Here is a 57,671-nt window from a genome sequence, read left to right on the forward strand (position 1 = left end):
GCAAAATTTATGCTAGAAAACGATAACAATACCGGTAGTTATTTCAAATTAGTCCAATAAAAAGGGAACTAAATGAAATATACAGCGGCATTATACCAGAACGATTGGACTAAAACATATTAACCAATGGTATCATTTCTGAAAAAACATTCGAAAACGCAAAGAAGCTCCAAATGCCATAATTATTTGGAGCTTCGTTGTATATCTATAAAATTTTTATTTCGCCTCAAGAACAAAATTGATTGAAACTTTAGCATTCTCGGCAATTTTGCCTTTTACTAAATTTGGAATTTCAATATTATAATCTTGTGGTTTAACTAAAATCAGGCTTTTTGCTGAAATTTTCCCGGCATTCAACGAAAGTGATATTTTAGTTTTAATCTTTTTGGTCTCACCGTGTATTGTCAAATCGCCTTCTAAATCAAATTCTGATGGTTTAGATGATAATTTTTTGGCATCAAAATTCGAGATTTTACCTTTGAAAGTTGATTTAGGAAATTTGGAAGACTCCATATAATTCTCATTAAAATGTTCTTCCATCAAAGGCGACTTGAACTTGAATGCTTTTATCAGTGCCAATGCCACGAAATCTCCAGTTGCCTCGTCAAGAATACAAGAAACGGTACTGTTTGTTCCAGCAATTTCCTCAAAAGCGGGCATGGAAGCTTCAAACTTTATTTCACCTGAGCGGGTCATCATTTTTTGTGAAAAAATTACGTTTCCTACCAAAAAAAACATCGCTAAAATTATTCCTTTTTTCATTTTATCTTATTTTATTAATTTATATATCCGTTAGAAGACCATAATTGAATCATATCAATTGTTCCTTGTGACATTTTTCCATTAGTAGGCATAACTGAACCACAAGTACCGTTAATTTTACACAATAGATTACCATTTTGGGCGGCCTCTTTTACTTGAGCATAGTTTCCCAAGTCGGGAAATTGGGAACCACCGGAATGACAACCTGAGCAGTTTGCCTTTATCACTGGCCCAACATTTATAGTATAGGTAGGGTTTGTGCTTGGTATTGAAATTTGATCATAAGTTGTGGATTCGCAAGAAACGACAAATGCAGCACTGATAAGCATTAGAAATATTTTTATTCTTTTCATAATTATTCTTTTTGATTTTTAAAAAACTCTATACATATTAAATCCAAAATAGAGACTGCCTCCATTCCAGTTTCCCGAAGCATTCGAAAATACCGCGACATCATTCATCGGTTGGCTATTGGATACCACCAATTGAAAGACGTGTCCACCAGTTTCAATATCCAAACCTACAGAAAGCGGATTGTGATAAGGAGATACAAAACCTTCAATTAATATCATTCGTGCTGCATATTCTAAATTCACGCTCATCCTTTTAGATAATTTATATCTTGTACCGGCACCCACAAAATATTGATCTTTTTGTTCAAATGATCCTTCATATAAATTTTTGTGAACATAGACACCTGCAGCTTCAAAAGAAAATGATTCTGAAAATTTTCTGGACATAAGCAATTGTGAGGTATAAGCCAATCTATCGGTGAATTTCAAATTCGGATATATTGTGTTTTTTAATGCGCTATTAATATCCATAGTATTATATCCTACAATTGTTACCGGAAAACCGCTTTCCACCTGGTTTGCAAACTTGTATTTTGCGGTTAACTCATATATTTTATTATAAGTCTGTCTTGATGCACCAAATGATAACCAATTAGTTGCTCCGTATATTCCACCCACTTTAGTCAAAGCATTATCCATCCCAAAAAAGTTGTCAAATCCTTTGGTCAAATCACCAAAACGGTGTGAAACCACCATATACCACTCGCCTTGAGCCGGCAATTTTGTCGATTGCATATTACAAATCTGTAATCCTTTGAAAGCCGCCGTTTCTATTTGTTTATCATTAGATTTTTGGGCATCCAGTTGATTTAATAAGTCGTCCTGTGCAGAGGCGTAGCCAATCGTAAAAAACACAAGCATAAAAGATAAAAAGTTTTTCATTCTCATTTAATTTAATTTAATTATTAATTTTTAGCTAAATTTAAGAAGCCTTAAAACATTGGTCTAGTTTTAATTCGCCCATTAAATCATCATAACCTACGACTCTTCCTTTTAAAGTTACAATTTGATTTTTTTGGATTGTAGCGTCAAAATTTTTCAAATTACAAACAATAGAATTATCTATAATAACTTCGGTGCCGGTTATTTTGGTAATAGTTCCCTTTATGGCAATTGCTTTTTCGAGATATTTTTTATTTGACGCTTCTATATTGGCTGCAAATTCATTTGCAATGCTTTTTGAAGAAACGGTAAAAGCTGTTTCTTCCGTTGATAAATTCCTTGCACCACCATACATGACATAATTAAATCCTGTAAAGGCTATTATTCCAATTACAACAATTGAAAAAGTGATTGTTTTAAACTTTTTGTTCATAATTATAATTTATTAAGATTTTATTAAACACTCCGTTTTAATCTCTAAAAAAACAAATCGACATCAATATTTATTTCTTTAGTAATTAAAACATCCATGAGTGAAATTACCCTACCCTAAATTGATAATATATATAAAAAAAAACGAATTAAATAAGTAAAATATTCAGGTTGAATCTATTATAAAAATAAAAAAAATAGGACTTTAGGGGATATAAATAATTTATGCCAAAAACAATTTCTTCAATACAAAATGTAGGCTGAGGTCTATATAGAAAAAATAATTTAAAAAATAAAGTAGGGTAATTCTATTCTTGGATGTTTTAGCTAAACAACCACAAACTGTTTATTTTAACAATTGAGTCATTGGAATATAAATTAAACAGGTCAAAAAAGAGCTCCTTAATTATCCACTAAAAAATAAGTAAAAACAATTAAAAACCAAATTTAAACAATTATGAAACTTAAACTTACAACAACCTTTTCAGCCATTGTACTTCTTGTCCTTATGCAATCTTGTACCGTACCGAACCCTTATGAACCAATAAATAATGGTACTGCTACAAATGGCACTACAAATAGCACAACTAATAGCGGCACTACAAACAGTAATGTAGAGAAAGAAAATGATGATAATGGAACTACTACCGGAACTACCACTGGGACTGGAACAACTTCTGGCGGAACAACTACTGGAACTGGCACGACTACCGGAACTACAACTGGAGGAATTGTACTTGGTGGAAATTCAAGTACAACTGGTGGAAATATAAGCCATAATATGGGACAAAATTGTATGAATTGTCATAATCCTGGTGGTGCTGGTTCTGGAAAAGGGGTTTGGCAAGTGGGTGGAACAGCATACAACAGTTCAGCTGGAACAACTACAGCCCCTAATGTTGTTATCAAGTTTTATACGGGTCCAAATGGAACGGGAACATTAAAATACACTCTTAACGCTGATTCTAGGGGAAATTTTTACAGCGTAGGACCTGTTGATTTTACGGGCGGTTTGTATCCTGCAGTTGTAGGAGCTACCACAACAAAATATATGGGTTCCACTATCACAAATGGAGCCTGTAACAGTTGCCACACAGGAGGAACTTCCACAGCAAGAGTATGGACGAATTAACAAATTAAAAGCATTCGGGGGGAAATAAATAATTTCGGTACCTGATTATAAACTTCCTACTGAACATAGCCTATTATTTATTGAAAATAGAAAAACAAATAATAGGCTTTAATCATACCAAATAATGCAATTAGAATTTTAAATTTTAGAAATAAAAATCAAAAAATGTGGAGACTGAAATCCATTATAAATAAAAAAAATAGAAAATATAAACAGTATACAATCTAAAACATGAAACTAAAACTAATTACACCATTTGCAGCGGCCATACTTCTAGTTTTTATGCAGTCTTGCACAACCGAGAGCGAATATGGGTCAATAAGTAACAGCACAACGGGGAGCAGTAACAGTCATAATATGGGGCAGAATTGCATGAATTGTCACACACCGGGCGGAGGTGAAGCTCCCGTGTGGAAAGTAGCCGGAACAGTTTATAATGGGACATTTACAAATACCAATTCCAATGCAACCGTAAAGCTTTATACTGGACCAAATGGAACCGGAACATTAAAATACACCCTTAATGTTGATACCAAAGGAAACTTCTATACCTCCTCAAACATTGATTTTACAGGTGGTTTGTACCCTTCTGTCACGGGAAGTACTTCAACAAATTCTATGTCAACCCCAATTGCAGCCGGGGCTTGCAACAGTTGCCACGATGGCATTTCAAGAAGTAGAATATGGATTAATTAGCATAAAAAATTCATTTTATAATTAAATTTACCGCATTATTCATTGAAAAAGAGCAATGAATAATGCGTTTTTTTTATAATACCAACAATCCAAAATTCCTCAAAGTATTCACGGGTTTGGAATACCAAAACAATTCAAAATCCTCCAAATTCCTTTCAAAATCAGCCTTAATTTCTTGAAAAGTACAGGTTTTAGCATTAGAAATCGAAATCTTTTCGAGCATTTCCACCAGCCATTCTCCTTCTTTTTTGCCCGTTTGAATAACGAAACTTTCTTTTTTGTCGTGAAAAGTCAAAGCCATCATTTCCCAGGAATTTCCTTTTTTTGATTTCGTGAAATGTTCCTGAGACGGCTTTCCTCCTAGCCAAACAATTTTGGCAGTCGGTTTTATATTAAAATCTTCCTCTTGCTCTAAAGCGTTGGAAATAAAATCAGGTTGTATTTTTGTCTTCGGAATTTTGAAGTCGAACCAATCCTGCAACTCATAGTCAAAGCAAATGCCGTGCATAAAATTGAACAAGGATTTCTTTAATCCAAAACTGAATTTATTATGGTCGATTCCAGATTTGTCAACATAATTGATGTCGTTATTGGCAAAAGTTCCAAGGATTTCGGTTTCCTTCACGACACCAAACTTTTCTGGATGCATTCCCACCGGACTGTGTGTTGTCATAGCAAATTGATGCCAAAAACCCGACTGCAAAACACCAACCTCGAACAATTGGCGCACCATTTCGAGACTGTCCACCGTTTCCTGAACCGTTTGTGTTGGAAAACCATACATCAAATAGGAATGCACCATAATTCCAGCTTCAGTGAAATTTCGAGTCACTTTCGCCACTTGTTCTACCGTCACGCCTTTGTCGATCAGTTTCAACAATCTGTCCGAAGCCACTTCGAGCCCTCCAGAAACGGCGATACAACCAGAAGCCTTGAGCAACAAACACAAATCTCCAGAAAAACTTTTCTCGAAGCGAATGTTTGTCCACCAAGTCACGACCAATTTTCTGCGAAGTATTTCCAGTGCCAAAGCGCGCATCAATGTTGGTGGTGCGGCTTCATCCACAAAATGGAAGCCGTTTTCGCCCGTTTGCAAAATCATTTCTTCCATTCGATCGCATAATAAACCGGCGGCAATAGGCTCGTACACTTTGATATAATCTAATGAAATATCGCAAAAAGTACATTTTCCCCAATAGCAACCGTGCGCCATCGTGAGTTTATTCCATCGGCCGTCGCTCCACATTCGATGCATTGGATTCACGATTTCGATAACCGAAATGTATTTATCCAATGGCAAATCTGAATAATCCGGCGTGCCCACTTCGGATTGTTTGTAGTCTCCGCGTGTGGAATTATTTTTGTAAACCACTTTGCCGTTTTCGAGGAGAAAAGTTCTTTTGAATTTTGGTTCTTGAGTTTGTTCGGAATCAGAAGATGAGATTCCTCCTTCGTCGGAATGACAAACTGCTTCAAAAAGCAATTCCACAGGCAATTCGCCATCATCCAATGTAATAAAATCGAAAAACTCAAAAACTCTTTTGTCCGAAAGCGAACGCAATTCGGTATTGGGAAAACCGCCTCCCATCGAAATCTTGATGTCTGGGTGATGTTTTCGTACCCATTGCGCCGAACGAAAAGCACTGTATAAATTTCCCGGAAAAGGAACGGAAATCAAAAATAATTCGGGTTGAATCGTCTCGATTCTTTCTTTCAAAATAGAAATTAAAATTTCATCAATATAAGTGGGTTTTTCTTGCAAGGCTTCATATAATTCGTCGAAAGAATTGGCACTTCTACCCAAACGTTCGGCATAGCGACTGAAACCAAAATTCGAATCGACACATTCTACGATAAAGTCAGAAATATCTTCGAGGTATAAAGTCGACAAATGTTTGGCTTTATCCTGCGTTCCCATTGTTCCGAAAGCCCAATCCATCCCGATAGCTATCGGGACTTCTAATTGAGAAAACCGAGAAGCTTCCGGCAAGAAGTCTTCCTGACAAATTTGCAATGCAAGGGTTGGATTTTTTCCTTGGAGAAACGCAATAACCGAATCTATGGTTTTGGTATATTCGTCTTGTAGAGCGAGGATTCTTTTGGAATTATCCGAAACTTCTAAAACTTCAAATTTTGAACTTTGAACTTGAAACAAATCTTCTAAACCTTGCTTCGAAAACAATTTCAAAATCACTTCGATACCCAAATCCGCCTGAACGGATTCGATGTTTTTGGTGTTCAGAAACCCCTTGATATAAACCGTTGCCGGATACGGAGTATTCAGTTGGGTAAAAGGTGGCGTGATAAGAAATACTTGGGTTTTCAAGATGAATGATTTGTGCAAAAGTAAGGTATTTTAGAAAAGAATTAGATTCATCATCGAACCTTTTCAATATTTAGGAATATAATTACTACTTTTAAATTCTCAAAAAAAAGCAATGACTATTCCTGAATACCTCTCCAAAATAAACACGCTTTATATTACAGGCAATGCAAGAGAACACTCCTATCGTGGCGATTTGCAAAACCTTATTATGGCCATTTTACCTGATATACTAGTTACCAACGAACCTGCAAGAGTAGATTGTGGTGCGCCAGATTATGTCTTGACACGCAAGGATGTGCCTGTGGGTTATATCGAAGCCAAAGATATTGGAGTGGATTTAGCAGACAAAAAACTAAAGGAACAATTTGACCGTTACAAATCGGGATTGTCAAATTTGGTGTTCACCGATTATATGGATTTTCATTTCTATAAAGATGGTGTGTTGACCACCAAAATTTCCATTGCCAAAATAGAATTCCCCTCCTCTGGAGGGGTGTCCGAAGGACGGGGTGGTCAAATAGTTCCCATTCCCGAAAATTTTGAGCAGTTTATACAATTGATAAAAAACTTTGCCCAAACGATTTCACAAACTATCAAATCGCCTACCAAATTAGCCCAAATGATGGCAGGAAAAGCAAAGTTGATGGCAGATGTTATCGAAAAATCCTTGACCAATGACGACCAAGAAGGCAAACGTTCCCAGATAAAATCGCAAATGTTGTCGTTTCAACAAATGCTTATTCACGATATAGACAATAAAGCTTTTGCTGATATTTATGCCCAAACCATTGCTTACGGAATGTTTGCAGCTCGCTATCACGACCCTACTTTACCCACTTTTTCCCGAATGGAAGCGGCCGAATTGATTCCGAAATCGAATCCATTTCTTCGAAAATTATTTCAGGACATTGCTGGTTTTGACCTCGACATTCGTTTAACTTGGATTGTAGATGAACTCGTTAACATTTTTCTAGCTAGTGATGTGGCTACGATTATGAAAAATTTTGGGCGAAGTACCAAACAAGAAGATCCTGTGGTGCATTTTTATGAAACCTTTTTGGGCGAATACAATCCTGCTTTGCGAAAAGCTCGTGGGGTTTGGTACACGCCGCAACCTGTGGTGAACTTTATTGTTCGTGCAGTGGACGATATTTTGAAAACCGAATTCGATTTGCCACAAGGATTGGCGGATACGAGCAAAATAAAAATTAAGAAAAAAGCCGTTACCCAAACTGGTAAAGGAGCCAACTCGAAAATAAAAGAAGTGGAAACCGAGGTGGAAGTACACAAAGTACAAATCTTGGATCCTGCCACGGGAACAGGAACATTTTTGGCCGAAGTGGTAAAACACATTCACAAAAAATTTGAAGGACAGCAAGGCATTTGGAGCAAATATGTAACCAAAGATTTGATTCCTCGCCTGAATGGTTTTGAATTATTGATGGCGAGTTATGCAATGGCTCACCTTAAAATGGATATGCTCCTGACCGAAACAGGTTATAAACCTACAGACGACCAACGTTTTCGTATTTTTCTGACCAACTCGCTCGAAGAAGCGCATCCAGACACGGCAACGCTTTTCAGTTCTTGGCTCTCAGACGAAGCCGACCAAGCCAATGCTGTAAAACGCGATGCACCGGTTATGGTCGTGATGGGGAATCCGCCGTATAGTGTGAGCAGTAGCAACAAAAGTGAATGGATTCAAAATTTAATTAAAGATTACAAAAAAGATTTAAACGAAAGAAAAATTAATCTTGATGATGATTACATCAAATTTACACGCTACGGCCAGCATTTTATTGACAAAAATGGTAGCGGAATTTTAGCCTATATTTCGAACAATAGTTTTATTGATGGTATTACGCATCGCCAAATGCGTAAAAATTTATTAGAAAGTTTCGACAAAATTTACATTCTCGATTTACACGGAAATGCCAAGAAAAAAGAAGTGTCTCCCGATGGTTCACCAGACCAAAATGTATTCGATATAATGCAAGGCGTTTCCATTAATATATTTGTCAAAACTGGGAGAAAATTCCCCTCCAAATTCCCCTCCTCTGGAGGGGTGTCCGCAGGACGGGGTGGTCAATTAGCCGAAGTTTTTCATCACGATTTACAAGGGAAAAGAGATTTTAAGTATGATTTTTTGAGTGAGAATTCCATAAAATCTTTTAAATGGAATAAGTTAGAATATAAAGAACCTTATTACTTTTTTGTTCCAAAAAACTTTGATTTAAATTTAGAGTATAAAAAAGGATTTAAAGTTGATAATTTGTTTCGATTAAATTCAAATGGAATAGAAACAAAATGCGATTCATTATCTATACATTTCAACAAACAAGGCTTAGAGGAAGTTATTTCCGATTTTAAAAACGAAACTGTAAATACATTAAAAAATAAATACAAATCTAAAGAAGATTCAAGCGGTTGGAACTTTGAAAATGCAAAACAAAGTATTATTTCAGATATTTTCTTTAATCAAAAGATACAATATAGACCCTTTGACAACAGAGAAACTATAATTACAAAAAATTCAGGCGGATTTATTGGTCGTTCAAGATTTGATGTAATGAAACATTTCCTAAATTCCAATATTGGACTTATTATACCACGACAAACAACTCAAGATTATAGACATAGTTTTATTACTAATAAAATCATTGATGGAAATATTACAGCAAGTGCAAAATTATTTGGAAGTGGCTGTGTGTTTCCACTTTACCTTTACCCTGAAACCACTGCCCAACAATCCCTATTAAAGTCCACCCCGCCCGTTGGGCACCCCTCCGAAGGAGGGGAATTTACAGCAGGAGTCAAAGGAGGGGAATTTAGAACACCCAATCTCAACCCTGAAATTGTAAAACAAATTGCTGAAGCTTTGGGTTTGACTTTTACTAACGAAAAAGAAACAGAAGGAGAAGTTTGTTTTGCTAATAGTGAGGATGTGCGACCAGAGTTTAGGCAAAGCTTTGCTCCCATTGATTTGCTCGATTATATCTATGCGGTCTTGCATTCGCCCAATTATAGAGAGAAATACAAGGAATTCTTGAAGATAGATTTTCCACGTGTGCCGTTTCCTTGTAAAGATGCGATTAATCGCGTCTGTACGAAAGAAGAAATTGCCAATTTCTGGAATTTGGTAGCATTAGGTGGCGAATTACGCCAAATCCATTTGCTGGAAAGCCCAATTGTTGAGAACTACATCACGCAATATCCCGAAGATGGCGATAATGTGGTGGTAAAACCACATTTCGTCAAAAACCCAATTTCAAATTCTGTAGTATCGAGCGAAAATTCCCCTCCTCCGGAGGGGTGTCCGCAGGACGGGGTGGTTTCTAATATCGCATCCCAAAACTCAGTCCTTCCAGATACCACAATAAAATCTACCCCAATATTCTTCAACCCAATTTTAGAATTACCCTATAATATAAAACTAAAAACGAGAGCAAGAGAATTGCGACAAGCCGAGAATTTATCAGAAGTTTTATTTTGGATGCAAGTAACAAAAAATCAGTTTTACAAAATAGATTTTGATAGGCAGCGAATCATTGGCAACTACATTGTAGATTTTTATGTAAAAAAACTGGGACTGGTCATCGAAATTGATGGTTCAAGCCACGACACCAAAGAAGAATATGACAAAGTGAGAAAAGAATACTTACTGTCATTAGGATTAAAAGTGTACAGAATACCAGTTGTGGAAGTACTGCAAAATATGAAAGGCGTGATGAGAAATTTGGAGGAATTTATAATTGAAAAATATAGTGACCCAAATGGAAGTTGTCTTGAAGATAAAAAACCACCCCGCCCGTTGGGCACCCCTCCAATGGAGGGGAATTTACAGCAGTTGTCGAAGGTGGAAAATATTGGACGAGTGCACATCAACGAAACACAATATTTTGCGAACGTTCCTGAAGTGGCTTGGAACTTCTATATTGGCGGGTATCAACCTGCGCAAAAATGGCTCAAAGACCGCAAAGGCAGAGAATTGAGCTATGAAGATATTTTGCATTATCAAAAAATCATCGTGGCTTTGAGTGAAACGGATAGAATTATGAAAGAGATTGATAAAATAGAAATTTAATAAAAATGACATTCCCAAAAGAATTTAAAGAAGCAATCCAAAATTTGCCAAGTGCAGAGAAAGACAAACTAATTTTTAGATTGTTAAAACACGATTTGGATTTAGCAAACCGATTGCATTTTGAATTGGTAAATACAGAAACCGTAGAAGAAAGAAGAAGCGCTATACAAAAAGAAGTCACAAAAGCTGTAACCAGAATGAGTGACAGATTTTACTCTTTGGGCTATCTACTGATGGACATACGCGATTTGAGTGGTACTATTAGTGAACACGTTCGTATCACGAAAGACAAATTTGGCGAAGCAAGTTTGAATATTCAAATGCTTAACAAAGTATTAAAAACAAACAAAATACGTTTAGAAAATTCAAAAACAAATGATACATATAAGATTAACATATATGTCATTGCAAGAGCATTTAAAATCTTGTTACTGGTAAATTCACTTCACGAAGATTATTTAATGGAGTTTAAAGAAAGTTTAAACGAGTTAGGAACACGCATTTCGCAAAATTCGTCATTAATGAAAACAGCCATAAATAACGGTTTAGATGTAAACTGGCTATTAGAAGGTGAAATTCCAGAAAATATTATTGCTATTCATAAAGAAATAAGAAGCAATGGTTTTCTTAAATAAATCGAAGCGATATTTCGAGGAATTAAACCTAAAATATCAAAATTGATGTTCCTTTTTACTAATCACCAAAAGCGACACAAAAGTCAGCACTGCGGCAGCCGATAAATAAAAACCAACATAGGTAAGTCCATAATTCTTGGCAATCCATATAGCGATTATCGGTGCAAAAGCCGCACCTATTATTCCCGCAAAATTAAATGTGAGTGAAGCTCCCGAATAACGCACTTCCGTTGGAAAAAGTTCCGAAAGAAAAGTGCCTAATGGTCCGTAAGTCAAACCCATCAACGTCATTCCCAAACATAGAAAAATCGTGATTAATGTCGTATTTCCTGAACCAAGCAGCAAAGAAAAAAACAATCCAAAAATGGCAATGGCAATAGAAATTATGATTAACACCACTCTTCGACCAAATTTGTCGGCTAAAACCGCCGAAATCGGAATCGATATTCCAAAGAATAATACTGAAAAAAGCTGCATAATTAGGAAATCACGCCTTGTGTAACCCAAATCAGTTGTTGCCCAACTCAAGGTAAATACCGTCATTAAATAAAAGGTCAAGAAAGTCGTAACTGCAGCCAGCGTTCCAAAAATGAGTTCACGACGGTAGGACTTTAACAAGGTTACCAAAGGAATTCGCACCCGTTTTTTGGTCTCTAAAGAAGCAAGAAAAGAGGGGGTTTCTGTAATTTTCAAACGAATATAAAATCCAATTACCACTAAAGCTGCGCTTGCAATAAAAGGGATTCTCCATCCGTAATTGAAGAATTGTTCGTTAGTCAATGTGTCGCTCAACAAAAGAAAAGTTCCTCCGGAAAGTAACAACCCAATTGGCGCACCAAGTTGGGGAAACATTCCGTACCAAGCACGTTTTCCAGGAGGTGCGTTTTCGATTGCCAATAAAACGGCACCACCCCATTCGCCTCCAAGTCCCAATCCTTGACCAAACCTAAAAAACATCAATAATAAAGGCGCAGCAATGCCAATGTTGGCATAAGTGGGAAGAAATCCAATAGCAACGGTAGAAATTCCCATTGTTAATAAGGCGACAACCAAGGTGGTTTTTCGTCCAATTTTATCACCATAATGTCCAAAAACGGCAGAACCAATGGGACGGGCAAAAAAAGCAATTGAAAAAGTTGCAAGTGATTCTATTATGGAAACAGTAGGATTGGATCCCGGAAAAAATAATTTCGGAAAAACTAAAACGGCAGCATTGGCATAAATATAGAAATCAAAAAACTCTATTGTGGTACCTATTAAACTGCCAAAAAGCACGTGTTTTAATGAATTGACTTTATTTGGACTGGAATTTACTTTCATATATAGAATTAAAATATTTCCATAAAAATGACACTAATTTTCGAAAGTAACAAATATTTAGTTCCGATAATTTTTGGTACTTTTACTCCAAATAAATTCTCCTATGCCAACTGACTCTATCAACTATAAAAATTCTGGATATTTTTCTACTTTGATGAATGATTATTTAGACCAAAAACCCAATTTACAGTCCCTTTACAATCGGTTTGCAAGTCTTGAAAACTTTGAAGGACAGATTCTGGAAAAACAAAAGAATTTCAATGACAATGGCAATTTCAATGACAATAAAAGAAATGTTTTAGTTTCGGTTTTGCAAAAACAATACGCTACCGTTGAAACTTCGGCTTTGACAAAACAAAACATTGAAGCTTTAGAAAACTCAAATACATTCACTGTCACGACAGGTCATCAATTGAATTTATTTACCGGGCCCTTGTATTTTTTGTACAAAATAATTTCGACTATCAATTTAACCAAGCAATTAAAAACTCAATATCCTGATTACAACTTCGTCCCTATTTATTGGATGGCAACCGAAGACCACGATTTTGAAGAAATCAATTATTTCAATTTCAAAGGTCGAAAGTTTCGCTGGAACAAGGAAAGCACCGGACCAGTTGGAAGATTATCCACCGAGGGATTGGCTGACTTTTTTAAAGTTTTCGAACTTGAACTAGGTTCCGGCACGAATGCCTATACCATAAAAAAATCGTTTCAAGAAGCCTATATCAACCATTCTAATTTAGCTGATGCGACACGCCATTTGGCAAATGAGCTTTTTGGAGCTTATGGTTTAGTCATCCTTGATGCCGACAATCAAGAATTTAAACGAACTTTTATTCCTTTTATGAAGGAAGAATTAATTCATCAAACTTCACATAAACTGGTGCTTGAAACCACCAAAAAGCTAAAAAACTATACCATTCAAGTCAATCCCCGTGAAATTAATTTGTTTTACTTGGAAGATAATTTGCGGGAACGCATCATTCTTGATCCCGATAGCAATCGGGAGGAAAAATACAAAGTAAACAACACCAAAATTGAATTTTCGGAAAGCGAAATACTTTCTTTATTGGAAAATCATCCCGAAAAATTCAGTCCCAACGTGATTATGCGTCCGTTATACCAAGAAGTGATTTTGCCCAATTTATGTTATATTGGCGGAGGCGGGGAAATCGCCTATTGGCTGGAACTGAAATCTTTTTTTGACACGGTAAAAGTCACTTTTCCAATACTTTTACTTCGAAATTCCGCTTTATTGGCGACCGAGAAACAAGCCAAGAAAGCAGATAAATTAGGATTAAGTTGGAAGGCTTTATTTTCAAAACAAGGCGATTTATTGAATGAAAAAATAAAAATTTTATCCGAATTTCCAATCGATTTTACGCCACAAAAAGAACACCTTCGGAAACAATTCGAAGCACTTTTTGAAATGGCAAAAAAAACTGACAAATCCTTTGTTGGAGCCGTAAAAGCTCAGGAAACTAAACAGATAAAAGGCTTGGAAAATCTTGAAAAACGTTTACTTAAAGCACAAAAACATAAACATTCCGCTGAATTAAATCGAATTATTGACTTGCAAAATGACCTGTTCCCAAACCAAAGTTTACAGGAACGCCAAACCAATTTTTCAGAATTTTATCTAGAATATGGAGAAGATTTAATCCCAATATTAATAAACCAACTTAAGCCATTACAGACTAATTTTAACATAATAATACTCACTTAAAAAAGAAAAACAAATAACCTATTTTCCTAAACTTTATTAACCAAAAAAACCAAAAAACAATGATTAAAGAACGTTTGATTTCACTCGATGTATTCAGGGGATTTACCATTTTGTTGATGACTATTGTCAATAATCCGGGAAGCCCGAAGTCGATTTATTCGCCATTGGAACACGCTTCCTGGAACGGTTGCACTCCAACTGATTTGGTTTTTCCTTTCTTTATTTTTATAATGGGGGCTGCTATTTCCTTTGCAATGCCAACCAAAAAGTTAGATAGCGCAACTTTCAACAAAATAGTCGTTCGTTCCCTGCGCATATTTTGTTTGGGATTATTCTTGAATTTTTTTAACAAAATAGAAGTTTTTGGTCTGGAAGGAATTCCATTATTATTGGTTCGATTGGCAATAACATTTGCAGTAGCTTATGCCCTTTTGGGCAACTTTAGTCCAAAAGTAAAAATGTACTTGGTCGCGATAATTATCGCCATTTTATTCTTTCTGGCTTATAGCGGCATTAAAGATTACCAAGAAGTTAGAATACCAGGAGTTCTTCAGCGAATTGGAATCGTTTACTTATTTGTCGCCATTTTATACACTAAAACCACCCAGAAAACCCAAGTTCTTACTGCCATAGGACTACTGTTATTCTATTGGGGATTAATGACATTGATACCAGTTCCGGGAATTGGAACAGCCAACTTTGAAAAAGGAACCAATTTGGCATCCTGGCTCGATGGTGTTTTACTAGATGGGCATATGTGGACTTTTACAAAAACCTGGGATCCGGAAGGTTTCTTGAGCACGATTCCAGCAATTGCTTCGGGAATAATTGGATTGCTTGTTGGTCAATTGTTAAATCGCCCATTGCCAAAAATGGAAATCGTCAAAAAAATGATTCTTATAGGTGTGTCGATTACAGTTGTGGGCATTATCTGGAGCACCGCATTTCCTATAAACAAATCGATATGGACCAGTTCTTACGTATTATTTACTTCCGGATTGGCGACACTTAGCCTGACCTTTTTATATTATGTAATTGAAATTGCCAATTATAAAAAATGGACGAAATTCTTTTTAATTTGGGGGGTTAATCCAATGTTTGTTTTCTTCTTTTCACCAATAATTTCTTGGGTGTTGGCCGCCATTAAAATTCAGAACCCTCAAATTGCCAGCAAACAAATCAATGTTCAAAGTTATTTTTACAATTTTTGGGTTGTTCCAACTTTTAATAATCCATTGGATGCGTCATTGGCTTTTGCATTGTCCTACGCCCTATTATGGTCTTTCATTTTATGGATATTGTACAAAAACAAACTTGTTTTTAAGGTATAAATTTTAGAAATAACGGTATTAATACCGAATAAACCCTTTTTAGCGCCGATTTATTGAAATAAATTCATAAAAAAGTTTATTTTTGCACAAAATTTTAAAAAACAAAAAAATGGCTACAAATAGAACTTTTACGATGATTAAACCTGATGGAGTCGAAAACGGACACATCGGTAATATATTGGCAATGATTACAAATGGTGGTTTCAAAATTGTTTCATTGAAACTAACCCAATTGACCGTTGCAGATGCACAAGCATTTTATGCTGTTCACGCTGCAAGACCTTTTTATGGTGAATTGGTAGAATTTATGACACGTGGTCCTATTGTTGCCGCAATTTTAGAAAAAGACAATGCCGTTGAAGATTTCAGAACTTTGATTGGAGCCACAAATCCTGCCGAAGCTGCAGAAGGTACCATTCGTAAAGCGTATGCCACTTCCATTGGCGAAAATGCTGTTCACGGTTCGGACAGTGACGAAAATGCAGCTATTGAAGGCGCGTTCCATTTCGCAGGACGTGAGCAGTTCTAATTAGTATTCAGTAATCAGCTTTCAGTATTCAGAAAAGGGAAAGCAGATAACACTCATAAAAAAATCCCATTTACTAGCTAAATGGGATTTTTTTATTTGCAAACTGAATACTGAGACTGAACACTAAAAAAGTTATCTCAAAACAACATCCTTGACAACATCGCGACGCAATTCCTCATTAATCATTGCGACAATTTTGGTCTTCCCATGGCTTAATTCCTCACGCAAAACTGCCGAACTAAGCTCTACATATAGGGTACTTCCTTTCAAAACCACGTTTTTGGTGTAATGATTCACGCCATTTCCCATAAGTTGTTTCCAAGCTTCCTTGACGTCGATTTGATCCATTCCGGGTTGAAGTTTGTTGACTTGGATTATTTGCTTCAAAACATCGCCAACGGTACTTTGATTATTTAGTCTTTTTGCCATCGCCCAGAATATTTATTGGTGTTGCTTTCTTGTAATGATATTCCTTGTTCTCGGCATTTTTAAAGACTAATTTATCCTTGGAAACAGCAATCAATTCCTCAGTCCATTTTGCATAAGGTGTTGAATAATCCAGCAATACTTTATCCTTTTCGAAACGCACTTTTATATTTTCATATGTATCATTTACGATAAAAGTGCCGTCCAATTGCGGCATTACTTTCTTTCGGAAACCGGTATTATTCTTGCCAATTTGGAAATAATCATAACTCTGGTTTATGGTATAATCCTTGTCTTTTCCTTGGTCAAAAACCACTTTTTCGATTTCCCAATAGCCGTTAATTTTGGATATATCCGAGGGGGTTATCTTTTGCTGACAAGAGATAAAAAGAAATGAAACAAATAAAAATTTAAGTGTGTTTTTCATTTTGCTACTTATTTTTTCTGCTTTTGAGAAACCCAAAAATAAAAAAACCTGCTCCAAAAACGAGTAAAAATCCATATAAGAAATCACTTTTATCCCTAAATAAATTCGCTAAAACAAACGAAATAACGCTCAATAAATAAAGAAAAATTGGGCTGATATTTTTGAAAGAAGAAAAATCCATTAGGCTATTATTTAAAAAAACTATCTACAAATTCATATTTATTAAAAACCTGTAAATCCTCGATTCCTTCACCTACTCCAATGTATTTCACGGGAATTTTAAATTGGTCAGAAATCCCGATGACAACACCACCTTTAGCAGTTCCGTCGAGTTTTGTGACTGCAAGCGATGTCACTTCGGTGGCTACGGTAAATTGTTTGGCTTGCTCAAAGGCATTTTGTCCGGTTGAACCGTCAAGAACCAATAGCACGTCGTGAGGCGCATCGCCAACTACTTTTTGCATCACGCGTTTTACTTTTGTCAACTCGTTCATCAAGTTGATTTTATTGTGCAAACGACCGGCTGTATCAATGATGACGATGTCGGCATTTTGGGCAACAGCGGATTGCAAAGTGTCAAAAGCCACTGATGCCGGATCGCTTCCCATATTTTGTTTTATCAACGGAACTCCCACTCTATCTGCCCAAACTTGTAATTGGTCAATCGCCGCTGCACGAAAAGTATCAGCCGCACCAAGAACTACTTTATATCCTTGTTTTTTGAATTGGTATGCCAGTTTTCCAATGGTAGTGGTCTTTCCAACACCGTTTACGCCAACAACCATCAAAACATAAGGTTTTTTTGTATTTATTGGGATTATAAATTCGGTAGCTTCGCCGGAATTGGTTTCGGAGAGCAAACCTGCGATTTCCTCCCGAAGAATTTGATTGAGTTCATCCGTTCCAAGGAATTTATCTTCGGAAACGCGTTTTTCGATTCGGGTGATGATTTTTAAGGTGGTGTTGACTCCAACGTCGGAGGAAACAAGAATTTCTTCCAAGTTGTCCAATACCTCATCATCTACCTTTGATTTACCGGCAACAGCCTTGGTTAACTTTGAAAAGAAAGTTGTTTTTGATTTTTCTAGACCTTTGTCTAAAGTTTCCTTTTTCTCTGAAGAAAATATTTTTTTAAAAAAACTCATTTTATAAATAGTATTAAGAAAAAGAAATAGCTCAAAAAACTAATATAATTTTCTAACGGTAAATATAGAAAATAAAAAAGCTACTTCCGAATGAAAGTAGCTTTTCTATATAATGTAATTGTTAATTATTTCTTTTTCAAGAACTCATCAACTGCTTCAGGAGTCATAATAGATTCTACGAATGTATATGCGCCAGTTTTTGGAGATTTCACCATTTTGATGGCTTTTGATAATCTCTTAGAAGATGTTTGTAACGATGCTACTGTTTTCTTTGCCATGACTAATAATTATTTAATTTCTTTATGAACAGTTACACGTTTCAAGATTGGATTAAATTTTTTAATCTCTAATCTGTCCGGAGTATTTTTTTTGTTCTTTGTTGTTATGTATCTTGAAGTTCCCGCAACACCTGATGTTTTGTGTTCAGTACATTCTAAAATTACCTGGATTCTATTCCCTTTCTTTGCCATCTTGCTATTTATTTATTTTGGAAAAAGATTATTTAATAAATCCTTCTGACTTAGCTTTTTTCAAAACTGCAGCGATTCCATTTTTGTTAATTGTTTTTATCGTAGATGCTGCTACTCTTAGAGTAATCCATCTATCTTCTTCTGGAAGATAAAAACGCTTTTTAACTAAGTTTACAGAAAATTTTCTCTTAGTTTTATTCATAGCGTGAGAAACGTTATTTCCTACCATCGCTCTTTTACCTGTAAGGTCACAAACTCTTGACATTATTCTTATCTTTTATCGTTATTCAAAATCAGGGTGCAAAGAAAAGAAAAATAAACGGATGAAGCAAAAAATTAAAGCACATTTTTCAAAATTTCTTTCCGCAACATTTCCATACTCTTAATCACGGTTCTATCTATCACTTTTTCACGGGGTTGACCAAAATTAAATTCTTCGACAATTACATTATTTGGCGTAGCCAATGCAATAAAAACAGTTCCAACCTCGGCATTTGAGTCTCCTTTCGTCGGACCGGCATTTCCAGTCGTGGCAATGGCGTAATCCGTTTTCATTGTGTTTTTTACGTTGGTTGCCATCTGTTTCGCAACTTCGGCGCTTACCACGGAATGCTCTTTTATCAAATTTTCAGAAATTCCCAAAACGGATATTTTGGTTTCGGTTGCATACGAAACAATGCCTCCTTTAAAATATTTTGAAGCACCTGAAACCGATGTCAGAACCTGGGCAATTTTTCCGCCGGTGCAACTTTCGGCAGTCGAAATGGTTTTCTTTTGTTGTTTCAAAAGGTGTCCCACGACAGTTTCAAGGGTTTCATCATCGTCAAAGCCCACAATAATATCGCCTATTATTTTCGTCAGGGAAATCACATTTTCCTCGATGGATTTCTCCAAGAATTCTTTATCGATTCCTCTTGCCGAAAGGCGCAAACGCACGCTTCCGGGATTTGGCAAATAAGCTAATTTGATAAATTCCGGTAAATTATCTTCCCATTTTTCGATACGTTCCGAAACCAAGCTTTCGCCTTGACCGTAAGTAAGTATTGTTTTATGAAGAATGTAAGGCCGCTTGTATTCTCGAACAACTTTGGGAATGATTTCGTTTTCGACCAAATATTTCATTTCAAAAGGGACTCCCGGAAGTGAAACAAATACGGTATTTTCTTTTTTCATCCACATCCCCGGCGCCGTCCCCACTTGATTGTGAAGTACGGTACATTTTGACGGCACCAATGCTTGGTCTTTATTTATTTGCGTGATAGTTCGCTTGTAAAACCCTTCGATTAGTTGGGTGACATGGCTTAAAACATCGTGGTCAACAATCAGTTCGTCCTCAAAATAATCACAAAAAGTCTGCTTGGTAACATCGTCCTTTGTTGGTCCAAGTCCCCCTGTAATTAGGACTAGATCAACCGCGTTTTGAAGTTTTTTAAAGGTATCCAGAATGTGTTGCTTGTTATCGCTAATGGAAATCATTTCGTGAATTTCAACACCAATTCTGTCTAGTGATTTGGCAATAAAAGCGGAGTTCGTATCGACAATTTGTCCTATTAAAATTTCATCACCTATAGTAATTATGGTTGCTTTCATTTTTTAATTTAAGGTTTGGGAACTTAATTTAGGAATTCATCATGAAATTAATCCCGAAGTATCGGAACATTAATCAAACTTCAAAAAGTTCTAAAATTTAGACAGTAAAAAGGAATCGAAAAGTTTCTCTACAAATCAAAATCTTTCTTTAATTCCTTGATCGCATCGTTTACTTGGTTGTTTATACTCTTAAATATTTCTTTTATTTCTTTCTTTTTGCCTTCGGCTTTTGTCCAAGCTTCGACTTGAAGAATTTCTTCGAAAGCAATATTTAAACCAAGCAAATCAAGAGATGGTTTTATTTTATGTGCATAAGCATAAGCATGTTTATGGTCTTTCTTTTTTATTCCCTCTTTGATTTCTAATAAATCTTCCGGAATTTCCGTAACAAATAACGTAAGGATTTGATTAACAAATTCTGAATCGTTATCTGAAAGCGCGTGCACTTTTGCTAAGTTGTAATGTAATGCCATTATTTTATCTCTATTCTAAATAATTTATTTCCTTCTAAAAATCCTTCCAGAACATCTTCTGGCTTCACAACCGCAACTCCTTCTGGAGTTCCCGTAAAAATAATATCACCTATTTTTAAAGTGAAATATCGAGAAACAAAAGAAATTAGTTCATCAATCTTCCACAACATGTGACTGGTATTGCCTTTTTGGACTGTCAAATTATTGTTGGTCAATTCAAATGTAATGTTTTCCAATGAATTAAATTGTTTTTTGGGCAAAAATTCTCCAATTACCGCCGAGCCGTCAAAAGCCTTCGCTTTTTCCCACGGCAATCCTTTCGCTTTTAATTGATTCTGTACATCCCGAGCCGTAAAGTCTATTCCCACGCTGATTTCATCATAATATTTATGGGCAAACTTGGCATCAATATGTTTTCCAACTTTGCTTATTTTTACAATAATTTCGATTTCATGATGGATATCCTGTGAAAATTCCGGAATCACAAAAGGATGTTGTTTTAATAAAACTGCCGAGTCGGGTTTCATAAAAATAACAGGTTCTGTTGGTCGTTCGTTGTGTAGTTCTGCTATATGCTTGACATAATTTCTACCGATGCAGATGATTTTCATTTTTTTTATTCTAAGATTAACTCAATTTGGTGTTTAATTTTCTCAGTTTGATTGCCGTTAAAACTTTCTTTGTATATAAAGGAAAATCAGCGTTTTGCATCCAACTAAAATAACCCGGTTCAGTTTCTAAAATTCTATCTACTTTTACTCCTTTGTGTTTTCCAAAGGCGAAAATTTCATCGCCATCATCATCAAAAGCAATCATTCCTGCAAAATCGGCGATTTTTTTTCTGGTGGTGAATTCGGATAGCGATTTCATGTCATTTTCCAATTCGGGATAACGATCTAATTGCGCTTTCATAATTTCGTAAGTCGCCATCGTATCGGCTTCGGCAGAATGCGCATTTTCGATTTTTTTGTTACAATAAAATTTCAAAGCTGCGCTTAATGTCCTTTCTTCTTTTTTATGAAAAATGGTTTGCACATCAACTGAAACTCGGTTTTTCATGTCAAAATCCACTCCAGCACGGAGCATTTCTTCGGCCAACAATGGAATATCAAAACGATCGGAATTATACCCAGCTAAATCGGAATCTTTAATCATGTTGTAAACCTGTGAAGCCAGTTCCTTAAATGTTGGTTCGTTGGCTACTTTTTCATCGCTAATTCCATGAATGGCGGTTGATTGTGGAGGAATTGGAATAGTTGGATTAACCAGCCAAGTTTTACTTTCTTTGTTTCCGTTAGGAAAAACTTTGAAGACAGATATTTCAACAATTCGATCTTTGGCGACATCAATTCCTGTAGTTTCTAAGTCAAAAAAGCAAATTGGTTTATTAAGTTTGAGTTCCATTTATAAATTTTAAAAGACAAATATATAATTTTGAAGTTACCGTTTGTCGATTATTAAAAAACTTTTGGGCAAAAATAAAAAAATCCGACAAGTTTAGAAAAACAGTCGGATTTATTTTTTTTTATGCTTGTCCATTATGTTATCTAAATATATTTTTTTCTGCCACAGATTCCACAGATTATCACAGATTTCTTAACAATTATCTCAAAAGAATCTTTTAAATCCTTTAATCTATGGCAAAAAAAAAAGCTAATTTTTATTTTAGGTATTATCGGGACAAACCTTTTTTAAAAGTATATCAACGATTAGAAATCTCTATCTACATCAAATGCTTCAAGATATTCGGCAACACGTTTTACAAAACTTCCTCCCAATGCACCGTCAACAACACGATGGTCATAGCTGTGCGACAAGAACATTTTTTGGCGAATGCCTATAAAATCACCTTCCGGAGTTTCGATGACTGCAGGCACTTTTCTAATGACCCCAAGTGCTAAAATCCCCACTTGTGGTTGATTGATGATTGGCGTTCCAAAAACGCTTCCAAAAGTCCCCACATTCGTAACCGTATAGGTTCCGCCTTGTGTATCGTCTGGTTTTAATTTTCCTGTTTTGGCTCGGTTGCCAAGGTCGTTCACAGCTTTTGCCATTCCTACCAAGTTCAGTTGATCCGCATTTTTGATAACCGGAACAATCAGGTTTCCGTTGGGTAATGACGCTGCCATTCCAAGGTTTATATTTTTCTTTTTGATGATGAAATCGCCATCGACAGCAATATTCATCATCGGAAAATCTTTCAACGCTTTGGCAACAGCCTCCATAAAAATAGGAGTATAAGTCAATTTTTCGCCTTCTCTCTTTTCGAAAGCAGTTTTAACTTTTTCTCTCCATTTTACAATATTGGTCACGTCAACTTCGATGAATGATTGTACGTGCGCCGCTGTTTGCACCGATGCCACCATATAACCGGAAATCAGCTTGCGCATTCTGTCCATTTCGATGATTTCGTCGCCTCCGTTTGTAGAAACTGCTGTTGGTTTTTGGGTGATTGGCGCTGGTTTAGAAACAACTGGCTCTTGACTTTTGGATTTCGACTCAATTTTTCTATCAGCGACAAATTTTAAAATATCTTCTTTCGTTACTCTTCCGTCTTTTCCGGAACCCGAAATATTTTCTAGTTCCCCGACAGAAATACCTTCTTCCTTGGCAATATTTTTTACCAATGGAGAAAAGAATTTTTCAGAATCCGAGAAATTATTTGGAGTAGCAAGAGTTTCTTTAGCAACCTCAACACTTTTTTCAATTGCCGCAACTTCAACCGGAACAACAACTTCTTGTTTTACATTTTGCGAAACCGAATTTCCTTCCGTTTCGATAATGGCAATGGTCTGGCCTACTTGAACCAAATCGTCTTTACCAAACAATTGTTCAACTAAAATACCCGAAACCTCACTTGGCACTTCGCTATCGACTTTGTCAGTTGCGATTTCGAGAACGGCCTCATCGACTTCGATTTTGTCGCCAACTTGTTTCAACCAATTTGTAATGGTTGCTTCTGCAACGCTTTCTCCCATTTTTGGAAGTTTTAATTCAAATCTTGCCATATTGTTAACTTAAAAGGTGGTTTTGGTTTTCTGGTTGCAAAATTAATAAAATAAACACGAATTTAGCTCACTAATCATATATTTTTTATAGGAGTTCACTGATTTTCAATTCACGAATTTTCACGAATTTTAGTTTCTGCCAAAATTTCACAAATTCGCAAATTTTTTAAATCTGAAATCAAAAATCAAAAATCAAAAATCGTTAATCATAAATCTAAAATCTTGACAACTTCGCCCCTATCAAAGCTACTGTTGCTACCAATCATAAAGTCAGATAGTTTGGGAATAATTTTAAAATAAAATCCCTTGTTCTTATTTGCTTCGAAAGCTTCAATTATGGTCTTGAAATCGAGATGATTTTGGTCGAAAATCATTTCAATGTTGGAATTTTTCGAAAACGATTGAGATAAATCTTGGCATTTTACTGGTTTTCGAAATTGATTTTCCAATTTTTCTCTCAAAATTTCATTTTCGGAAACCAATGCATAATTATCTGGTTTTGAAATTTGTCTTGGTTTTCCTTGAAATAGTTTTACCAATGAGAAAAATACAATTCCCATTTTCATAAAAATCGAAAATAAAAAAGAAACCCGAAAATGCTTTTTATAGAAGAAATTCATTGCCTCCTGAAAACGCTTCCTATACATTCCGTCCTTAATCGTGCTTTCTCCCTTGTAATGGACAATTGTAGTTTCGTGGAAATAATAGTTCGATTTTCCTTTTTTCAAAACCCTATACGACAAATCAATATCGTCAGAATACATAAAGCAATTTTCGTCAAAACCGCCAATTTCATTGTATAAATCTCGTTTCATCACCATAAAAGCACCAACAAGAATATCGACCTTTCCTGTTTCATTTTCTGATAAATGTTCGGCATAATATTTCCCGAATGTTCTCGATTTAGGAAAAAATCTATACAAACCTGCAATTTTGGCAAACGCTACCCAAGGCGTTGGAATCCCGCGTTTGCTTTCGGGCAGGAAATTTCCGGTTCCGTCGATGAGTTTCACGCCAACAATCCCCAAGTCTTTTTGCTTTTTGGCGAAAGCCAACACTTTCGTAAAAGTATCTTCGGCAACAATAGTATCTGGATTTAGGATGCAAATGTATTCGCCTTTTGCTTGGCTTACGCCAATATTATTGCCTTTTGGAAAACCTGAATTTTCCTTGTTTTCGATGAGTTTCACGTTCGGGAAACGTTGTTTCATCATCGCGCAACTGTCGTCAGTGGAATTATTGTCGACCACAATAATTTCGCCGTCAATGCCATTTAAAGCGCTTTCGACGCTCAAAACACATTGCTCCAAAAAATAGCGAACGTTGTAATTGAGGATGATGATGGACAGTTCCAAGGTTTACTTTTTAAGTTTTTTGGGATTTTGCTTTGTATTGAAAACTCTTAAAATCACAATGTTTTCTTCTTCAATAGAATAAACAATTTTAAAACTCCAAACAACTGCATATCTGATGTTTTCAGAATTGAATGAACGCTCTTTAGGATATTTATAAGGAAATATTTCTAATGAAATAACTAAATCACAAATTGAATTGAATACTAATAATGCGTTTTGGGGACTTTCTTTTTCAATAAACTTAAAAATCAAAGCTAAGTCTTTTGAAGCACTTTTTTGCCAAAGAATTCTCATTTACCTAAAATTTGTTTCCTTACCTCTTCTGTAGAATACGTTTCTAATTTGCCTTCACGAAACAATTGTAAGCTTTCATTTATATCATTAACATAATCCTTCTCGTAAATTGGCTGACCATCAACTTCATATCCTACAATATGTTCTTTTTCTATAAGTTGAGCAATTTTTTTAAGTAATTTAAGATCTGATAAATCTAAAATTCTTTGAGCAAGATCAATTTTTAAAGTTTCAGCATTCATAATTTAAATAAAATTAATTATTCAAATTTACGCTATTTATTTGAATGTTTAAAATCACAAACTATATTTATCAATAAGCTCCGATTACTTCACTTAATTTATATTTTCATTGGAGTTCAGCGAACTTCGTTTGAAGGAAAAATCCTTTTTGTTCTTTCGTTAAGAACAAAAATATTACTTCACCAAGTTAATATTTATTTTGGTGTTCAGTGAATTTCATTTGCAACGGAAAGCGGGAAAATGCTTCAAAAATAAAACCCAAACTTTTCGCTTCAAAAACTTTAAACCTTAAAACTCTAAACAAAAACCTTACTTTTGCAAAAAATTACACTTGTGAATTACTTATCTGTTGAAAATATTTCGAAATCTTTTGGAGAGCGTACGCTTTTTAAAGACATTTCATTTGGGATTAATAAAGACCAAAAAATTGCCTTTATAGCCAAAAACGGTTCCGGAAAAACCACCATAATGAACATCATTAATGGCTTTGACGAACCTGATACAGGCCAAGTGGTGCTTAGAAAAAGTATCCGAATGGCTTTTCTATCCCAAGACAATAAATTGCAAGATGAGTTAACGATTGAGGAAAGCATTTTTGCCTCGGATAACGAGAGTTTGAAAGTGATTGAAGCCTATGAAAAAGCATTGGAAAATCCAGAAGACGAAGAAGCCTACCAAAAAGCTTTTGACGGGATGGATCAGCATAATGCTTGGGATTTTGAAACCCAATACAAACAAATTTTGTTCAAATTGAAGTTGGAAGACTTTAAATTGAAAGTAAAAAACCTTTCCGGTGGACAGAAAAAACGTTTGTCATTGGCGATTATTTTAATCAATCGTCCCGACTTGTTGATTCTGGATGAACCCACGAATCACTTGGACTTGGAGATGATTGAATGGTTGGAAAGCTATTTTTCCAAAGAAAATATCACCTTGTTTATGGTGACGCACGACCGTTTCTTCCTGGAACGTGTTTGCAACGAAATCATCGAACTCGACAACGGAAAAATATACCAATACAAAGGAAATTATTCGTATTATTTGGAGAAAAAAGAGGAACGAATCGCCTCCGAAAATTCGAGTGTGGACAAAGCCCAAAACTTGTTCGTAAAAGAACTGGAATGGATGCGCCGCCAACCCAAAGCGCGTACTTGTAAAAGCAAATCGCGTCAGGATGATTTTTATGACATCAAGGAAAAAGCACAAAGTCGCCGTCGTGAAAACGTGGTAGAACTCGAAATCAATATGGAACGAATGGGAAGCAAGATTATCGAGCTTCACAAGATTTCCAAAAAATTCAAAGAACACGTCATTTTAGACAATTTTAGTTTTGATTTTCAACGTGGTGAACGCATTGGAATCATTGGGAAAAACGGAACCGGAAAATCGACTTTTTTGAATTTATTGACGGGAACTTTACCCTTAGATTCTGGAAAAGTAGTTGTTGGAGACACCATCAAAATGGGTTATTATACCCAAAGCGGCATCAACCCAAAACCGGGTCAGCGCGTGATTGATGTCATCAAGGAATACGGAGAATTTATTCCGTTGATGAAAGGCAGATTGATTTCGGCTTCACAATTGTTGGAGCGTTTTCTTTTTGACAGCAAGAAACAATACGATTATGTAGAAAAACTGAGCGGTGGCGAGTTGAAACGTCTGTATTTATGTACGGTTTTAATCCAAAATCCGAACTTCTTGATTCTGGATGAACCGACGAATGATTTGGATATTGTGACCTTGAATGTCTTGGAAAGTTTCCTTTTGGACTATCCAGGTTGTTTGCTGGTGGTTTCGCACGACCGTTATTTTATGGATAAAATCGTTGATAATTTGTTTGTTTTTAGAGGACAGGGCGAGATAGAAAATTTCCCAGGAAACTACTCTGATTTCAGGGCTTATGAAGACAGTGCCGATGTGGCCCAAAAAGAAGACAACAAAGCCGAAAAGAAAGACTGGAAACAAAACAATCCTACCGGGAATCTAACGTTCAACGAGCAAAAGGAATTCCAGAAAACCGAAAAAGAAATCAAGGATTTGGAAATCGAAAAAGCCAAAATCGAACAGTTATTTTCCGAAGGCAAAGTGGCCGATGGCGATATCGAGAAGAAAGCCAAAGAACTGGAAAACATCATCAATAAAATCGAAGAGAAAGAGGAAAGATGGTTTGAACTGAGTGCGAAGATAGAAGGCTAGTGTATCCTTTCGACGAAAGAAACTCTAATGCAATTTCATTAAGTCAAGGGTCTATTTGTCATTTCGACGAAGGAGACCCGAGCAAAGCGAACGGACGAAGTAAATCACATTAGTTGCTCTCGTTATGTGATTTCTCCCTTTGGTCGAAATGACAAAAAAACAACCCCAACATTTTCAGCGTTACCGCTAAAAATGTTGGGGTTGTTTTTTTTTAGATAAAAAGACCATTTGATGATTTGTAAAGAATTATTTATATATTTGAAAATATATAAATACTAACGTTTATCAGACAAAGCGACCCAATTTAGGGATGACAAGTCGGATATCGTCAGACCAATCTACATGTTAGCAACCATTTGACAAAACAAACCCAAATTAAGAAATTGACTAAAAAATTATGAAAAAATTAATCTTAAATAATGGAAATAAAATACCGATAGTAGGCTTTGGAACCTATAAATCTAAGGAGCAAGAGGGAATTGAATCAGTCAGATGTGCTCTCTCCAATGGCTATCGTCTAATTGATACCGCAGCTATTTATGGGAATGAAGAAGTTGTTGGAAAAGGAATCAAAGCCAGCGGTGTTTCGAGGGAAGATCTTTTCATAACCACTAAATTATGGCGTGAAAGTTTAGGATATCAATCAACTAAAAAAGAATTTGAAAAATCCCTAAACAGACTTAATTTAGACTACATTGATTTATACTTAATACATTGGCCTGCAAATGCTAAAAACTACGTCAATTGGCAAAAAACCAATAGCGATACCTGGCGGGCAATGGAGGAATTACAAGCTGAAGGCAAAATCAAATCTATTGGTGTAAGTAATTTTTTTGAAGAACATTTAGAAGCTTTATTTCAAACAGCTAATTTGATTCCGTCAATTAATCAAATAGAATTTCATCCAGGTTATTGGCAACAAGAATTAGTAGAGTATTGCAAAAGACAAAACATAGTAGTTGAGTCATGGTCGCCTTTGGCAAGAGGCAAAGTATTTGGGAATGAAGTATTGGAGGCAATCTCCAACAAACATAACAAATCTGTTTCACAAGTATGTCTGAGATGGATTATTCAACACGATGTAATTGTCATCCCAAAATCTACATCTCCCAAAAGAATTGAAGAAAATATCAATCTGTTCGATTTTGAATTATCTACAGAAGAAATGGAGTTAATCAACAACCTTCCAGAAATGGGTTTCAGCGGGGAATTGCCTAACATCTGGCCAGACAGGACTTGAGAAAACAAAAAAAAACGGTTGCTAACAATGCATATAAAAAATAGCGGATTATGTGCTAAAACCAAAGTATAAAGATTAGTAACAAACCGAAAAGTTAGCGCATAAAAAGCCCGACCGCTCGGCTATGTCTCCACACGGTTAGCGCAGAATTGCATTCTGTGCCCACAAACACAAGCTCCAAACTTAAGCAAGCATCCCTACTTTGTACCCAAACAAATTTTACTATATTTGCCATTCGAAAAAAAATCCATTTTCTATGAAACACCTCTTATCTGCACTACTAGCCTTGACTCTTTTTATTTCTTGTTCCAAAGATAAAGGAGCAAATATTGATTATGTTGCCAAAAACGAGCAAGAAATTAGTGCTTACATTACTAAAAATAATTTAACTGCACAAAGAAGCGATATCGGTTTGTATTATGTGATTAACGATCCAGGAACTGGGGTGCAACCTACTGCAACGTCTAATGTAACCGTAGCCTATAAAGGCTATTTTACTAATGGAACCGTATTCGACCAAAGTAGTTCCGCAGGGGTTTCTTTTGGTTTGAATCAAGTTATAAAAGGCTGGACAGAAGGCATTCCTTATTTTAAAACTGGAGGTAGCGGTATTCTTTTGGTACCGGCTAGTTTAGGGTATGGAAATAATGATTACAATGGTATTCCTGGAGGCTCGGTACTTATTTTTGAGGTTAAACTAATTTCAGTGAATTAGGGGCAATAACCCCGATTGCTCGGATATACACAAATTATCTCGTGAACGATAGCGCATTCTGTGCCAACAAACGAGAGCAGTAAAAACAAGCTACAACCTTAAAAAGTTGTAGTTTTCTATTTAAAGTAGTTTGAAATTAATTGGAATGTGCACTGATTGCACCCGAGTCCCAATAAATATCGGGACGAACTGACGAAGTAAATCAGCGTTATTGGAGCCCTAGAGATATACGCGACGGTTCGCAAAAAGATGGTTTTTTGAGGCATATTTAGGGTCGGTTTTACAATTGAAGTAAAAAAAATCAATAAATAAAAAGGTTTCTTTAGAATAAAATTCTTAAATTTATAATGGCTTTTATAGATTCTATTCCAATTTAGGGAAGGAAGATGATTATTGCCATTTCTGGTATTGAGCCAGTCAATTAACTTTGAGCATATTATTATTTAACCAATACTTAGTTATCATGGAAAATTTAAGTTTAAGACCAAAAGGTGATTTTACTTGGACTGCAGAATACCAACAGTTATATATCCTGACAGAACATTGGCAGTCGGATTTGCAATTTTATAAAGATGATTTGCAATTTTTGCATCATCTTATTGACAAATATTTCATTTGGCTAACCCATAAAGAAAACCTGGACGAAATGAGAAATCTAGCATCAGGATTGTCTGAAATCAGCAAAAACTGTGATGGACTGCTTGAGAAAACGTCCAAACATCTGACCCATCTGGCCGAACTAATGGATGATCCTTTTAAATATGATTCCCATAAATTCAGAAGTGAGCATGAGGAATTAGAAAATGAGATTGCGTCCTTTATCAAAAATTTCTGGAAAATCAAAAAGGAAACCTTTGCTGTTTCGGAACAGGTTATCGAAAAAGAAGTTAAAAGGCTAAACCCTTAGACTGTTATAACCTCCCAATTGTGAGAAGTATTCATCGGGAATACTCTTCGATAGTCTCGCATCTGTGTGAAGTACCCGACTTCGTACCCTCAAACGAGAGTAATAAAAAACCACAACAAAATTTAATTCTGTTGTGGTTTTCCATTATATAAAATCATAGTTTTTACCAAGGAATCGGATTGTAATCTTTCAAAAACTTTCCGCACCAATGTTTTCCGGTATTGATTCCGTCAAACAAGGGATCCATAACCCGTGCTGCGCCATCAACAATATCCAAAGGTGGCTGGAAATCTTCTTCTTCCTGTTTCCTTTTGGCCAATTCTGCGGGATCTTCGTCGGTTACCCAACCCGTATCGACCGCATTCATAAAAATTCCATCTTTCGCCAAAGTTCCTGAAGCGGTATGTGTCAACATATTCAGGGCGGCTTTCGCCATATTGGTATGCGGATGGCGGTCTTCCTTGAAAAAACGATGAAACTTCCCTTCCATTGCCGAAACATTGATGATGTGTTTTTGTCCCGTGTTGTCTTTCTTCATCACTTCCGAAAGGCGGTTACACAAAACAAAAGGCGCCACCGAATTTACGAGTTGCACTTCGATCATTTCAGTTGTTTCAATTTGTCCGAGTTTTAATCTCCAGCTGTTGGTTTTTCGCAAATCTACTTGCTGCAAATCGGCATCGAGTTCCCCTTCCGGAAAAACCTCTTTCGCCACCAGCGCATTATCAAAACTATAAGGAATCTGGGATAATTTGGCGGAAGCCCGCAAACCAATTCCGGGTTCCGGTCCGTGCCAAGTCACCGGCATATTTTCATTGGATGAAAAACCTGTTGTCAATACTTTTAATTCATCCAAACAATTGGTGTGATCCAACAATAATTCCTGCACTTCTTTGGGCAAAGAAGCAATTGGCAGTTCTTCGTTTTCCATTAAATGCGAATAAAAACCGGCTGGTCGTCTCACGGTTTGCGCTGCGTTATTGATAAGAATGTCCAAACGTTCATATTTTTGCTCAATAAAATTGCAAAAAATCTCCACACTGGGAATATGTCGCAAATCCAATCCGTGGATTTTTAGGCGATGCTTCCATTCCAGGAAATCATCTTCTTTGGAAAACCGCAAAGCTGAATCCACCGGAAACCGAGTTGTTGCAATAACGGTTGCTCCGCCACGCAAAAGCATCAGAGTAATGTGGTATCCAATTTTTAATCGAGAGCCCGTTATCACTGCAATTTGTCCCTTTACGTCTGCCGTTTGAAAACGTTTGGCGTAATTAAAATCGCCACAATCGGTACACATTGTGTCGTAAAAGTGGTGCATTTTGGTAAACTCTGTTTTGCATACGTAACAATTTCTGGGTTTTTCTAGTTCCAACTGCTCTTTATTAACCAAATCGTGTGAAGCCAGTAATTTTGGTGCAACAAAAACACTTGCTTCACGGGCATAACGTATTCCGGTTTCCTTGCGGGCGGTTTTGTCCCTTTTTTCCATTTTGCGTTTGGCGGCTACTTTTCCGTCCTTTTTTCTGCGGGAAAACTCATCCCGATCTGGTCTGGAAAACATCCCTGCCGCTTTGAGTAATTCGGTTCTTTGTTCTTTTGGGATATCAAATATTTGGCCTGTATCCGCATTCAATTGTGCCAAAATGGCGATACATCGGTCAATTTCTGCCGAAGTTATGGCACTCTTATTCTCTATTCCTTCCGTCATCATCATAAAAAATCAATATTATTTTTGGTCAAAATACCCAAGGGCACAAATATAGTCTTTAAAGTGAGATGTGAAAAGTGAATAGCGCGAAGCGTAATACCTGGATTCTCACTATTCACTTCTCACTAATCACGCCTTATGACTTTTTCGTATCTTCGTGCCTTCTTTTCAAAAAGCCTTATGTTATTCCAAATAAAATCCTATCTAAAATTCCTCTGGAAATCCAAAAATGAACACGGAGTGCATTCGCCATTTGTGTTTAATCTGGTGACGAAATGTTTTTATGACAGAAAACCAAAACCGGAATACCCAATTTTAAAAAACTATCGGAATTCGCTTTTAGAAAATAAGAACACGATTGAAGTAACCGATTTTGGTGCAGGTTCCAAAGTTTTCAAATCCAATACAAGACAAATTGCCCAGATTGCCAAAACCGCCGGAATTATCCGAAAACGTGCCGAATTGTTGTTTCGAATTGTCAATTATTTTCAGCCAGAAAGCATTCTGGAAATAGGAACTTCATTAGGATTAGCAACTTCTGCCCTAGCCTTGGGATCCCGAAGTCTCGGGACAAAAGCAAAAATAATTACACTCGAAGGTTGTCCAGAAACGGCAAAAACAGCTCAGGATCATTTCGGAAAATTTGGTTTAGCCAATGTAAATTCCGTTGTAACCGAATTCAATAGTTATTTGAGCAACTTTAAACCTCAAACTTTAAACTTTAAACTCATCTACTTCGACGGCAACCATTCAAAAACCGCCACTTTAGATTATTTTGAGCTTTTATTGCCCACAATTACTAATGATTCCGTTTGGATTTTTGATGATATTCATTGGTCAAAAGATATGGAAGAAGCTTGGGAAATCATAAAAACCCATCCAAAAGTAACCGTAACGATCGATACTTTTCAGTGGGGATTGGTGTTTTTTAGAAGAGAACAACCCAAAGAACATTTTGTGATTCGGGTGTAAAAAAAAACGACAGCCATTGCTGACTGTCATTTCTCCTTAAATTAGTATTTATTTATTGTTTTGCTTTTTTCATTTCGGCTGATTTGGCTCCTATTCTGTTGATTTTAAACATGGGCGCAAATTTGAATTTTATAGACGCAATTTTACCATTATCTTCAGAGGACAAACCTTCTTTTTCAACTGTGTTTTTTCTGCTATCTAATCCTTCATACAACACCTTTACTTCATCATAATCTTCTCTCGAAAAATTATTTTTATTGTCTTTATACGATTGAAAAAAAGCATCGTATACTTTCAAAATATTATTTTTATTTACCCAACTAAAATTCATATCATCACCTACTTTTCCTTCGCCAAAAAGAATATTTCTTAATTTTTGTTTTGGTCCAACAGCAACAACAACCGTTTTTTGGGCAATCCTATCGGCTTCTACTTTCGCTTTTAGTTCGGCATATTTAGCTCTACTTGCATTGATTTTTTCTTGTGCTTTGTCAGCATCTTTTAAATTTGCAAGAGCGGCATCGGCTTCACTACTTCTCATTTCATAAGAAGCATTAATTGCCACCCAATTTTGTTTAGCATCCTGAGCAGGAATATTTCCTAATGAATCTACATAAACGACGTAGGTGTTAACCTTTTTCTCTGCCTGTGTTTCTTTCTCATCCTTACAAGATGTAAATCCTAAAGCGACTACCGCTATTCCTAAAAATAATTTTGAACTTTTCATAATTTTATGGTTTTAAATATTATTTAAGTAAATGTAATTCAACAATATAGCTATTCAATTTTAATCCAAAAATTATGAAACAAATCAAATTAATTGTGAAACAAAACAGTCTTTAATTGCTTTTTAGCTACAATTAAAATAAAATCAATCCTTATTTTTCATTCAAAAAACCCATTCCAATTGCTGCAAGGCATATTTTAAAAATAACACTTTGTAACAAAAATCTATTTTAAACTACTTATGATTAATTCAAAAGTCTTTTGTACTTTTAAAATCTAAAAAATTCTATTTCAAATGTCAAAACCATTAATAAAAATAACCAACATCAAGCGTGATTTTGTTCTAGGTGACGAAATCGTTTATGTGCTAAAAGGCATTGATTTAGAAATAAACAAAGGCGAATATGTAGCGCTTATGGGGCCTTCTGGGTCAGGAAAATCAACTTTAATGAACCTTTTGGGATGTTTGGACACGCCCACTTCCGGAACCTATATTTTGAACGGAAAAGACGTGAGTCAGATGCACGATGATGAATTGGCCGAAATTCGCAATAAAGAAATAGGTTTTGTTTTCCAAACTTTCAACCTTTTGCCAAGAACGACCGCATTAGACAACGTCGCCTTACCGTTGATTTATGCAGGATTTTCTAAATCCGAAAGAAAAGCGAGAGCCATCAAGGTCTTGGAACAGGTAAATTTAGGAGACCGAATGGATCACCAGCCCAACCAACTTTCCGGCGGGCAACGTCAACGTGTGGCCATTGCAAGAGCGTTGGTAAACAATCCATCCATTATTTTAGCCGATGAACCCACGGGAAATTTGGACAGTAAAACATCCGAAGAAATCATGAAACTTTTTGTAGACATTCATAGCAACGGCAATACCATAATTGTTGTTACCCACGAGGAAGAAATTGCAGCTTATGCCCATAGAATCATCCGTTTGCGTGACGGAATGATCGAGAGTGACACCACTAAATAATTTTTTTCGGGAGCTATTTCCGCCTTTCCACTTGTATCTTTTTCTTTTTTTAAAGAAAAAAAAGAAAAAGGATACCGTTTCAATCCGGGCTAAAAAAATCGTTTTCAAAACAAAATTCATTAATTTACTATATCCTATTTCAAAATGAAAATCGCTTTACTTACCTGCGAAAAACTTCCTGATTTAAATCCAGAAGACCAAAAATTAATTCCGGAATTAGCGAAACACAATATTACCGCAACAGCGGTAATTTGGGATGACAAAACCATTAATTGGAGCGATTTTGATTATTTGATTTTTCGCAATATCTGGGATTATTTTGAAAAAGAAACCAAGTTTAATATTTGGCTTGAACAAATAGAAAAACTAGGGATTAAAACCCTAAATACTATTGATATTATCAAACAAAATAAACACAAATTCTATTTGCGTGAATTAGAAAAGCAAGGGATTTCTATTCTGCCTACCCTTTTCATTGAAAAAACAAATAATCTTCAAGTCGAATCAATAATTCCGAATCATTGGGAAAAAGCGGTTTTAAAACCGGCATTTTCTGCGGGTTCGTATTTGACCGAAGTTTTTGAAGTAGCAGACATTCAAGAAATAAACGAAAAATATAAAACCATATCCCAAGAAAAAGAATTGCTTTTACAGGAGTTTATGCCGCAAATTCAAACATTGGGAGAAACCTCTTTCATTTTTTTTAATAAAAAATTCTCTCATGCTGTAAACAAAAAGCCGGTTGACGGAGATTTTAGGGTGCAAACGCTATTTGGAGGAAAATATAATTTGGTTCAACCTGGTCAGGAACTGATTGAAAAAGCTCAAAAAGTGATCGATACATTTCCTGACAAATTATTATATGCAAGAGTAGACGGAATTGTCATAGAAAATGAATTGCACTTAATGGAAGTTGAATGTATCGAACCAGATTTGTATTTTGATCTCAGCGAAGGCTCGATTGAAAGATTTGTCGCATCAATAGTGGAATTAATATATTAAATTTGTTTCCCTGTTTTCAAACAACCGAATCGACAGATCACCAAATAAACTACAAATGAAAGTATATACAAAAACCGGAGATAAAGGAATAACAGCCCTTTTTGGAGGAACTCGAGTCCCAAAAGACCATATTCGCATAGAAAGTTATGGCACTGTTGATGAATTGAACTCCTATATTGGGTTAATTCGCGACCAAGAAATGAATCCGCATTATAAAAAAATACTGATAGAAATCCAGGATCGATTGTTTACCGTGGGTGCCATTCTCGCCACTCCGCCCGAAAAAGAAGTGTTGAAAAGCGGTGAACATCGTTTACAAAATCTCGGAATTTCAGAAAGTGACATCGAGTTGCTGGAAAACGAAATCGATACTATGGAGGATGCACTGCCGCCAATGACGCATTTTGTTTTACCTGGCGGACATACCACCGTGTCATATTGTCATATTGCCCGTTGTGTTTGCCGCCGTGCAGAAAGATTGGCTGTCCATTTAGACCACAATGAACCTATTGATGGACTTGTAATCAAATATCTCAACCGCCTTTCTGACTACCTTTTTGTATTGGCACGAAAGTTGTCATCAGACCTGCAAGCGGAAGAAATAAAATGGATTCCGAGGAAATAGTTGGCAGTATTCAGTGTTAAGTTTGCAGTGAAAAACTGAACACTATCTCTCGACTGCGCTCGAGATGACAACCGAATAATGAACACTAAAAAAAACGTTCTTAACTTTAATAAAAAATAAATGAATTTTTACTTGTCTTATTCAGTAAAAAATTTATTTTTGCACAAAACTAAACAGACAAAAGATGTATTGGACATTAGAATTAGCATCCTATTTAAGTGATGCGCCGTGGCCTGCTAACAAAGATGAACTTATCGACTACGCTATTAGAGCTGGAGCCCCATTAGAAGTAGTGGAAAACCTACAATCTATAGAGGATGAAGGGGAGATATATGAATCGATGGAAGAAATTTGGCCGGATTATCCTACTGACGAAGATTATCTTTGGAATGAGGATGAATATTAAAAAAATATCTCAAGAAAAAAGTCTCAAAAGAGGCTTTTTTTTTGTTTAAATTTACACACTTTTATAAAAATAGAAATACAAACATATTATGAGTTTCATAAACAGCATACTTAAAGTCTTTGTTGGAGATAAATCACAAAAGGATGTAAAGGCTTTACAACCCTATTTAACCAAAATTAAAACTTTTGAAAGTGGCTTAGCAGCATTGTCTCACGATGAACTGCGCGCCAGAACAGCCTTTTTTAAAGAAAAAATAAAACAAGCTCGCTCTGAGAAAGACGCGAAAATTACTTCTCTTCAGCTGGAGGCCGAAAGTATCGAAGACATTGATAAACGGGAAGATATATACTTGGCTGTCGATGCATTGGAAAAAGAAGCCTATGATATTTCGGAAAAAACGTTGTTGGAAATTCTTCCGGAGGCTTTTGCCGTGGTAAAAGAAACCGCAAGACGATTTAAAGAAAATACCCAGGTAAAAGTAACAGCAACTGCTAAAGATCGTGAACTTTCGGCTACCAAAAGCTACATAACCCTTGATGGGGACAATGCCTTTTGGTCCAATTCATGGAATGCGGCAGGGAAGCAAATTACTTGGGACATGATTCACTACGATGTCCAGTTGATTGGTGGAATGGTTTTGCACGAAGGTAAAATTGCCGAAATGCAAACAGGTGAAGGAAAAACATTGGTGGCAACTTTGCCTCTTTATTTGAATGCCTTAACCGGAAACGGCGTGCATTTGGTAACCGTAAATGATTACTTGGCCAAACGTGACAGCACTTGGAAAGCGCCATTATTCGAATTTCACGGTTTGACCGTGGATTGTATCGACAATCACCAACCCAATTCTGAAGGAAGAAAAAAAGCTTATGATTCTGATATTACTTACGGAACAAACAACGAGTTTGGTTTCGATTATTTAAGGGATAATATGGCACATTCGCCTGATGATTTGGTTCAAAGAAAACACAATTATGCCATTGTCGATGAGGTCGATTCGGTTTTGATTGATGATGCCCGTACACCATTAATTATATCCGGTCCAGTGCCGCAAGGTGACCGACACGAATTTATCGAGTTGAAACCAAAAATCGAAAACTTGGTGAGTTTGCAAAGACAATTGGCCAACGGCTTTTTATCGGAAGCAAAAAAATTAATCAAGGAAGGCAACACCAAAGATGGTGGTTTTATATTATTGAGAGCTTACAGAGCTTTGCCAAAAAACAAGGCGTTAATCAAGTTTTTGAGTGAGGAAGGAATTAAACAATTGCTTCAAAAAACCGAAAATCAATACATGCAGGACAACAATCGCGAAATGCCAAAAGTGGATGAAGCTTTGTATTTTGTAATTGAAGAAAAAAACAATCAGGTAGAATTGTCCGATAACGGAATTCAATTTCTTTCGGGAGATACAGACAGTGACTTTTTTGTTCTTCCGGATATTGGAACCGAAATTGCCGCAATCGAAAAGAAAAACTTAGGGAAGGATGCCGAGGCCGAAGAAAAAGAAAAATTATTTCAGGATTTCGGAATCAAAAGCGAGCGCATCCATACTTTGACACAGCTTCTAAAAGCCTATACCCTTTTTGAAAAAGACGTCGAATATGTTATTATGGACAACAAGATCATGATTGTCGATGAGCAAACCGGTCGTATTATGGATGGTCGCCGTTATTCTGATGGTTTGCACCAAGCCATTGAAGCCAAGGAAAACGTAAAAATCGAAGACGCAACCCAAACTTTCGCAACGGTTACCTTACAGAATTATTTCAGAATGTACAGCAAATTAGCCGGTATGACTGGAACAGCTGTTACTGAAGCTGGTGAGTTATGGCAAATATATAAATTAGATGTTGTAGAAATTCCTACTAACAGACCGATGATTCGTGAGGACAAAGAAGATTTTATTTATAAAACCACTCGCGAAAAATTCAATGCCGTAATCGAGGATGTAACCGAATTATCGAAAGCGGGAAGACCAGTTTTAATTGGTACAACATCGGTGGAGATTTCGGAATTATTGAGCCGAATGCTAAAAATGCGCGGGGTGAACCACAACGTTTTGAATGCAAAAATGCACAAACAAGAGGCACAAATTGTTGAAGAAGCAGGAAAACCAGGAGTGGTGACCATTGCCACCAATATGGCGGGCCGTGGAACGGATATCAAACTTACCCCGGAAGTGAAAGCTGCCGGTGGTTTGGCAATTGTTGGTACGGAACGTCACGATTCGCGTCGTGTTGACCGTCAGTTACGTGGTCGTGCAGGTCGTCAAGGTGACCCGGGAAGTTCCCAGTTTTATGTTTCTCTTGAAGACAACCTAATGCGTTTATTTGGTTCCGAAAGGGTGGCAAAAGTGATGGACAGAATGGGATTGCAGGAAGGTGAAGTTATCCAGCATTCGATGATGACCAAATCTATCGAACGAGCGCAGAAAAAAGTGGAAGAAAACAATTTTGGTGTTCGTAAACGTTTATTGGAATATGATGACGTAATGAATGCGCAACGTGAGGTGGTTTACAAACGCCGTCGTCACGCATTGTTTGGAGAACGCTTGAAACTGGACATTGCCAATATGTTGTACGACACTTGTGATTTAATTGTAAATGACAACAAAATGTCGAATGATTTCAATAATTTTGAATTCGAATTGATTCGTTATTTCTCCATCACATCCCCAGTTTCCGAAAGTGATTTCAATAAGTTGACTGAAATAGAATTGACCGGAAAAGTGTATAAAGCCGCCTTGGCATTTTATACCGATAAAACCGAACGCAGCGCCAGAGAAGCCTTTCCAATCATCAAAAATGTTTACGAAGACAAACACAACCAATTCGAGCGTATCGTGGTTCCGTTTACCGATGGAATCAAATCCTTGAATGTGGTTACTGATTTGAAAAAAGCCTACGATTCTAAAGGAAACCAATTGGTTGCCGATTTCGAGAAAAACATCACTTTGGCCATTGTGGATGAAGCTTGGAAAAAGCATTTACGCAAAATGGATGAGCTAAAACAATCGGTTCAACTGGCAGTTCACGAACAAAAAGACCCTTTACTTATCTACAAATTTGAAGCCTTCGAATTGTTCAGTTCTATGTTGAATGGCATAAACAAAGAGGTGATTTCGTTCTTGTTCAAAGGCGATTTGCCTCAGCAAACTGAACCGGCAATTCAAGAAGCAAAAGAAGTTCGCCAAAAGGAAAATTATAAAACCAGTAAAGACGAAATTGTAAGTAGTGAAAGTGCCAATCGTGAAGCTGGAGAAACCCAACAACGCCAAGTTACGGAAACCATTGTTCGCGATGCTCCAAAAATCAATCGTAACGATACGGTAACAATACAAAATGTGGCCAATGGACAAACACAAGAAATGAAGTACAAGAAAGCCGAAAGTTTGATAGCCAACGGAACTTGGGTTTTAGTTTCTTAAAGTTCCATTCTGTCATTGCGAGGAACGTAGCAATCTTATCCTCAATTACGAAAGTAGTTGGGGATTTTTTTTTACATTTGAGTAGAATACAAAAACAAACTGTGAATCCAAATAATACCATCTTAGGTTTATTTTACTGGAATAAATACGTCGTCTATTTGTCATTCCGACGAAGGAGGAATCTCCATAACGAGAGCAACAAACAGAGATTCCTCCTTCGTCGGGCACGAGCAAAGCGAACTGGCGAAGCAATGACAAAATAATAAAAAGTATTCCAATAAATTTTAAGATAAATAGCATAAATAACAAAAAACCCTAGCCTTGAAAAACATCACGCGCACCGTTTGGATTTTATCATTCGTAAGTCTGTTTACGGATATGGCAAGTGAAATGCTGTATCCAATAATGCCCATCTATTTGAAAACCATCGGTTTTTCGATTGTGCTTATCGGGATTCTTGAAGGCGTTGCCGAAGCTGTAGCTGGACTAAGCAAAGGTTATTTCGGCAAACTTTCCGACAATTCAGGAAAACGGGTTCCTTTTGTGCGAATTGGCTATACTTTCAGCGCTCTTTCGAAACCAATGATGGCGTTTTTCGTCTATCCGCTTTGGATTTTCTTTGCAAGAACGATGGATCGCATTGGAAAAGGAATACGAACCGGCGCAAGAGACGCCATTCTTTCGGACGAAGCCACTCCCGAAACCAAAGGAAAGGTTTTTGGTTTTCATCGTTCTATGGACACTATGGGCGCCGTTTTGGGACCATTATTAGCTTTACTCTACCTCTATTTTTATCCGAAAGATTACAAAACATTATTTTACATTGCCTTTTTTCCGGGTCTTTTGGCCATTTTGGCTTCCTTTCTTCTCAAAGACAAAAACAATACACCGCCAAAAGAGAATACATCGGCTTCCTTTTTAGCCTCCTTCAACTATTGGAAAGACAGTCCCGTAATGTACCGCAAAGTCGTGATTGGCTTATTGGCTTTTGCCTTATTCAATAGCTCGGACGTTTTTTTGTTGTTGAAAGCCAAACAATCCGGATTAAGCGACACCTTGGTCATTGGAATTTACATTTTTTACAACTTGGTTTATGCGCTGAGTTCTTTCCCGATTGGGATTCTGGCGGACAAAATTGGATTAAAAAAGACGTTCATTTCTGGACTGTCACTATTCATAATCGTGTATTTAGGAATGGGTTCGAGCACGAATGGTTACGTTTTGATTGGACTCTTTTTGCTTTACGGAATTTACGCTGCCGCCACGGAAGGCATTGCCAAAGCTTGGATCAGCAACATCACCGACAAAAAAGACACGGCAACGGCAATAGGAACTTACGCTGGGTTTCAGAGCATTTGCACGATGCTGGCAAGTTCCTTGGCGGGATTGATTTGGTATCGATTTGGAGCAAGCGAAACCTTTATGGTAACGGGAATTGCAACGATTTTGATCCTGTTTTATTTTGTGTTTTGGGTTAAGTTGAAAGTGGAGAAAGAGACGGAATAGTGAACTTTAATAAGCTGAATTTAATTAGTATTTAACTATATTAGCGGAATAATAGGACAATCATCAACCTAATTAAAATGAATATATAATAAATGGAAAATAAGTCTTCTAATAAAAATTTACACTCCGCAAAGACATCTAAAAAAGATGAGTTTTATACTCAACTTTCTGATATAGAAAAAGAATTAAGACATTATAAAGAACACTTTAAAGGAAAAGTAGTTTTTTGTAACTGTGATGACCCGAGAGTAAGCAATTTTTTTCATTATTTTTCTTATAATTTTGAAAATTTAGGTTTGAAAAAATTGATTGCCACTTGTTATAAAAGCCAAGATATGGACTTGTTTAGCGAAAACAAATCTGAAAAAGCTATTTATTTAGAATATACAGGTGACAAAAACGGAGATAACATACCTAATCCAGAAGAAATTGGCATAAAACGCTTAAAAGGCGATGGAGATTTCCGTAGTAAAGAATGTATTGAACTTTTAAAAGAAGCAGACATTGTGGTTACCAATCCGCCATTTTCATTATTCAGAGAATATGTTGCACAATTAATGGAATATGATAAAAAATTTATAATTGTTGGACATCAAAACTCAATTACATATAAGGAAATTTTTAGATTAATTAAATTCAATAAAGTTTGGCTAGGTTATGGATTTAATCGCAATATGGCACATTTTATAAACAAACATTATGTTGATTATGCATCAGATACCGACCATAAAGAAGGAATGATTAGAGTTTCAGGAATTGTTTGGTTCACTAATTTAGATACAAAAAAACGCCACGAAGATTTAATTCTTTATCAAAAATATTATGATAATGAAAGTACATATCCTAAATATGACAATTTTGATGCAATAAATGTAGATAAAACAAAAGATATTCCATACGATTATGATGGAATAATAGGTGTTCCAATAACTTTTATTGACAAATATAATCCTGATCAATTTGAAATTATAGGACATATGGCAACCACAAAAATAGATGATTTAAATTTTGGTTATCCTTATATAAATGGTAATAAAATTTATGCTCGCATCCTTATCAAAAATAAAAAAGTAGCAAGTTGAAAATATGAAAATAGAACTCAAAGAAATTACAATAAGAGAAGTTTCGAACAGATATATAAATGACAACGAAGAAGGAGTTGTTGGCTTTGGTGGTAAACTAAACATTCGCCCAAAATATCAAAGAGAATTTGTTTACAAAGACAAACAAAGAGATTCCGTAATTGAAACTGTCCAAAAGGACTTCCCATTAAACGTAATGTATTGGGTCAAAAATGAAGATGACACTTATGAAGTTTTAGATGGACAACAAAGAACCATCAGTATCTGCGAATATGTAACAGGCACTTTTTCGTTAAACGCTATGTACATTCACAACCTTACCGATGTAGAAAAAGACCAAATATTGGACTATAAACTAATGGTTTATTTTTGCGAAGGCGATGACAAGGAAAAACTAGACTGGTTTAAAACCATCAACATAGCTGGAGAAAAACTAACTGACCAAGAATTAAGAAACGCAATTTATACAGGAACTTGGTTGACGGATGCCAAAAGATATTTCAGCAAATCAGGTTGTCCAGCCTATAATATCGGAAACGATTATATGACAGGTTCACCAATTCGTCAAGACTATTTAGAAACTGCAATTAGTTGGTTAAGCAATGGCAACATTGAGCAGTATATGGCAGTAAACCAACACAAGCCAAATGCTAATGAATTGTGGTTGTATTTTCAAACCGTTATCAATTGGATAAAAGTTGTTTTTCCAAAATATCGCAGAGAAATGAAAGGTGTTTCGTTCGGAAATTTATACAATAAATTCAAAGACACAGCATTCGATTCTAAAAAATTGGAAGAAGAAATAACCCATTTAATGCAAGACGAAGATGTTACAAAAAAGTCAGGAATTTATGAATATGTCATAACTAGAAACGAAAAATATTTAAGTATTCGCGCCTTTACAGACAAGCAAAAAAGAGAATCCTACGAAAGACAAAAAGGAATTTGTACCAAATGTCAAGAACATTTTGAACTTAACGAAATGGAAGCTGACCACATTACACCTTGGCACGAAGGAGGAAGGTCAACTGCTGAAAACTGCCAAATGTTATGTAAAAACGATAATAGAACAAAATCTGGAAAATAAAAACAACATATAACAACGATAGCTGTTGCTTACAAACTATCTAAAAACTACATAGAAAATCAGAAACCATTTAAACGCTGTGCAGAAAAACTTCAGCTGGAATACTAAAATAATCCTTCAATTTTTGCGCCATTTTTAAGGTTATCTCTCGTTTTCCGGAAAGAATTGCAGAAACGTGTCCTTTGCTTCCTATTATGGGCTCAAGATCCTTGGCTTTCAACCCCATTTCTTTCATTTTATATTTTATAACTTCCAATGCATCAAGCTCTGGTAATTGATACTGTTTTTCATCGTAATCTTTTATCAAAACCAATAGTAAATCTAACTCATCACCCTCTGGCGTGTTCGGTTCTGCGTGGAATATTTCCATCAATCGCATTGAAGCGGTATTGTAATCTTCATCCGTTTTTAATACTTTCCAATTCATGATTCTATTTTTTTATCGGTTAAGATTGTCGTATCAAAAGCAACAGTTTCAACATTAATCTTGTCATAAGCTGTATGCGTTCCAAACCAAATTACATAGCAAGCCGTTTGCACAAAATTGATTGAAACCACCAATCGAAAATCATTTCCTTTTATATTGAAAACAACTCTGTCATTATTTACGATACTTGCGTTTCCATATACTTTTTTGAGTTCATTAAAATTGCTAAATTCTAATTTTGAAAACTCATTATACCAAATTAATAATGGCGTTTCAGCCATTGGATATTTTTTGATATAATATAAAATCGTTTTCTTTACAAGGATTTTCATAAGCAAATGTAATTAAAAGTTTTCAATTTGCAAACTAAATTATTTATCGATTGAAATTTTTCAGAAAAACAAGAACGAATTCAACAAGCTAAAGCAACAAATCAAAAATGACTATTCCCTTCCAAACCATCGACTGGAGCAACATAGAAAAAACGGAACACAAAGGCGAAACCGGAACTTCGTTTTGGCAAACGATGCAATTGGGTGGACTTCGAGTTCGTAAAGTGGAATATTCGTCAGGTTATCTGGCAGATCATTGGTGTCAAAAAGGACATATTGTGCATTGCCTGGAAGGCGAATTCATCAGCGAACTGATAAACGGAGAGCAATTTCTTCTCACAAAAGGAATGACGTATATCGTTTCTGACGATTTGAGTTCCCATCGTTCCATTGCTGCAAATGGTGTTACTTTATTGATTATTGACGGGGATTTTTTGAAATAATACCAATTCTTTTCTAGATTAGTCCAGTTGTCAGTTCGAGCGCAGTCGAGAACCATTGCTTCATCTCGACTGCGCTCGATGTGACAAAAAAATATCATACTAATATATATTGACTATTGGTATAATCTGAAGTATGAAAAACACCTAAAATCTTTTTCTTATAAAAATATTCTTTATATTTACTCGATTAAAAACAGAAAAACTAACCTTTAAAAATACATAAAATGGCAAAAAGTCAAGACGCAAAGAAAACCTTAAAAAAAGAACCTCTTAAAACCGCCAAGGAAAAGAAAGAGGAAAAAAGAGAAAAGAAAAACAGTCCAAAAAGAGACTAAAATTAGTGATCAGCCTGCCTGTCGGCAGACAGGTGTTCAGATTATAGTGTTCAGTTTCGTTTGATACTGAACACTATTTTTTTTAATATAACAGTCCGCTTTGCGGACTATATTTTTTTTATTCGCCACGAATTACACGAATTGGCACGAATTCAAGTTTAATTGACTCATTTTTAATAAAAATTCGTGTAATTCGTGTAATTCGTGGCAAAAATATTTTTTGGTGTCGTTAACGGATAGTCCTGTTTTTTAATACTGAATTCTAATTACTATTTTTTTACCGGAATATTCTCCAGAATTTCCAATACAAATTTCCAGAATTTTTGAGAAGACGAAATACTTGCTCTTTCATCAGGAGAGTGCGCCCCTTGAATCGTTGGTCCAAAAGAAATCATATCCATATCAGGATAATTAGTTCCAAGAATTCCACATTCCAAACCGGCATGACAAGCCACTACTTTTGGTTTTTCGTCGTTTTGTTTCTCGTAAACATTCACCAATAAATCCAAGATTTCTGATTTCACGTTTGGTGTCCAACCCGGATAAGAACCAGCCAAATTCACTTCACAACCGCTTAACTCAAAAGCAGAACGCAGTGCATTTGCCAAATCAAACTTGGAAGTTTCCACCGAAGAACGCGTCAAACATCCAATGGAAATTTCGCCATCCTTGATGATTACACGAGCTACATTATTAGAAGTTTCTACCAAATCTTCCATATCGGCCGACATCCTGTAAACGCCATTGTGCGCTGCATAAATGGAACGGATAATTCCTTCCTGCACGCCCAAATCCATCACTTTTTTCGGCAAATCGCATTTCACGATTTCGATTGTCAAGTTCGGCTCGGTAGTTTTGAATTCGGTTTTGATGTCGTTGATGATTTCCTGCATATCAAAAATATAGGCTTCATCATACATTCCGGCAACGATAACTTTGGCAACACTTTCTCTCGGAATTGCATTGCGCAAACTTCCTCCGTTGATTTCGGAAACTTGTAAACCAAAGTTTTCGAAAGCATCAAACAATAAACGATTCATTATTTTGTTGGCATTGCCCAAACCTTTGTGAATGTCCATTCCTGAATGTCCCCCTTTTAGTCCTTTCACGGTAATGATGTAGCCAACGGAATCTTCTGGAGTTTCCTCTTCGTGATACTCTCTTGTTGCCGTAACGTCGATTCCACCGGCGCAACCAATGTCGATTTCGTCATCTTCCTCCGTATCCATATTCAAAAGGATTTCACCTTGAAGAACTCCGCCTTTTAGGTTCAAAGCGCCCGTCATTCCAGTTTCTTCATCTATCGTAAAAAGTGCTTCGATAGCTGGATGTTTGATTGTTTTAGATTCTAAAATTGCCATAATCATTGCCACTCCAAGACCATTATCAGCGCCAAGCGTAGTTCCTCTGGCACGAACCCAATCGCCATCGACATACATATCGATTCCTTGTGTGTCGAAATCGAAAACGGTGTCGGAATTTTTTTGATGCACCATATCCAAATGACCTTGAAGGACAATTGGTTTACGATTTTCCATTCCGGCAGTAGCAGGTTTGCGGATAATCACGTTTCGAATTTCGTCTTCAAATGTTTCTAATCCCAACGAATTTCCAAAAGTTGTAATAAACTCGATAACGCGTTCTTCTTTTTTGGAAGGACGAGGAACTGCATTTAAATCGGCGAATTTGTTCCAAAGTGCTTTGGGTTCCAGATTTCTAATTTCTTGGCTCATTATATCTATTTTTTTTGTTTAAAGTTTAAGGTTTTGCCCTTCGTCTCTCGACTGCGCTCGTGACGACGCGCTCAGGGTGACGGCACAAAATTGCACAAATTCTATTGTCATAATTCCAATATTTTGATGAGATTATTGTTGATTTTTTGTAAATCTAACGTGTTCAATTCTCCTAATTTACCTAGAATTAAATCTTTGTCAATTGTAGTGATTTTTGATAATCGAACTAGAGAAGATTTCTTTAAACCATTGAAATTATCAGGTTCTAAAAGAATATCATAGGAATTTTGCCATTTGAATTGGGTTGTGACAAAAGCCACAATAACATCCAAATCTGAAACAACCAAAACCAATGCAGGTCTTATTTTCTTGCCTTTCAAATCGGTAAACGGAAAAGAAAGAAGAACAATGTCTCCTTTTTTCATTGGTACTTTTCTTTTAAATCGTTCACCTGATAAAGTTCTTCTTCGCTATGAAGAAACTCATACGATTTTGAATTTGAAGTGAGCGTTTTAATACCATCGGAGATGATTTTATCATCAATCCTGCTAGCCAAAAAACTTACATAATCTGACACTTCCTGAATTCTAGAATCAGAAAGTTGATGTAATTTTTCGATGGTGATTTTAATGAGTTCTTCTCTTGACATAGCTTTCGAGATATTTTAGTACACACAAAAATGGGCTAAATTTTTTTAGTTTCACAAATTTACAAAAAAGAAAACCTACTTCTTAATTTATGATTAATTTTATCGCCAAAAGCCAATTAATGCAACGCAAATACATTCTTCCCCTATTACTCCTATTTCAAATTCTATTCCTGAAAATAATTGTGTTTTTCCCTGAGTTTGTAGAACGGTTTTACAGCAATGGTTTATATCCGATTATTTCTAGATTTTCGAGAATAACCTTGGGAAAAATTCCGTTTTCTGTTGGAGATATTATCTACGGAATCGTGATTATATATGTTCTGAAATCAATTGTTAAAATTAGAAAATCTTGGACCCGAGGCGCAGCCGAACGGAGCGGAGCTAAAAAGGAATGGAAAAACGCTGTTTTAAAAACGCTAAGTATTCTTTCGGTAGTTTATTTCCTGTTTCATTTTCTATGGGCAATGAATTATTACCGTCAACCGCTTTTCGAAAAAATGAAAATCGAAAGAGATTACACAAATGCCGATTTATTGACTTTTACCAAAAAACTGATTGCCAAAACCAACGCCATTCAAACCCAAATCACCAAAAACGACAGTGTGAAAGTGATTTTCCCCTATTCGCAAGAACAGGTTTTCGAGATGAATTTGGATGGTTATCAAACGCTCTCCAACCAATATCCATTCTTTAACTACACGAATCCCAGCATCAAGAAATCGCTTTTTAGTTTGCCGTTGACCTATATGGGTTTTGGTGGTTATTTGAATCCTTTTACCAATGAAGCTCAGGTAAATTATTTGATGCCAATGTATAATTCCCCAACAACGACCTGCCATGAAATGGCGCATCAAATGGGTTTTTCCAGCGAAAGTGAATGTAATTTTATTGGGTTTTTGGCTTCCGTGAAAAATGACAATTTATACTTTCAATATTCGGGATATAGTTTTGCTTTGCGGTATTGTTTGGGCAATTGGCAAATTCGAAACGAGAAAGTTTTTGACGAATTACTGAAAACCGTTCATCCCGGAATCTTGAAAAACTACAAGGAAAGTGAGGATTTCTGGAAACAATATGAAACTCCCATCGAAACAGGTTTTCATATTTTTTACGACAATTTCCTGAAATTCAACCAGCAAAAAGACGGTATGGAAAGTTATAGTAAATTCGTGAATTTGATGGTGGGTTATTATGGGAACAGAGAGTTGTAAAAACTAAAAAAAGTCATAAAATAGCCCCGATTACTTCACTTTGCTTTTATTTTCATAGGAGTTCAGTGAACTTCGTTTGAAGTGGAAATCCTTTTATACCCTGTCAGGGTTTAAAACCCTGACAGGGTATAAAAGATTGTAACGAAAAACGGGACGACTGCCTATTTAAATATCGGAAGTTTGTGCTCCTGATTAAAATCACTTAATTTGTAACAAAATCATTTTTTTGTCCACTAACTTAAATATGAGCGAGAATTTAGAACAGTCTTTTGTGCAGCAATTGAAGGCCAATCAGAATATAATCCACAAGATTTGTAGGTTGTATACGAATGGCGATGACGCGCATAAGGATTTGTTTCAGGAAATCACGATTCAGTTGTGGAAGGCTTTTCCAAAGTTTCGGGGCGACAGCAAGTTTTCGACATGGGCGTATCGCGTGGCCTTGAATACGGCAATCACTTTGTACCGGAAAAGCACACGCGCCGTGAAGACGGTGGATTATGAAAAACAGCCCTTTTTTATCAGCCAGGAAGAATATAACTTTGAGGAGGAAGAGCGACTAAAGCTAATGTACCAAGCTGTTTATCAATTGAACGACATTGAAAAAGCCTTAGTTTTTATGTATCTGGAAGACAAGGATTATGCAGAAATTTCAGAGACTTTGGGGATAAGCGAAGTGAATGCACGGGTGAAAATGAATAGAATAAAAGGGAAATTAAAAAAAATATTAAATCCTTAATGATTATGAAAGAGCTGGATTTATTGAAAAAAGATTGGCAAAAGAGCGGGAATTCTTTTGAGCAGATATCGGAAGCGGAAATTTACAAGATGTTGCATACAAAATCATCTTCGATTGTGAAATGGATATTGATTATAAGTATTTTGGAATTTCTTTTTTGGAGCCTACTTACTGTATTTTTAAATGATGATAGTTACCAAAATAAACTTCAAAAATATGGTATTGAAAATTTTATGTTCGCGATAAACATCATAAATTATTTGGTAATTATTGTGTTTATTTATGTGTTTTATAAAAACTACAAGACTATCTCCACGACTGATTCGACACATCAATTGATGACAAATATCCTAAAAACCAGAAGAACCGTTCAAAACTATATTTGGTATAATCTTGCCGTGATTACGATCAGTATTATTATTTCAATTGTAATGGTGTTTTACCATAATTCAGAGTTTATTACCCTGATGAATAATGCGATTTCAAAAGGTCATCAATCCCTTTTTATCGCCATCAGCATTGGTGTTTCGGCAATATTTATTATGGCGGTAATCGGCTTGTTTTGGTTGTTTTACAGATTGTTATACGGGATATTACTCCGAAAACTATATGCCAATTATAATGAATTAAAGAAAATAGACTTATAAAAAAAGAGACTTGAAAAGCCTCTTTTTTTATAAATTAATATTCCCATTTTCTTAATTTATTAAGTTCTTCCTCAGCTTTTATTTCTTCAGCTGGAATTACTTTTAGGAACGATGGATGTTGCTCGATGGCAAACTCTATTTTTTTGCAAATTTGTTCGATGGTATCGTTTTCATAATCGATTTCTAAAGGAGGTTTGATGATGAATGATTGCAGAATTCCTTTCTTTTTCATTCGCAATCCTTTTTTATCAAAGGAGCGTCGGAAGCCGTCGATTACGATTGGTACCACAATAGGTCTGTGTTGTTTGATGATATGGGCGGTTCCTTTACGAACGGGTTTGAATGATTTAGTCGTTCCTTGCGGAAAAGTGATTACCCAACCGTCATTCAGTGCGATTTTAATGTTTTCGGTGTCGTTTGGATTTACTTCCCGTTTTTCGGTCACGTCTTTCCCTTTTTCACGCCATGTTCTTTCTACCGTAATAGCGCCAATATAGGATAGAATTCTGGGTAATAAACCCGCTTCCATTGTTTCTTTAGCGGCAACATAATAAATGTTCATTTTGGGTTGCCAAATGTATCCAATGTTTTTAATGGTGTCTTCGCGACCACTCAGGCTAGCATTAAAAACGTGAAACATGGCGACCACGTCGGCAAAATAAGTTTGGTGATTGGATATAAAAAGGACGTTAGTATCTGGCAATGTTTTGATAATTTCGGATCCTTCGATTTGCAATTCATTAAAACCCCTATAACGTCTATGGGTTAAAACCGCAAAAATTCGGATTAACCATTTTTTTATGAAAAGGATGTGTCCAAAAGGATTTCTTTTAAATAATCCCATAAAATTATGTGTTGTGTAAAATTGGTCTACAAACTTACGAAAAATATAATTTAAAGCACCTTTTTCAACACTTCTTTCAACTCGCTCAGCATCATTGCCGTAGCTCCCCAAACTATATGCTCATTGATTTTGAAAGCCGGCATAATGCTATTTTTCGAATAAGAAGTTGACATTTCGGTGTTTACGATTATCTCGTCACTTAAAAAATCAGACAATGGCAATTCAATTATATTCGCCACTTCGACAGCATCAGGAATAAATATAATTTCCTCCCTGCAAATTCCCAAAAACGGATACACCATAAAATTACTCGGCGGAATATACAAATGGGTAAAAGACCTGACAATATCGATGATGTCAGGATGAATTCCAATTTCTTCGTGGGTTTCACGCAAAGCCGTATTTTCAAAAGTTTCATCCTTTGGTTCGTATTTGCCGCCCGGAAAAGCTATTTGGGCAGAATGGACGCCTTCATAAGAATTCCGAACGATGAGCACCAAATGTGTCTTTCCTTTTTTAGGATAAAACAACATCATGACGGCGGCAAATTTTGGATTTTTGCTCTCCATTTCCAAATTTTTTAAAGTTTCGATTCTCTCCGGTGGAGCCATTTTATAATGCGCTTCTCCGGCAGGAAGTTTTGCTTCAGTTAATTTTGGAACATATTTTAAAAATTCTTGAAAATCCATAATCAAAGCCTATTTTTGCACATTGGAAAGTGTTATAAATATAGTCCAGAAAATTATAATGTGCAAATTTTCGTAAATCAAAAAAAGCAGTAGTTTCAATGGAAATGAAGATAACAACAACAATTTTAAAACTTAATATCAATGTATAGCAAAGAGGAAACCCAAAGGTTAAAACGGGAATTCTGGGTTGCTTTCGCCGAAAAATATCCCAGAAAATGGGTTTTATACGACACGAAAATCAAGGACTTTTCTTTTAAATTTTACGTTGACAACAAAAAAGCGCAAGTTTTAATAGATATTGAACATCGAAATGATGACAAACGGATTGCCTATTTCGAAAAAATGGAATCCTTAAAAAACATACTGGAAGACGATTTTATTAAAGATTTGGTTTTCGAAAAAGACTTTACCCTCGAAAACGGAAAAACAATCAGCCGAATCTGGGTCGAAAAAACAGGCGTTAGTGTCAGCAACAGAAACTATTGGGATGAAATTTTCGATTTCTTCAACGAAAAAATGCATGCTGCCGAAATGTTCTATTTAGAATACGGAGATTACATCAAGGATTTAGAAATGAACACTTAAATCACGGTTTAGGATACCGTTTTCTAATATTCCTTATTAATTCTTCGAGACCGTTGAGTTTTAGTTCGTAAACCAGTTGCAATTGCTCGCCTAATTCTCCTTTCGGGAAGCCTTTATTGCTGTACCAAACCACATAATATTCGGGTAAATCTATGAGATATTTGCCTTCATATTTACCGAAAGGCATTTTGGTATGGGCAAGTTTGATAAGTTGTTTTTGGTTTTTGTCCAAGTCTAAAAGTTTAGGGTTTGAATGTTTAAGGTTTAAAGTTCAACCTGAAAACTGATTACTGTGACTGTCCCGATAGCTATCGGGAACTAATTTACTTCCAATTAAAAGTGATTTTCTTTTCAATTTCAGGATGCAAACTGTAAAAAACAGGGCAAGTTGTTGCCGTTTTTTCGAGTATTATTTTGGTTTTTTCATTAGCTGAAATCTCCATATTGAAAACCACGTGGATTTCGGTGATTCTCCGTGGTTCAATCCCCATTACTTTAGTAACTTCGGCCGTAGAGCCTGAAAAATCAATCCCCATAGCATTTGCCTTAATTCCCATTACGGTAAACATACAACTTGCCAAGGCATTTGCCACGGTATCCGTTGGTGAAAAAGCCTCGCCTTTTCCGTTATTGTCAATTGGTGCATCTGATATGATTTCGCTTCCCGATTGCAAGTGAATGGATGAGGTGCGTAAATTGCCTAAATAGGTTACATTGGATATCATATTTTTTAATCTCTTATTTCATTATTTCGTTAAAAATTCCGAAAATTGAACACTGTCCCTCGCTTTAGCCTGTCTTGAGCGAAGTCGAAAGGCTCGAGATGACAAACTGATTACTGAACACTTATTTCGCTTCTTTTATGGTTAAATCGGTATCATAATATAAGACATACACTCCTTTATTAGTATATCCACCATCTCCTTTTTTATAATATTCAAACTTGTTGTCCACTTGTTCCGTTGCAACGGTTTCCGCCGTTTCCTGATAACTTTGGCCTTGCGTTAATCGCATCATGGTGTCGAAAGTGACATCAAAACCCCGAGTGGCATAGGTTGATGGGTAAATGTTGTTTTTCTTTCTGTACTCTTTTTCAAAAATCAGAGCTTCGGGAGATTCATTTTCACGGGTTATGGAAGGATACATCAATTTTAACTTTGATAAATTCACAAAATTAATTTCATCTGTCTCCAGCGTTTCATTAGGTTCCAAAATAACCAATTGCACATTATAAGCTGTCATGGCATCTAGCATCGTTTTTATCGTCGATTTAATCATCATGGTATTCCCTGTTTCCAGAACCACATAGTTGACTTTGTCTTGCACGAACAAACTTTTCAAACTCTCGGCAGATAAACTTCCGTTTTCTTGGAGAGCCGCAAATTGCACTTCTTTCCGGTTTTGCTGAATATATTGTCTAACGGATTCTTTTTTCTTGTCGACAACCGCAATAACATTCCCTCCCTTTGATTTCATATAATCAAAAATGGCACTTTTTAAGGCTTCATTTGTTGGGATTGTTTGGTACAAATTAGGGAATGAATTTCCTATATCCTTTGATAAAGGCGAAATCACGGGAACATTGTTTTTACCCAATAATTCGGCTGTTTTCTCGACATTGTTTTGATAAAAAGGACCAATTATGGCATCCACATTCTCAAGATTATTTTCTTGAACAATAGCGGCAACATTGGAAGTGTTTCTGGTTTCTTGAGAATCAAACAGTTGAACGTCAACGGAAATCCCAATACTCTGGGCAGAATCTATTGCCATTAAAGCCCCGGAATAAAAATCCAAAGTCATATTCAGAAACTTGTCTTTTTTCAACCGCATTGCTGTCGAATTTATGGTATCACCCTCAATTTTGGATAAATTAAAAGGCAACAGTATCACTACCTTTTTTCTGCCATTAGCACCACCTTTTTTCATCAAAGAAGTATATACTTTTTTAGATTCTGTCTCCCGCGGAATCGAAGCCGTTGATGGCACTTTTAAAATCATCCCTACTTCAACACCATTGGCTAAAGCCGGATTAAGTTTTATTAATTCGTCTTGTTGCAAACCGGACATTTTTGACAAACCATACAAGGTTTCTTTTGACTTTACCTCATAATTTGTATATTCAATTCCTTTGGAAACCTTTACTGGACTTGGTCTTGTAATTTCTTTCTTGGAATCAATCCCTACAATTTTATCCGTTTTTGGAACATTTCCTTTGATTATCAATTTGTATCCAATGGGCAAATTGGGAATAACTTCTGGATTTCTTTTTTCTAATTCTGCGATGGTAATTCCATATTTTTTTGCAATGGAGTACTTTGTTTCCTTTGGAAGCACTTCGTGATAAACAACTTTTTCTTGATTTGAAGTGGCCGTTTTTAAACCATTATTTGACGGAATGAATAAGGTTTGTCCTATTTGCAAACCTAATTTTTCCAATTCTGGGTTGGCTTTCTTTAAGGCTTCATCAGAAACACCATATTTTTTTTCGATACCGTATAAAGTCTCTTTTGGTTCAACTTTATGTGTTTTGGCTTGCAAATTTGTTTTTTGAATTCCACCCTTTTTTGGAATTAACAAAACACTGTTCGGCTTTAAACCGCTTTGGGCATCAGGATTTAATTGATAAATATCATAAGGAGTGACATTGTATTTTTGTGCAATTTGGGTTATGGTTTCTCCTTTCTCCACTTTATGAGTTGTGTTTTTTTCTTGGGAAAAAACACTAAAAGTAAACATCAAACCACTCAAACAAACTGTTGTAAAATATTTCATCCTCTTGATAATGTAAAAAAATTAGTTTTTCAAAGATACCAAAACGGTATCAAATTTTATTCCAAAATCTGATACCGTTTTTATTTAGTTAGCATTAAAACGAATTTCTCACGAAAGCGCAAGAAATACAATTAATGTATTATTCCCACTCGATAGTTGCAGGCGGTTTTGAACTGATGTCATACACCACTCGATTGACTCCTTTTACTTTGTTGATAATATCATTGGATACTTTCATCAAGAAGTCATACGGCAAATGCACCCAGTCAGCAGTCATTCCATCAGTGGATTCCACTGCACGAAGCGCCACCACTTTTTCATAGGTACGCTCATCGCCCATAACTCCCACGCTATTTACGGGAAGCAAAATGGCTCCAGCTTGCCAAACTTTGTCATACAATCCCCAAGATTTTAATCCGTCGATAAAAACTTTATCTACATCTTGAAGGATACTCACTTTTTCGGGAGTAATATCGCCCAAAATTCGGATTGATAATCCTGGTCCTGGAAAAGGATGTCTTCCCAATAATTCTGGATTTATTCCTAATGTTGCTCCCACTCGACGCACTTCATCCTTGAAAAGCATACGCAATGGTTCCACAATTTTCAATTTCATATAATCTGGCAAACCGCCCACATTATGGTGTGATTTTATGGTAGCCGATGGTCCTTTTACCGAAACTGATTCAATCACGTCAGGATAAATTGTTCCTTGCGCTAACCATTTCACATCTTCAATACGGTGGGATTCGTCATCAAAAACTTCGATAAAAACTCTGCCTATTGCTTTTCTTTTTAATTCCGGGTCTTCAATTCCTGCCAAAGCATCCATAAAACGTTCCGATGAATCAACTCCTTTTACGTTTAAGCCCATTCCTTTATATTGTTCCAATACCTCGTGGAATTCATTTTTGCGAAGCAAACCATTATTTACAAAAATACAGTATAGGTTTTTGCCAATAGCCTGATGCAATAAAACGGCAGCGACCGTAGAATCTACTCCTCCAGAAAGTCCAAGGACAACTTTATCGTCTTGCAATTTCTCTTTTAATTCCGTTACCATCTCGCTAACAAAAGCATTTGGTGTAAAGTTTTGGGGAACTTCGGCAATTTTCACCAAAAAGTTCTCCAGCATTTTTGATCCATCCGTGGAATGAAAAACTTCTGGATGATATTGAATGGCATAAGTGGTTTCCCCTTCAATTTTGTAAGCTGCAAATTCCACATCATGTGTGCTAGCAAGCTTTACTCCATTAGTTGGTAAAGCTTTGATACTATCACTATGGCTCATCCAAACTTGGCTATTCTCTGAAACGCCTTCAAAGAAAACTTCATTCTCTTTTATATAGGATAAATTGGCTCTACCATATTCTCTGGTGTTTGAAGCAGCAACTTCACCACCACTAAAATGGGCCAAATATTGTGCTCCGTAACAAACTGCGAGTATTGGAAGTTTCCCTCTAATTTGAGATAAATCTGGATGTGGAGCATCTTCTGAACGAACAGAAAATGGGCTTCCACCAAGAATTACTGCTTTATAACTTGATAAATCACTCGGAAAATGATTGTAAGGAAAAATTTCGCAGAATATATTTAATTCGCGAACTCTTCGTGCAATAAGCTGTGTGTATTGCGATCCGAAATCTAAAATAAGTACGTTGTGTTGCATGTGCAAAAATACTTTTTATAATTGGGATTGAAAAATTGAATTTTGAAAAAAATTTAATTTTATTCTTTTACTAAAATAATGGTTGCTTTAAAACCGGTACCAAGATTCCATTGACTTGCCGATATAAGAGCTCCTTTATCGTCATATACCTTAAATTCAGCTGTGTTTGGTCCAACAGTACCTTGATTTAGTGCTTGAAAATCTATCTTGTTAAAACCTTTTTCCAGAGTTATTTCGAATCCTTGAAATTCACCCGTCATAGTAACCTCAGGAACGATTACTTTGTCATTTAGGTACACTTGAATGGCATCTCCGTCGATTTCCCCGTAATCCCGATACATCACTTTTGCTGTCAGGGAAGTCGT

The 57,671-nt window shown here is 36.0% G+C and carries 59 protein-coding genes (1 of these 59 running past the window's edge); 25 read left to right on the plus strand and 34 right to left on the minus strand.

Annotated features, from left to right (window positions below; translation table 11 throughout):
• Window positions 1-216: 216 nt before the first annotated feature.
• The 4 genes from B2145_RS10815 to B2145_RS10830 are packed head-to-tail and all read right to left on the minus strand — an operon-like array spanning window position 217 to window position 2,430.
• Entirely contained in the window at window positions 217-762 is a 546-nt protein-coding gene (locus B2145_RS10815) for a YceI family protein (RefSeq protein ID WP_291102096.1), read from the minus strand.
• A gap of 14 nt (window positions 763-776) precedes the next feature.
• Window positions 777-1,115, minus strand: coding sequence for a hypothetical protein (locus B2145_RS10820; RefSeq protein ID WP_291102098.1), 339 nt, complete (start codon window positions 1,113-1,115; stop codon window positions 777-779).
• 18 nt (window positions 1,116-1,133) lie between these two features.
• A complete protein-coding gene (locus B2145_RS10825) occupies window positions 1,134-1,997 on the minus strand; it encodes a DUF5777 family beta-barrel protein (protein WP_291102100.1) in 864 nt (287 codons plus the stop codon).
• Window positions 1,998-2,037: 40 nt separating this feature from the next.
• Window positions 2,038-2,430 (minus strand): OB-fold protein, encoded by a 393-nt coding sequence (locus B2145_RS10830; RefSeq protein WP_291102102.1) that lies wholly within the window; start codon window positions 2,428-2,430, stop codon window positions 2,038-2,040.
• Between the two features lie 456 nt (window positions 2,431-2,886).
• On the opposite strand from B2145_RS10830, the gene B2145_RS10835 reads away from it, so the two are divergent.
• Window positions 2,887-3,561: a hypothetical protein gene (locus B2145_RS10835; RefSeq protein ID WP_291102104.1), complete on the plus strand. Its 675-nt coding sequence runs from the start codon at window positions 2,887-2,889 to the stop codon at window positions 3,559-3,561.
• A 231-nt stretch (window positions 3,562-3,792) separates the two neighbouring features.
• A complete protein-coding gene (locus tag B2145_RS10840) occupies window positions 3,793-4,257 on the plus strand; it encodes a hypothetical protein (RefSeq protein ID WP_291102106.1) in 465 nt (154 codons plus the stop codon).
• Window positions 4,258-4,330: 73 nt separating this feature from the next.
• On the opposite strand, the gene B2145_RS10845 is transcribed toward B2145_RS10840, so the two are convergent.
• Window positions 4,331-6,583: a B12-binding domain-containing radical SAM protein gene (locus B2145_RS10845; protein WP_291102252.1), complete on the minus strand. Its 2,253-nt coding sequence runs from the start codon at window positions 6,581-6,583 to the stop codon at window positions 4,331-4,333.
• Between the two features lie 112 nt (window positions 6,584-6,695).
• Between B2145_RS10845 and B2145_RS10850 the strand changes: the two genes are divergently transcribed.
• Together B2145_RS10850 and B2145_RS10855 are read left to right on the plus strand one after the other, a co-directional pair.
• Complete coding sequence (locus B2145_RS10850) at window positions 6,696-10,667, plus strand: type ISP restriction/modification enzyme (protein ID WP_291102107.1); 3,972 nt, start codon at window positions 6,696-6,698, stop codon at window positions 10,665-10,667.
• 5 nt (window positions 10,668-10,672) lie between these two features.
• The gene (locus tag B2145_RS10855) at window positions 10,673-11,302 is read left to right on the plus strand and encodes a hypothetical protein (protein ID WP_291102108.1); all 630 of its coding nucleotides are present in this window, start codon (window positions 10,673-10,675) and stop codon (window positions 11,300-11,302) included.
• Window positions 11,303-11,338: 36 nt separating this feature from the next.
• On the opposite strand, the gene B2145_RS10860 is transcribed toward B2145_RS10855, so the two are convergent.
• Entirely contained in the window at window positions 11,339-12,622 is a 1,284-nt protein-coding gene (locus tag B2145_RS10860) for an MFS transporter (RefSeq protein ID WP_291102109.1), read from the minus strand.
• Window positions 12,623-12,725: 103 nt separating this feature from the next.
• Between B2145_RS10860 and bshC the strand changes: the two genes are divergently transcribed.
• The 3 genes from bshC (at window position 12,726) to B2145_RS10875 (ending at window position 16,211) form a co-directional block, all read left to right on the plus strand.
• Window positions 12,726-14,351, plus strand: coding sequence for a bacillithiol biosynthesis cysteine-adding enzyme BshC (bshC, locus tag B2145_RS10865; RefSeq protein ID WP_291102110.1), 1,626 nt, complete (start codon window positions 12,726-12,728; stop codon window positions 14,349-14,351).
• Window positions 14,352-14,410: 59 nt separating this feature from the next.
• The gene (locus tag B2145_RS10870) at window positions 14,411-15,682 is read left to right on the plus strand and encodes an acyltransferase family protein (RefSeq protein WP_291102112.1); all 1,272 of its coding nucleotides are present in this window, start codon (window positions 14,411-14,413) and stop codon (window positions 15,680-15,682) included.
• Between the two features lie 109 nt (window positions 15,683-15,791).
• Window positions 15,792-16,211 carry a nucleoside-diphosphate kinase gene (locus B2145_RS10875; protein ID WP_291102114.1) on the plus strand — a complete coding sequence of 140 codons (420 nt, stop codon included), beginning with the start codon at window positions 15,792-15,794 and terminating at the stop codon, window positions 16,209-16,211.
• Between the two features lie 132 nt (window positions 16,212-16,343).
• Here the strand turns inward: B2145_RS10875 and B2145_RS10880 are convergent, their stop codons facing one another.
• From B2145_RS10880 to B2145_RS10945, 14 genes are all read right to left on the minus strand, one after another.
• The gene (locus tag B2145_RS10880; protein ID WP_291102115.1) at window positions 16,344-16,640 is read right to left on the minus strand and encodes a DUF721 domain-containing protein; all 297 of its coding nucleotides are present in this window, start codon (window positions 16,638-16,640) and stop codon (window positions 16,344-16,346) included.
• Complete coding sequence (locus B2145_RS10885) at window positions 16,621-17,064, minus strand: lipocalin family protein (RefSeq protein ID WP_291102118.1); 444 nt, start codon at window positions 17,062-17,064, stop codon at window positions 16,621-16,623. The genes B2145_RS10880 and B2145_RS10885 overlap by 20 nt, the downstream gene beginning before the upstream one ends.
• Window positions 17,065-17,252: 188 nt before the next feature.
• Window positions 17,253-18,209: a signal recognition particle-docking protein FtsY gene (gene ftsY, locus B2145_RS10890; RefSeq protein WP_291102120.1), complete on the minus strand. Its 957-nt coding sequence runs from the start codon at window positions 18,207-18,209 to the stop codon at window positions 17,253-17,255.
• A 125-nt stretch (window positions 18,210-18,334) separates the two neighbouring features.
• Window positions 18,335-18,487 carry a DUF4295 domain-containing protein gene (locus tag B2145_RS10895; RefSeq protein WP_082014152.1) on the minus strand — a complete coding sequence of 51 codons (153 nt, stop codon included), beginning with the start codon at window positions 18,485-18,487 and terminating at the stop codon, window positions 18,335-18,337.
• A 9-nt stretch (window positions 18,488-18,496) separates the two neighbouring features.
• The gene (gene rpmG / locus B2145_RS10900) at window positions 18,497-18,679 is read right to left on the minus strand and encodes a 50S ribosomal protein L33 (RefSeq protein ID WP_017495179.1); all 183 of its coding nucleotides are present in this window, start codon (window positions 18,677-18,679) and stop codon (window positions 18,497-18,499) included.
• Between the two features lie 28 nt (window positions 18,680-18,707).
• Window positions 18,708-18,944: a 50S ribosomal protein L28 gene (rpmB, locus tag B2145_RS10905; RefSeq protein WP_291102131.1), complete on the minus strand. Its 237-nt coding sequence runs from the start codon at window positions 18,942-18,944 to the stop codon at window positions 18,708-18,710.
• Between the two features lie 71 nt (window positions 18,945-19,015).
• Window positions 19,016-20,269, minus strand: a complete 1,254-nt coding sequence (locus tag B2145_RS10910; RefSeq protein ID WP_291102133.1) for a competence/damage-inducible protein A — start codon at window positions 20,267-20,269, stop codon at window positions 19,016-19,018.
• A 128-nt stretch (window positions 20,270-20,397) separates the two neighbouring features.
• Window positions 20,398-20,742 carry an Hpt domain-containing protein gene (locus tag B2145_RS10915; protein ID WP_291102134.1) on the minus strand — a complete coding sequence of 115 codons (345 nt, stop codon included), beginning with the start codon at window positions 20,740-20,742 and terminating at the stop codon, window positions 20,398-20,400.
• Window positions 20,742-21,353 (minus strand): fumarylacetoacetate hydrolase family protein, encoded by a 612-nt coding sequence (locus tag B2145_RS10920; RefSeq protein ID WP_291102135.1) that lies wholly within the window; start codon window positions 21,351-21,353, stop codon window positions 20,742-20,744. The genes B2145_RS10915 and B2145_RS10920 overlap by 1 nt, the downstream gene beginning before the upstream one ends.
• Before the next feature lie 16 nt (window positions 21,354-21,369).
• Window positions 21,370-22,146, minus strand: a complete 777-nt coding sequence (locus B2145_RS10925) for a 3'-5' exonuclease (protein ID WP_291102136.1) — start codon at window positions 22,144-22,146, stop codon at window positions 21,370-21,372.
• A 305-nt stretch (window positions 22,147-22,451) separates the two neighbouring features.
• Window positions 22,452-23,750, minus strand: a complete 1,299-nt coding sequence (locus B2145_RS10930; protein WP_291102137.1) for a dihydrolipoamide acetyltransferase family protein — start codon at window positions 23,748-23,750, stop codon at window positions 22,452-22,454.
• A gap of 206 nt (window positions 23,751-23,956) precedes the next feature.
• Window positions 23,957-25,105 carry a glycosyltransferase family 2 protein gene (locus tag B2145_RS10935; RefSeq protein WP_291102138.1) on the minus strand — a complete coding sequence of 383 codons (1,149 nt, stop codon included), beginning with the start codon at window positions 25,103-25,105 and terminating at the stop codon, window positions 23,957-23,959.
• Window positions 25,106-25,108: 3 nt separating this feature from the next.
• Entirely contained in the window at window positions 25,109-25,399 is a 291-nt protein-coding gene (locus B2145_RS10940; protein ID WP_291102139.1) for a type II toxin-antitoxin system RelE/ParE family toxin, read from the minus strand.
• On the minus strand, window positions 25,396-25,641 hold the full coding sequence (locus B2145_RS10945; protein WP_291102140.1) for a hypothetical protein: 246 nt from the start codon (window positions 25,639-25,641) through the stop codon (window positions 25,396-25,398). Before B2145_RS10945 ends, B2145_RS10940 begins: the two co-directional genes overlap by 4 nt.
• Window positions 25,642-25,974: 333 nt before the next feature.
• Here B2145_RS10945 and B2145_RS10950 point away from each other — a divergent pair, with 333 nt between their 5' ends.
• From B2145_RS10950 to B2145_RS10965, 4 genes are all read left to right on the plus strand, one after another.
• Complete coding sequence (locus B2145_RS10950; protein ID WP_291102141.1) at window positions 25,975-27,837, plus strand: ABC-F family ATP-binding cassette domain-containing protein; 1,863 nt, start codon at window positions 25,975-25,977, stop codon at window positions 27,835-27,837.
• Between the two features lie 397 nt (window positions 27,838-28,234).
• Window positions 28,235-29,077 (plus strand): aldo/keto reductase, encoded by an 843-nt coding sequence (locus B2145_RS10955; RefSeq protein WP_291102142.1) that lies wholly within the window; start codon window positions 28,235-28,237, stop codon window positions 29,075-29,077.
• A 256-nt stretch (window positions 29,078-29,333) separates the two neighbouring features.
• Entirely contained in the window at window positions 29,334-29,792 is a 459-nt protein-coding gene (locus tag B2145_RS10960; RefSeq protein WP_291102143.1) for an FKBP-type peptidyl-prolyl cis-trans isomerase, read from the plus strand.
• Between the two features lie 463 nt (window positions 29,793-30,255).
• Window positions 30,256-30,699, plus strand: a complete 444-nt coding sequence (locus B2145_RS10965) for a hypothetical protein (protein ID WP_291102144.1) — start codon at window positions 30,256-30,258, stop codon at window positions 30,697-30,699.
• Window positions 30,700-30,862: 163 nt separating this feature from the next.
• Here B2145_RS10965 and B2145_RS10970 read toward each other — a convergent pair whose 3' ends face one another.
• Window positions 30,863-32,410: an SDR family NAD(P)-dependent oxidoreductase gene (locus B2145_RS10970; RefSeq protein WP_414654640.1), complete on the minus strand. Its 1,548-nt coding sequence runs from the start codon at window positions 32,408-32,410 to the stop codon at window positions 30,863-30,865.
• A 180-nt stretch (window positions 32,411-32,590) separates the two neighbouring features.
• On the opposite strand from B2145_RS10970, the gene B2145_RS10975 reads away from it, so the two are divergent.
• Window positions 32,591-33,382 (plus strand): O-methyltransferase, encoded by a 792-nt coding sequence (locus B2145_RS10975; RefSeq protein ID WP_291102146.1) that lies wholly within the window; start codon window positions 32,591-32,593, stop codon window positions 33,380-33,382.
• 52 nt (window positions 33,383-33,434) lie between these two features.
• Here B2145_RS10975 and B2145_RS10980 read toward each other — a convergent pair whose 3' ends face one another.
• The gene (locus tag B2145_RS10980; protein ID WP_291102147.1) at window positions 33,435-34,109 is read right to left on the minus strand and encodes a hypothetical protein; all 675 of its coding nucleotides are present in this window, start codon (window positions 34,107-34,109) and stop codon (window positions 33,435-33,437) included.
• Window positions 34,110-34,403: 294 nt separating this feature from the next.
• On the opposite strand from B2145_RS10980, the gene B2145_RS10985 reads away from it, so the two are divergent.
• The 8 genes from B2145_RS10985 to B2145_RS11020 all read left to right on the plus strand — a co-directional run bounded on the left by B2145_RS10985 (window position 34,404) and on the right by B2145_RS11020 (window position 44,228).
• Window positions 34,404-35,090, plus strand: a complete 687-nt coding sequence (locus tag B2145_RS10985; protein ID WP_291102148.1) for an ABC transporter ATP-binding protein — start codon at window positions 34,404-34,406, stop codon at window positions 35,088-35,090.
• 144 nt (window positions 35,091-35,234) lie between these two features.
• Window positions 35,235-36,092 carry an ATP-grasp domain-containing protein gene (locus B2145_RS10990; RefSeq protein WP_291102149.1) on the plus strand — a complete coding sequence of 286 codons (858 nt, stop codon included), beginning with the start codon at window positions 35,235-35,237 and terminating at the stop codon, window positions 36,090-36,092.
• Between the two features lie 55 nt (window positions 36,093-36,147).
• Window positions 36,148-36,717: a cob(I)yrinic acid a,c-diamide adenosyltransferase gene (locus B2145_RS10995; RefSeq protein ID WP_291102150.1), complete on the plus strand. Its 570-nt coding sequence runs from the start codon at window positions 36,148-36,150 to the stop codon at window positions 36,715-36,717.
• A 184-nt stretch (window positions 36,718-36,901) separates the two neighbouring features.
• A complete protein-coding gene (locus tag B2145_RS11000) occupies window positions 36,902-37,123 on the plus strand; it encodes a DUF2795 domain-containing protein (RefSeq protein ID WP_007138072.1) in 222 nt (73 codons plus the stop codon).
• Window positions 37,124-37,211: 88 nt separating this feature from the next.
• The gene (secA, locus tag B2145_RS11005; RefSeq protein ID WP_291102151.1) at window positions 37,212-40,553 is read left to right on the plus strand and encodes a preprotein translocase subunit SecA; all 3,342 of its coding nucleotides are present in this window, start codon (window positions 37,212-37,214) and stop codon (window positions 40,551-40,553) included.
• Window positions 40,554-40,874: 321 nt separating this feature from the next.
• Window positions 40,875-42,059, plus strand: a complete 1,185-nt coding sequence (locus B2145_RS11010; RefSeq protein ID WP_291102153.1) for an MFS transporter — start codon at window positions 40,875-40,877, stop codon at window positions 42,057-42,059.
• Between the two features lie 92 nt (window positions 42,060-42,151).
• On the plus strand, window positions 42,152-43,141 hold the full coding sequence (locus tag B2145_RS11015; RefSeq protein WP_291102155.1) for an adenine-specific methyltransferase EcoRI family protein: 990 nt from the start codon (window positions 42,152-42,154) through the stop codon (window positions 43,139-43,141).
• A gap of 4 nt (window positions 43,142-43,145) precedes the next feature.
• Window positions 43,146-44,228: a GmrSD restriction endonuclease domain-containing protein gene (locus B2145_RS11020; protein WP_291102157.1), complete on the plus strand. Its 1,083-nt coding sequence runs from the start codon at window positions 43,146-43,148 to the stop codon at window positions 44,226-44,228.
• Between the two features lie 70 nt (window positions 44,229-44,298).
• Here B2145_RS11020 and B2145_RS11025 read toward each other — a convergent pair whose 3' ends face one another.
• Window positions 44,299-44,655 carry a helix-turn-helix domain-containing protein gene (locus B2145_RS11025; protein WP_291102159.1) on the minus strand — a complete coding sequence of 119 codons (357 nt, stop codon included), beginning with the start codon at window positions 44,653-44,655 and terminating at the stop codon, window positions 44,299-44,301.
• Window positions 44,652-44,987, minus strand: a complete 336-nt coding sequence (locus tag B2145_RS11030) for a type II toxin-antitoxin system HigB family toxin (protein ID WP_291102161.1) — start codon at window positions 44,985-44,987, stop codon at window positions 44,652-44,654. Before B2145_RS11030 ends, B2145_RS11025 begins: the two co-directional genes overlap by 4 nt.
• 107 nt (window positions 44,988-45,094) lie before the next feature.
• Here B2145_RS11030 and B2145_RS11035 point away from each other — a divergent pair, with 107 nt between their 5' ends.
• Window positions 45,095-45,430 (plus strand): DHCW motif cupin fold protein, encoded by a 336-nt coding sequence (locus B2145_RS11035; protein ID WP_291102163.1) that lies wholly within the window; start codon window positions 45,095-45,097, stop codon window positions 45,428-45,430.
• A 604-nt stretch (window positions 45,431-46,034) separates the two neighbouring features.
• Here the strand turns inward: B2145_RS11035 and B2145_RS11040 are convergent.
• The 3 genes from B2145_RS11040 to B2145_RS11050 all read right to left on the minus strand — a co-directional run bounded on the left by B2145_RS11040 (window position 46,035) and on the right by B2145_RS11050 (window position 48,147).
• A complete protein-coding gene (locus tag B2145_RS11040; protein ID WP_291102165.1) occupies window positions 46,035-47,498 on the minus strand; it encodes an aminoacyl-histidine dipeptidase in 1,464 nt (487 codons plus the stop codon).
• A 107-nt stretch (window positions 47,499-47,605) separates the two neighbouring features.
• A complete protein-coding gene (locus tag B2145_RS11045) occupies window positions 47,606-47,923 on the minus strand; it encodes a type II toxin-antitoxin system PemK/MazF family toxin (protein WP_291102167.1) in 318 nt (105 codons plus the stop codon).
• A complete protein-coding gene (locus B2145_RS11050; RefSeq protein WP_291102169.1) occupies window positions 47,920-48,147 on the minus strand; it encodes a hypothetical protein in 228 nt (75 codons plus the stop codon). The genes B2145_RS11045 and B2145_RS11050 overlap by 4 nt, the downstream gene beginning before the upstream one ends.
• A 119-nt stretch (window positions 48,148-48,266) precedes the next feature.
• Between B2145_RS11050 and B2145_RS11055 the strand changes: the two genes are divergently transcribed.
• From B2145_RS11055 to B2145_RS11065, 3 genes are all read left to right on the plus strand, one after another.
• The gene (locus B2145_RS11055; RefSeq protein WP_291102254.1) at window positions 48,267-49,358 is read left to right on the plus strand and encodes a DUF3810 domain-containing protein; all 1,092 of its coding nucleotides are present in this window, start codon (window positions 48,267-48,269) and stop codon (window positions 49,356-49,358) included.
• Between the two features lie 244 nt (window positions 49,359-49,602).
• Window positions 49,603-50,097 carry an RNA polymerase sigma factor gene (locus tag B2145_RS11060; protein WP_291102171.1) on the plus strand — a complete coding sequence of 165 codons (495 nt, stop codon included), beginning with the start codon at window positions 49,603-49,605 and terminating at the stop codon, window positions 50,095-50,097.
• A 5-nt stretch (window positions 50,098-50,102) separates the two neighbouring features.
• Window positions 50,103-50,744, plus strand: a complete 642-nt coding sequence (locus B2145_RS11065; protein ID WP_291102173.1) for a hypothetical protein — start codon at window positions 50,103-50,105, stop codon at window positions 50,742-50,744.
• Window positions 50,745-50,778: 34 nt separating this feature from the next.
• Here the strand turns inward: B2145_RS11065 and B2145_RS11070 are convergent, their stop codons facing one another.
• Together B2145_RS11070 and B2145_RS11075 are read right to left on the minus strand one after the other, a co-directional pair.
• On the minus strand, window positions 50,779-51,588 hold the full coding sequence (locus tag B2145_RS11070; RefSeq protein ID WP_291102175.1) for a lysophospholipid acyltransferase family protein: 810 nt from the start codon (window positions 51,586-51,588) through the stop codon (window positions 50,779-50,781).
• Between the two features lie 50 nt (window positions 51,589-51,638).
• Window positions 51,639-52,277, minus strand: coding sequence for an NUDIX hydrolase (locus B2145_RS11075; RefSeq protein ID WP_291102177.1), 639 nt, complete (start codon window positions 52,275-52,277; stop codon window positions 51,639-51,641).
• A gap of 141 nt (window positions 52,278-52,418) precedes the next feature.
• Here B2145_RS11075 and B2145_RS11080 point away from each other — a divergent pair, with 141 nt between their 5' ends.
• Entirely contained in the window at window positions 52,419-52,862 is a 444-nt protein-coding gene (locus tag B2145_RS11080; protein ID WP_291102178.1) for a DUF4268 domain-containing protein, read from the plus strand.
• 1 nt (window position 52,863) lies between these two features.
• On the opposite strand, the gene B2145_RS11085 is transcribed toward B2145_RS11080, so the two are convergent.
• From B2145_RS11085 to B2145_RS11105, 5 genes are all read right to left on the minus strand, one after another.
• Window positions 52,864-53,094 carry a DUF3820 family protein gene (locus B2145_RS11085; RefSeq protein ID WP_291102181.1) on the minus strand — a complete coding sequence of 77 codons (231 nt, stop codon included), beginning with the start codon at window positions 53,092-53,094 and terminating at the stop codon, window positions 52,864-52,866.
• A gap of 91 nt (window positions 53,095-53,185) precedes the next feature.
• On the minus strand, window positions 53,186-53,587 hold the full coding sequence (locus tag B2145_RS11090) for an OsmC family protein (protein WP_291102183.1): 402 nt from the start codon (window positions 53,585-53,587) through the stop codon (window positions 53,186-53,188).
• 121 nt (window positions 53,588-53,708) lie between these two features.
• On the minus strand, window positions 53,709-55,637 hold the full coding sequence (locus tag B2145_RS11095; protein ID WP_291102185.1) for a LysM peptidoglycan-binding domain-containing protein: 1,929 nt from the start codon (window positions 55,635-55,637) through the stop codon (window positions 53,709-53,711).
• Between the two features lie 139 nt (window positions 55,638-55,776).
• A complete protein-coding gene (gene guaA / locus B2145_RS11100; protein ID WP_291102187.1) occupies window positions 55,777-57,306 on the minus strand; it encodes a glutamine-hydrolyzing GMP synthase in 1,530 nt (509 codons plus the stop codon).
• Between the two features lie 59 nt (window positions 57,307-57,365).
• Window positions 57,366-57,671, minus strand: the end of a protein-coding gene (locus B2145_RS11105; protein ID WP_291102189.1) for a hypothetical protein. Its footprint extends 369 nt past the window's final position; 306 of the gene's 675 nt are visible here — the last part of the coding sequence; its start codon lies beyond the right edge, outside the window; it ends in the stop codon at window positions 57,366-57,368.

Origin of the sequence: Flavobacterium sp. UBA5153 (genome assembly GCA_002413745.1) — a bacterium.
In the GTDB taxonomy this organism is placed as follows: domain Bacteria; phylum Bacteroidota; class Bacteroidia; order Flavobacteriales; family Flavobacteriaceae; genus Flavobacterium.

Bases quoted from the DNA above. Each gene is read 5' to 3' on its own strand.
- B2145_RS10815 (WP_291102096.1), bottom strand. From the start codon at position 762: ATGAAAAAAGGAATAATTTTAGCGATGTTTTTTTTGGTAGGAAACGTA.
- B2145_RS10820 (WP_291102098.1), bottom strand. From the start codon at position 1,115: ATGAAAAGAATAAAAATATTTCTAATGCTTATCAGTGCTGCATTTGTC.
- B2145_RS10825 (WP_291102100.1), bottom strand. From the start codon at position 1,997: ATGAAAAACTTTTTATCTTTTATGCTTGTGTTTTTTACGATTGGCTAC.
- B2145_RS10830 (WP_291102102.1), bottom strand. From the start codon at position 2,430: ATGAACAAAAAGTTTAAAACAATCACTTTTTCAATTGTTGTAATTGGA.
- B2145_RS10835 (WP_291102104.1), top strand. From the start codon at position 2,887: ATGAAACTTAAACTTACAACAACCTTTTCAGCCATTGTACTTCTTGTC.
- B2145_RS10840 (WP_291102106.1), top strand. From the start codon at position 3,793: ATGAAACTAAAACTAATTACACCATTTGCAGCGGCCATACTTCTAGTT.
- B2145_RS10850 (WP_291102107.1), top strand. From the start codon at position 6,696: ATGACTATTCCTGAATACCTCTCCAAAATAAACACGCTTTATATTACA.
- B2145_RS10855 (WP_291102108.1), top strand. From the start codon at position 10,673: ATGACATTCCCAAAAGAATTTAAAGAAGCAATCCAAAATTTGCCAAGT.
- B2145_RS10860 (WP_291102109.1), bottom strand. From the start codon at position 12,622: ATGAAAGTAAATTCCAGTCCAAATAAAGTCAATTCATTAAAACACGTG.
- bshC (WP_291102110.1), top strand. From the start codon at position 12,726: ATGCCAACTGACTCTATCAACTATAAAAATTCTGGATATTTTTCTACT.
- B2145_RS10870 (WP_291102112.1), top strand. From the start codon at position 14,411: ATGATTAAAGAACGTTTGATTTCACTCGATGTATTCAGGGGATTTACC.
- B2145_RS10875 (WP_291102114.1), top strand. From the start codon at position 15,792: ATGGCTACAAATAGAACTTTTACGATGATTAAACCTGATGGAGTCGAA.
- B2145_RS10880 (WP_291102115.1), bottom strand. From the start codon at position 16,640: ATGGCAAAAAGACTAAATAATCAAAGTACCGTTGGCGATGTTTTGAAG.
- B2145_RS10885 (WP_291102118.1), bottom strand. From the start codon at position 17,064: ATGAAAAACACACTTAAATTTTTATTTGTTTCATTTCTTTTTATCTCT.
- ftsY (WP_291102120.1), bottom strand. From the start codon at position 18,209: ATGAGTTTTTTTAAAAAAATATTTTCTTCAGAGAAAAAGGAAACTTTA.
- B2145_RS10895 (WP_082014152.1), bottom strand. From the start codon at position 18,487: ATGGCAAAGAAAACAGTAGCATCGTTACAAACATCTTCTAAGAGATTA.
- rpmG (WP_017495179.1), bottom strand. From the start codon at position 18,679: ATGGCAAAGAAAGGGAATAGAATCCAGGTAATTTTAGAATGTACTGAA.
- rpmB (WP_291102131.1), bottom strand. From the start codon at position 18,944: ATGTCAAGAGTTTGTGACCTTACAGGTAAAAGAGCGATGGTAGGAAAT.
- B2145_RS10910 (WP_291102133.1), bottom strand. From the start codon at position 20,269: ATGAAAGCAACCATAATTACTATAGGTGATGAAATTTTAATAGGACAA.
- B2145_RS10915 (WP_291102134.1), bottom strand. From the start codon at position 20,742: ATGGCATTACATTACAACTTAGCAAAAGTGCACGCGCTTTCAGATAAC.
- B2145_RS10920 (WP_291102135.1), bottom strand. From the start codon at position 21,353: ATGAAAATCATCTGCATCGGTAGAAATTATGTCAAGCATATAGCAGAA.
- B2145_RS10925 (WP_291102136.1), bottom strand. From the start codon at position 22,146: ATGGAACTCAAACTTAATAAACCAATTTGCTTTTTTGACTTAGAAACT.
- B2145_RS10930 (WP_291102137.1), bottom strand. From the start codon at position 23,750: ATGGCAAGATTTGAATTAAAACTTCCAAAAATGGGAGAAAGCGTTGCA.
- B2145_RS10940 (WP_291102139.1), bottom strand. From the start codon at position 25,399: ATGAGAATTCTTTGGCAAAAAAGTGCTTCAAAAGACTTAGCTTTGATT.
- B2145_RS10945 (WP_291102140.1), bottom strand. From the start codon at position 25,641: ATGAATGCTGAAACTTTAAAAATTGATCTTGCTCAAAGAATTTTAGAT.
- B2145_RS10955 (WP_291102142.1), top strand. From the start codon at position 28,235: ATGAAAAAATTAATCTTAAATAATGGAAATAAAATACCGATAGTAGGC.
- B2145_RS10960 (WP_291102143.1), top strand. From the start codon at position 29,334: ATGAAACACCTCTTATCTGCACTACTAGCCTTGACTCTTTTTATTTCT.
- B2145_RS10965 (WP_291102144.1), top strand. From the start codon at position 30,256: ATGGAAAATTTAAGTTTAAGACCAAAAGGTGATTTTACTTGGACTGCA.
- B2145_RS10970 (WP_414654640.1), bottom strand. From the start codon at position 32,410: ATGACGGAAGGAATAGAGAATAAGAGTGCCATAACTTCGGCAGAAATT.
- B2145_RS10975 (WP_291102146.1), top strand. From the start codon at position 32,591: ATGTTATTCCAAATAAAATCCTATCTAAAATTCCTCTGGAAATCCAAA.
- B2145_RS10980 (WP_291102147.1), bottom strand. From the start codon at position 34,109: ATGAAAAGTTCAAAATTATTTTTAGGAATAGCGGTAGTCGCTTTAGGA.
- B2145_RS10985 (WP_291102148.1), top strand. From the start codon at position 34,404: ATGTCAAAACCATTAATAAAAATAACCAACATCAAGCGTGATTTTGTT.
- B2145_RS10990 (WP_291102149.1), top strand. From the start codon at position 35,235: ATGAAAATCGCTTTACTTACCTGCGAAAAACTTCCTGATTTAAATCCA.
- B2145_RS10995 (WP_291102150.1), top strand. From the start codon at position 36,148: ATGAAAGTATATACAAAAACCGGAGATAAAGGAATAACAGCCCTTTTT.
- B2145_RS11000 (WP_007138072.1), top strand. From the start codon at position 36,902: ATGTATTGGACATTAGAATTAGCATCCTATTTAAGTGATGCGCCGTGG.
- secA (WP_291102151.1), top strand. From the start codon at position 37,212: ATGAGTTTCATAAACAGCATACTTAAAGTCTTTGTTGGAGATAAATCA.
- B2145_RS11015 (WP_291102155.1), top strand. From the start codon at position 42,152: ATGGAAAATAAGTCTTCTAATAAAAATTTACACTCCGCAAAGACATCT.
- B2145_RS11020 (WP_291102157.1), top strand. From the start codon at position 43,146: ATGAAAATAGAACTCAAAGAAATTACAATAAGAGAAGTTTCGAACAGA.
- B2145_RS11025 (WP_291102159.1), bottom strand. From the start codon at position 44,655: ATGAATTGGAAAGTATTAAAAACGGATGAAGATTACAATACCGCTTCA.
- B2145_RS11030 (WP_291102161.1), bottom strand. From the start codon at position 44,987: ATGAAAATCCTTGTAAAGAAAACGATTTTATATTATATCAAAAAATAT.
- B2145_RS11035 (WP_291102163.1), top strand. From the start codon at position 45,095: ATGACTATTCCCTTCCAAACCATCGACTGGAGCAACATAGAAAAAACG.
- B2145_RS11040 (WP_291102165.1), bottom strand. From the start codon at position 47,498: ATGAGCCAAGAAATTAGAAATCTGGAACCCAAAGCACTTTGGAACAAA.
- B2145_RS11045 (WP_291102167.1), bottom strand. From the start codon at position 47,923: ATGAAAAAAGGAGACATTGTTCTTCTTTCTTTTCCGTTTACCGATTTG.
- B2145_RS11050 (WP_291102169.1), bottom strand. From the start codon at position 48,147: ATGTCAAGAGAAGAACTCATTAAAATCACCATCGAAAAATTACATCAA.
- B2145_RS11055 (WP_291102254.1), top strand. From the start codon at position 48,267: ATGCAACGCAAATACATTCTTCCCCTATTACTCCTATTTCAAATTCTA.
- B2145_RS11060 (WP_291102171.1), top strand. From the start codon at position 49,603: ATGAGCGAGAATTTAGAACAGTCTTTTGTGCAGCAATTGAAGGCCAAT.
- B2145_RS11065 (WP_291102173.1), top strand. From the start codon at position 50,103: ATGAAAGAGCTGGATTTATTGAAAAAAGATTGGCAAAAGAGCGGGAAT.
- B2145_RS11070 (WP_291102175.1), bottom strand. From the start codon at position 51,588: ATGGGATTATTTAAAAGAAATCCTTTTGGACACATCCTTTTCATAAAA.
- B2145_RS11075 (WP_291102177.1), bottom strand. From the start codon at position 52,277: ATGGATTTTCAAGAATTTTTAAAATATGTTCCAAAATTAACTGAAGCA.
- B2145_RS11080 (WP_291102178.1), top strand. From the start codon at position 52,419: ATGTATAGCAAAGAGGAAACCCAAAGGTTAAAACGGGAATTCTGGGTT.
- B2145_RS11090 (WP_291102183.1), bottom strand. From the start codon at position 53,587: ATGATATCCAATGTAACCTATTTAGGCAATTTACGCACCTCATCCATT.
- B2145_RS11095 (WP_291102185.1), bottom strand. From the start codon at position 55,637: ATGAAATATTTTACAACAGTTTGTTTGAGTGGTTTGATGTTTACTTTT.
- guaA (WP_291102187.1), bottom strand. From the start codon at position 57,306: ATGCAACACAACGTACTTATTTTAGATTTCGGATCGCAATACACACAG.